General features: G+C 33.5%; 48 protein-coding genes (2 of these 48 running past the window's edge). 14 read left to right on the top strand and 34 right to left on the bottom strand.

Annotated elements, in window-relative coordinates:
* A protein-coding gene (locus tag JHL15_RS20940; RefSeq protein ID WP_200249054.1) for a hypothetical protein crosses the window boundary here: on the bottom strand, nt 1-740 show its 5' portion. 82 nt of this gene lie to the left of the window's left edge; only the first 740 of its 822 coding nucleotides appear in the window; it begins with the start codon at nt 738-740; its stop codon lies off the left edge, out of view.
* Between the two features lie 292 nt (nt 741-1,032).
* Nucleotides 1,033-2,103, bottom strand: a complete 1,071-nt coding sequence (locus JHL15_RS20935) for a DUF4407 domain-containing protein (protein WP_200249051.1) — start codon at nt 2,101-2,103, stop codon at nt 1,033-1,035.
* A gap of 227 nt (nt 2,104-2,330) precedes the next feature.
* Between JHL15_RS20935 and JHL15_RS20930 the strand changes: the two genes are divergently transcribed.
* Both JHL15_RS20930 and JHL15_RS20925 read left to right on the top strand, forming a co-directional pair.
* Nucleotides 2,331-4,244, top strand: a complete 1,914-nt coding sequence (locus JHL15_RS20930) for a zinc-dependent metalloprotease (protein WP_200249048.1) — start codon at nt 2,331-2,333, stop codon at nt 4,242-4,244.
* 56 nt (nt 4,245-4,300) lie between these two features.
* Complete coding sequence (locus JHL15_RS20925; RefSeq protein WP_200249045.1) at nt 4,301-4,747, top strand: hypothetical protein; 447 nt, start codon at nt 4,301-4,303, stop codon at nt 4,745-4,747.
* A 7-nt stretch (nt 4,748-4,754) separates the two neighbouring features.
* Here JHL15_RS20925 and ruvC read toward each other — a convergent pair whose 3' ends face one another.
* Nucleotides 4,755-5,309, bottom strand: coding sequence for a crossover junction endodeoxyribonuclease RuvC (gene ruvC / locus JHL15_RS20920; protein WP_200249043.1), 555 nt, complete (start codon nt 5,307-5,309; stop codon nt 4,755-4,757).
* A gap of 102 nt (nt 5,310-5,411) precedes the next feature.
* Here ruvC and JHL15_RS20915 point away from each other — a divergent pair, with 102 nt between their 5' ends.
* Both JHL15_RS20915 and JHL15_RS20910 read left to right on the top strand, forming a co-directional pair.
* On the top strand, nt 5,412-5,903 hold the full coding sequence (locus tag JHL15_RS20915; protein ID WP_200249040.1) for a hypothetical protein: 492 nt from the start codon (nt 5,412-5,414) through the stop codon (nt 5,901-5,903).
* Between the two features lie 2 nt (nt 5,904-5,905).
* Nucleotides 5,906-7,270, top strand: coding sequence for a M64 family metallopeptidase (locus JHL15_RS20910; protein ID WP_200249038.1), 1,365 nt, complete (start codon nt 5,906-5,908; stop codon nt 7,268-7,270).
* 44 nt (nt 7,271-7,314) lie between these two features.
* On the opposite strand, the gene JHL15_RS20905 is transcribed toward JHL15_RS20910, so the two are convergent.
* Nucleotides 7,315-7,827, bottom strand: a complete 513-nt coding sequence (locus JHL15_RS20905; protein ID WP_234047820.1) for a 2'-5' RNA ligase family protein — start codon at nt 7,825-7,827, stop codon at nt 7,315-7,317.
* Nucleotides 7,828-7,832: 5 nt separating this feature from the next.
* Complete coding sequence (locus JHL15_RS20900; RefSeq protein WP_200249034.1) at nt 7,833-8,990, bottom strand: serine hydrolase domain-containing protein; 1,158 nt, start codon at nt 8,988-8,990, stop codon at nt 7,833-7,835.
* Nucleotides 8,991-9,185: 195 nt separating this feature from the next.
* Here JHL15_RS20900 and JHL15_RS20895 point away from each other — a divergent pair, with 195 nt between their 5' ends.
* Nucleotides 9,186-10,595, top strand: a complete 1,410-nt coding sequence (locus JHL15_RS20895) for a pyridoxal phosphate-dependent decarboxylase family protein (RefSeq protein WP_200249031.1) — start codon at nt 9,186-9,188, stop codon at nt 10,593-10,595.
* 27 nt (nt 10,596-10,622) lie between these two features.
* Here JHL15_RS20895 and JHL15_RS20890 read toward each other — a convergent pair whose 3' ends face one another.
* Nucleotides 10,623-11,348, bottom strand: a complete 726-nt coding sequence (locus JHL15_RS20890; RefSeq protein ID WP_200249028.1) for a Dph6-related ATP pyrophosphatase — start codon at nt 11,346-11,348, stop codon at nt 10,623-10,625.
* A 109-nt stretch (nt 11,349-11,457) separates the two neighbouring features.
* On the opposite strand from JHL15_RS20890, the gene JHL15_RS20885 reads away from it, so the two are divergent.
* A complete protein-coding gene (locus JHL15_RS20885; protein WP_200249026.1) occupies nt 11,458-14,190 on the top strand; it encodes a M16 family metallopeptidase in 2,733 nt (910 codons plus the stop codon).
* A gap of 75 nt (nt 14,191-14,265) precedes the next feature.
* Here JHL15_RS20885 and JHL15_RS20880 read toward each other — a convergent pair whose 3' ends face one another.
* Nucleotides 14,266-17,613 (bottom strand): methylmalonyl-CoA mutase family protein, encoded by a 3,348-nt coding sequence (locus JHL15_RS20880; protein WP_200249025.1) that lies wholly within the window; start codon nt 17,611-17,613, stop codon nt 14,266-14,268.
* Nucleotides 17,614-17,795: 182 nt separating this feature from the next.
* Here JHL15_RS20880 and JHL15_RS20875 point away from each other — a divergent pair, with 182 nt between their 5' ends.
* Nucleotides 17,796-18,128 carry a hypothetical protein gene (locus JHL15_RS20875; RefSeq protein ID WP_200249024.1) on the top strand — a complete coding sequence of 111 codons (333 nt, stop codon included), beginning with the start codon at nt 17,796-17,798 and terminating at the stop codon, nt 18,126-18,128.
* Here the strand turns inward: JHL15_RS20875 and JHL15_RS20870 are convergent.
* Nucleotides 18,125-19,216, bottom strand: coding sequence for a DUF3667 domain-containing protein (locus JHL15_RS20870; protein ID WP_200249023.1), 1,092 nt, complete (start codon nt 19,214-19,216; stop codon nt 18,125-18,127). The two genes, JHL15_RS20875 and JHL15_RS20870, sit on opposite strands and share 4 nt — an antisense overlap.
* Before the next feature lie 389 nt (nt 19,217-19,605).
* On the opposite strand from JHL15_RS20870, the gene rplM reads away from it, so the two are divergent.
* The 3 genes from rplM to rpsB all read left to right on the top strand — a co-directional run bounded on the left by rplM (nt 19,606) and on the right by rpsB (nt 21,422).
* Nucleotides 19,606-20,061: a 50S ribosomal protein L13 gene (gene rplM, locus JHL15_RS20865; protein ID WP_089027987.1), complete on the top strand. Its 456-nt coding sequence runs from the start codon at nt 19,606-19,608 to the stop codon at nt 20,059-20,061.
* 5 nt (nt 20,062-20,066) lie between these two features.
* On the top strand, nt 20,067-20,453 hold the full coding sequence (rpsI, locus tag JHL15_RS20860) for a 30S ribosomal protein S9 (RefSeq protein ID WP_172280899.1): 387 nt from the start codon (nt 20,067-20,069) through the stop codon (nt 20,451-20,453).
* 207 nt (nt 20,454-20,660) lie between these two features.
* Nucleotides 20,661-21,422: a 30S ribosomal protein S2 gene (rpsB, locus tag JHL15_RS20855; RefSeq protein ID WP_089027985.1), complete on the top strand. Its 762-nt coding sequence runs from the start codon at nt 20,661-20,663 to the stop codon at nt 21,420-21,422.
* A 70-nt stretch (nt 21,423-21,492) separates the two neighbouring features.
* Here rpsB and JHL15_RS20850 read toward each other — a convergent pair whose 3' ends face one another.
* The 10 genes from JHL15_RS20850 to tsf form a co-directional block, all read right to left on the bottom strand.
* Complete coding sequence (locus tag JHL15_RS20850) at nt 21,493-21,933, bottom strand: DUF6759 domain-containing protein (RefSeq protein WP_200249022.1); 441 nt, start codon at nt 21,931-21,933, stop codon at nt 21,493-21,495.
* Between the two features lie 62 nt (nt 21,934-21,995).
* Entirely contained in the window at nt 21,996-22,592 is a 597-nt protein-coding gene (locus JHL15_RS20845; protein WP_200249021.1) for a DUF6759 domain-containing protein, read from the bottom strand.
* A 16-nt stretch (nt 22,593-22,608) separates the two neighbouring features.
* Nucleotides 22,609-23,286 (bottom strand): tRNA (guanosine(46)-N7)-methyltransferase TrmB, encoded by a 678-nt coding sequence (trmB, locus tag JHL15_RS20840; RefSeq protein ID WP_200249018.1) that lies wholly within the window; start codon nt 23,284-23,286, stop codon nt 22,609-22,611.
* A 94-nt stretch (nt 23,287-23,380) separates the two neighbouring features.
* A complete protein-coding gene (locus JHL15_RS20835; protein ID WP_200249015.1) occupies nt 23,381-24,157 on the bottom strand; it encodes a DUF6759 domain-containing protein in 777 nt (258 codons plus the stop codon).
* Nucleotides 24,158-24,334: 177 nt separating this feature from the next.
* Nucleotides 24,335-25,123 carry a hypothetical protein gene (locus JHL15_RS20830; protein WP_200249013.1) on the bottom strand — a complete coding sequence of 263 codons (789 nt, stop codon included), beginning with the start codon at nt 25,121-25,123 and terminating at the stop codon, nt 24,335-24,337.
* Nucleotides 25,124-25,275: 152 nt separating this feature from the next.
* Nucleotides 25,276-28,680 carry a T9SS type B sorting domain-containing protein gene (locus JHL15_RS20825; RefSeq protein ID WP_200249010.1) on the bottom strand — a complete coding sequence of 1,135 codons (3,405 nt, stop codon included), beginning with the start codon at nt 28,678-28,680 and terminating at the stop codon, nt 25,276-25,278.
* A gap of 112 nt (nt 28,681-28,792) precedes the next feature.
* A complete protein-coding gene (locus tag JHL15_RS20820) occupies nt 28,793-31,618 on the bottom strand; it encodes a T9SS type B sorting domain-containing protein (protein WP_200249006.1) in 2,826 nt (941 codons plus the stop codon).
* Between the two features lie 134 nt (nt 31,619-31,752).
* Nucleotides 31,753-34,557 carry a T9SS type B sorting domain-containing protein gene (locus JHL15_RS20815; protein WP_200249003.1) on the bottom strand — a complete coding sequence of 935 codons (2,805 nt, stop codon included), beginning with the start codon at nt 34,555-34,557 and terminating at the stop codon, nt 31,753-31,755.
* Nucleotides 34,558-34,683: 126 nt separating this feature from the next.
* Nucleotides 34,684-37,500 carry a T9SS type B sorting domain-containing protein gene (locus JHL15_RS20810; RefSeq protein WP_200249001.1) on the bottom strand — a complete coding sequence of 939 codons (2,817 nt, stop codon included), beginning with the start codon at nt 37,498-37,500 and terminating at the stop codon, nt 34,684-34,686.
* Between the two features lie 265 nt (nt 37,501-37,765).
* Nucleotides 37,766-38,593, bottom strand: coding sequence for a translation elongation factor Ts (gene tsf / locus JHL15_RS20805; RefSeq protein ID WP_200248999.1), 828 nt, complete (start codon nt 38,591-38,593; stop codon nt 37,766-37,768).
* Between the two features lie 144 nt (nt 38,594-38,737).
* On the opposite strand from tsf, the gene JHL15_RS20800 reads away from it, so the two are divergent.
* On the top strand, nt 38,738-39,448 hold the full coding sequence (locus JHL15_RS20800; RefSeq protein WP_200248998.1) for a DUF6759 domain-containing protein: 711 nt from the start codon (nt 38,738-38,740) through the stop codon (nt 39,446-39,448).
* Nucleotides 39,449-39,508: 60 nt separating this feature from the next.
* Here the strand turns inward: JHL15_RS20800 and JHL15_RS20795 are convergent, their stop codons facing one another.
* From JHL15_RS20795 to JHL15_RS20785, 3 genes are all read right to left on the bottom strand, one after another.
* Complete coding sequence (locus JHL15_RS20795) at nt 39,509-40,465, bottom strand: acetyl-CoA carboxylase carboxyltransferase subunit alpha (RefSeq protein WP_200248997.1); 957 nt, start codon at nt 40,463-40,465, stop codon at nt 39,509-39,511.
* A 47-nt stretch (nt 40,466-40,512) separates the two neighbouring features.
* On the bottom strand, nt 40,513-42,024 hold the full coding sequence (gene gltX, locus JHL15_RS20790) for a glutamate--tRNA ligase (RefSeq protein ID WP_200248996.1): 1,512 nt from the start codon (nt 42,022-42,024) through the stop codon (nt 40,513-40,515).
* A 139-nt stretch (nt 42,025-42,163) separates the two neighbouring features.
* Nucleotides 42,164-43,054: a hypothetical protein gene (locus JHL15_RS20785; protein WP_200248995.1), complete on the bottom strand. Its 891-nt coding sequence runs from the start codon at nt 43,052-43,054 to the stop codon at nt 42,164-42,166.
* 394 nt (nt 43,055-43,448) lie between these two features.
* On the opposite strand from JHL15_RS20785, the gene JHL15_RS20780 reads away from it, so the two are divergent.
* Genes JHL15_RS20780 through JHL15_RS20770 form a run of 3 tightly spaced genes read left to right on the top strand, consistent with a single transcriptional unit; the run spans nt 43,449 to nt 46,137 of the window.
* Nucleotides 43,449-44,246, top strand: coding sequence for a glycosyltransferase (locus JHL15_RS20780; RefSeq protein WP_200248994.1), 798 nt, complete (start codon nt 43,449-43,451; stop codon nt 44,244-44,246).
* A 4-nt stretch (nt 44,247-44,250) separates the two neighbouring features.
* Entirely contained in the window at nt 44,251-44,907 is a 657-nt protein-coding gene (locus tag JHL15_RS20775; RefSeq protein WP_200248992.1) for a glycosyltransferase, read from the top strand.
* 6 nt (nt 44,908-44,913) lie between these two features.
* Complete coding sequence (locus JHL15_RS20770; protein ID WP_200248990.1) at nt 44,914-46,137, top strand: glycosyltransferase family 4 protein; 1,224 nt, start codon at nt 44,914-44,916, stop codon at nt 46,135-46,137.
* A gap of 28 nt (nt 46,138-46,165) precedes the next feature.
* Here JHL15_RS20770 and JHL15_RS20765 read toward each other — a convergent pair whose 3' ends face one another.
* The 13 genes from JHL15_RS20765 to JHL15_RS20705 all read right to left on the bottom strand — a co-directional run.
* Nucleotides 46,166-47,377, bottom strand: a complete 1,212-nt coding sequence (locus tag JHL15_RS20765) for a glycosyltransferase (protein WP_200248987.1) — start codon at nt 47,375-47,377, stop codon at nt 46,166-46,168.
* A 4-nt stretch (nt 47,378-47,381) separates the two neighbouring features.
* The gene (locus JHL15_RS20760; RefSeq protein WP_200248986.1) at nt 47,382-48,329 is read right to left on the bottom strand and encodes a hypothetical protein; all 948 of its coding nucleotides are present in this window, start codon (nt 48,327-48,329) and stop codon (nt 47,382-47,384) included.
* On the bottom strand, nt 48,326-49,315 hold the full coding sequence (locus tag JHL15_RS20755; RefSeq protein WP_200248985.1) for a hypothetical protein: 990 nt from the start codon (nt 49,313-49,315) through the stop codon (nt 48,326-48,328). The genes JHL15_RS20760 and JHL15_RS20755 overlap by 4 nt, the downstream gene beginning before the upstream one ends.
* A gap of 23 nt (nt 49,316-49,338) precedes the next feature.
* Nucleotides 49,339-50,319 carry a glycosyltransferase family protein gene (locus tag JHL15_RS20750; RefSeq protein WP_200248984.1) on the bottom strand — a complete coding sequence of 327 codons (981 nt, stop codon included), beginning with the start codon at nt 50,317-50,319 and terminating at the stop codon, nt 49,339-49,341.
* Between the two features lie 4 nt (nt 50,320-50,323).
* Complete coding sequence (locus JHL15_RS20745; protein ID WP_234047819.1) at nt 50,324-51,073, bottom strand: glycosyltransferase family 2 protein; 750 nt, start codon at nt 51,071-51,073, stop codon at nt 50,324-50,326.
* 39 nt (nt 51,074-51,112) lie between these two features.
* On the bottom strand, nt 51,113-51,874 hold the full coding sequence (locus JHL15_RS20740; protein WP_200248982.1) for a polysaccharide deacetylase family protein: 762 nt from the start codon (nt 51,872-51,874) through the stop codon (nt 51,113-51,115).
* Entirely contained in the window at nt 51,871-52,662 is a 792-nt protein-coding gene (locus JHL15_RS20735) for a glycosyltransferase family 2 protein (protein WP_200248981.1), read from the bottom strand. Before JHL15_RS20735 ends, JHL15_RS20740 begins: the two co-directional genes overlap by 4 nt.
* Nucleotides 52,662-53,909: an ornithine--oxo-acid transaminase gene (rocD, locus tag JHL15_RS20730; RefSeq protein WP_200248980.1), complete on the bottom strand. Its 1,248-nt coding sequence runs from the start codon at nt 53,907-53,909 to the stop codon at nt 52,662-52,664. The genes JHL15_RS20735 and rocD overlap by 1 nt, the downstream gene beginning before the upstream one ends.
* Before the next feature lie 182 nt (nt 53,910-54,091).
* Nucleotides 54,092-55,114, bottom strand: coding sequence for an MAC/perforin domain-containing protein (locus JHL15_RS20725; protein ID WP_200248978.1), 1,023 nt, complete (start codon nt 55,112-55,114; stop codon nt 54,092-54,094).
* Between the two features lie 162 nt (nt 55,115-55,276).
* On the bottom strand, nt 55,277-56,632 hold the full coding sequence (gene accC / locus JHL15_RS20720) for an acetyl-CoA carboxylase biotin carboxylase subunit (protein ID WP_200248976.1): 1,356 nt from the start codon (nt 56,630-56,632) through the stop codon (nt 55,277-55,279).
* Nucleotides 56,633-56,726: 94 nt separating this feature from the next.
* Nucleotides 56,727-57,209, bottom strand: coding sequence for an acetyl-CoA carboxylase biotin carboxyl carrier protein (gene accB / locus JHL15_RS20715; protein ID WP_200248975.1), 483 nt, complete (start codon nt 57,207-57,209; stop codon nt 56,727-56,729).
* 124 nt (nt 57,210-57,333) lie between these two features.
* Complete coding sequence (gene rpmF / locus JHL15_RS20710; RefSeq protein WP_034681046.1) at nt 57,334-57,537, bottom strand: 50S ribosomal protein L32; 204 nt, start codon at nt 57,535-57,537, stop codon at nt 57,334-57,336.
* Nucleotides 57,538-57,606: 69 nt separating this feature from the next.
* A protein-coding gene (locus JHL15_RS20705) for a YceD family protein (RefSeq protein ID WP_200248974.1) crosses the window boundary here: on the bottom strand, nt 57,607-57,671 show its end. It continues 457 nt past the right edge of the window; 65 of the gene's 522 nt are visible here — the last part of the coding sequence; its start codon lies beyond the right edge, outside the window; its stop codon occupies nt 57,607-57,609.

Genomic DNA, 57,671 nt, shown 5'->3' with positions numbered 1-57,671 from the left:
TTTGTCCCTCCTATAATGGCTCCTGTCCCTGCGCCTTTTGCTGCCCCTATAGTTCCTGCAGATATTACAGATATTATAGTTAGTGTTGAGTTAGCCCACTTTGGTAAATTATTATTTAATGATGCTTGTAAAATTGCTTTATAAGCATTATTCCAATAATTAGTGCTGTTTCTCGCAACAGATATGATTGATAAAAGTACAGTTTTATCAATTTCATTTAAATTTAATTCTAAGTAGTTTTTTTCCAAGTTCTCAATTTTTTGAAGAAGAATGTCTAAATCTTTAGTCTCAGTAGCTTGCTTAAATACATTTCCAAGAATTAATAATTTATTATAAACTACATTAGATATTTTTCCATCTTGTGCAAGTTGATTGATCACATTATCAAATGGTTGGTCAATATTAGTGTTTAAGAGTCCTGCAATTTCTTGAGTAGTAATGTAGTCATGGGCATTGAAATTGTTTTGAAGGGAGAATTCAACAGACAGATTAATAACTTCACTCAATCCTATCCCTGGAAGTTCTGGATGAAGACTTAAATGTTGATCAAGAAATTCATTATGACTAGCCCCTACGTAGTCAAAGGGATTTCCTGAAATGTAAGGATCTCCATTCTTGGAGATAAGTAATGATGACTTTTGTGTAAATGAATTTTCTCCAATAAAATTATCCTCTTGATTACAAGAAAATGTGATTAATAATGATGTTCCTATTATGAACATCTTAGATTTGTTTTTCATAGCTTAATGATTTTAGTTTTTTATAAATAAAAAAAGAGTAAGTATCTTACCAATGAATGGTTATTTTATTTGAAAGTGTTCATGGCTATCATTATAATAAATAAGACGAGTAAAACTTAGGTGTTAATAATTAATCAAACAGAAATATTTTTTCATGGTTTTAAACTTTTATAACCATAAAATTATATATTGCTTTGTTATGGAACATAGTATAAATGCGACATCTTGTAATTTGTAAAAAACAAATACCTTTCACTACAGTGAAAGGTATTTGTTTTTATTTATTTGAATTCTATTTATTTAGATTATCCTTAAAATCATCAATCCTATAATCCGTAAGTGCATTCCCTTTTTCAATCTTTTCCTTTGAATAGAGTCGGAAATCATTTTCTGTTTTTTCTAAGAGGTGATCATAGGGGCCTACATGAGAAATTAACTTAACCAATACTGGGGATATCTCCAGACAAATAAAAAGTCCCATAATGAAGGCTGCTGCCAAGCCAATAATTGCTGAGTTTTTCCCTAACTCGTCTAGTGCTTGTAATCTAGCGGCAAAGCCATTAAATTTATCTTCAAATGTATCAGTTGATTTTCTTTCGGTTTCAAGATTGGTATATACTTTTGAAATTTCTTTATCCAAATATTCAAGTCTTGGAGCTGTTTGTTTTTGATAATTTTCTAAGTCTTGTCTTCTTTGCTCCTTAAGCTCTTGTTTTCTTTTGGCATTTGATCCGAAACCTACTTTTCCACTTGTTAAACCGGATTGTTTTCCTAAGATCTCTTTTTCTAATTCTACAGAAGCAGAATCATATGATTTTTGATATTGAGCAGTCTTCTCTGAAATTTGTTTTTTCTCAGTTTCAAATGGTCCGCTTTGCTGAAGGATCCTTCCTGTCATTTCACCTTGAAGCTGCTTTTTATTTCGCTGAATAATGGTGTTCAATTGTTTGTTAACCTCCTTTTCAAAAATCTTAAGCTCTAAAGGTTTTGAGATAATGATTCCTAAAAAAGTAGCGAGAACAAGACGTGGAATGGCCATTAAAATCTGATTCCACCATATTCCTGTTTTTTTTATAGAAGAAACGATATAACGATCCAGATTAAAAATCATTAATCCCCATAAAACTCCAAAACCTACGGATATCCATATATTATCAAATACGGTATACATGGCATAACCAGCTGAGAGTGTAGCAAAAACAGCAGTGAATAAAACAATACCGCCAATACCTGAAAACTTGTTCCATTCACTTGGTGTCTTTCTTAGAATATGAATGTTTCCTCCGGAGCATACCATGAGAAACTTCTGGAACCAATTTATTTTATGATTCGTCTGATTTATAGTTTGTTGTTGATTTTTCATTATTGAAAATTTATACAAAAGTAATACTAAAAATCATACCAATGCTAAAGATAGTATTATGTTTTACCAAGTATAATTGATGTTTTTGATTATATCATTGTATATCAGTGGTTTATTGATTTTTAAGATTAACATAATAAATTTCTTAAAGAATATTGAATTTTATTTATTGAATTTTTAAAATAAGTGATAGTTTTGCATCGAATAAATTAAAAAAATAGTGTAATATGAAGAGAATTGTTCTATGTTTTGCATTGATGCTTGGCGTTAATGTATTTTCTCAGAATGTGCAAAATATTTGTGGTTTTGACCAAATCATGTCACAAATGGATGCAAAAAACCCTCAATTGAAAAAAAATAGGGAAGAAATGGAAGCTAAATTAGCGACTATGAATAAGCAATCTTTCCTTAATAAGTCGGGTGCAACGACTGCTTGGAATGGCCTTTATACGGGTCAGGTTTACGAAATTCCTGTTGTAGTACACGTTATTGAATCCCAGGCTACTGCTAATGCTAACCTGCATCTTACTGACCAGGAGATTATTAACTGGCTTGACAGAGCTAATAAAATGTATGCAACAACCTACGGAAATGGTTTCTATGCAGAAGGTACAGGACCAGATGGCGGAAATGTAATGCCTTTTAAACTTGTACTGGCAAAAAGATCACCGACCTGCGAACCAACGACTGGTATTATAAGATATAATGGAAGTACTCTTCCTTCTTATGACACAAGAGGTGTAAAAATGCAGAGCAATAACGGAGTAGCTGATTACCAAATTAAAAATGAATTGGCACATCACTGGCCGGAAAACTCATACTTTAATATTTATGTTGTTATTGGTTTCGATGGTCAACAACAATTGTCTTATGGATTGATGGGGTATGCAAAGTTCCCGAATTCTTATGACTATGACTATGAAAGTTTCATGAAGGTAGCAACTGTGAAAAATCAGAATGACACTACGTTGACTCATGAGCTAGGACATGCTTTTGGATTGTATCATACTTTTGGAAACGCTGATTATACAATTCATAGTGGTGATCCAGGATATTGTCCTGCATCATCAGGTGATTGTACAATAGATGATGACAGAATTTGTGATACAGAAAAATCTGGTGCTGCTTATTATCAGTTCCCAGCTCCTTCGAATTCTGAGATCAACCCTTGTACTAATCAAAATTACCAGGGAGTGCAGTATAACATTATGAATTATACAAATACTAATCGCAAGTTTACTGCTGGGCAAAGAGACCGTGCTGTTTTATTGATGATGGAATATAGAAAGAATTTACTTAATTCGAATGCAGGTAAAGATCCATCAGTTGTTATTCCTTCACCTGTAACAGTAGTTGCAGCACAATGTAATCCAGCGGGTACAGCACATCCTACAAATAATAATTTTGCAATTGGACCTTACAAAGTTAGCTTTGCAGATATAAATAGTATGAGTAATGGTTATGATTCTGATGAAGCAAATCCTATATATTATGCTGATTATTCTACAGCTACATGTATAAGACCAGCTTACTACACGGACCTTTCTTCTACGACAAGTACTCCATTGAAAGTAACTTATTTAAATGGATTTGGTCAGGCTGAAAAATTCAAGACAAAAGTTTGGATAGATTATAATAACAATGGTTCTTTTGAAGATTCTGAACTAGTGGTTAATAATACATCTGCTAATCCTTTACAATCAGGGGCTTCAATAACAGTTACCAATAATATTACTGTACCAGCTAATGCGGTAAAGAATGTTTATCTGAGAATGAGAGTTGGGGTAGATGCTGCAACTTATTCTTCTACAAACCTTCCTGATTTTACAGCTTGTTCTCAAGTACAGTATGGGCAAATGGAAGATTATGCAGTAAGAATCGTAAGTGCATTGGGGACATCTGAAGTAAAAGAAAGCTCTGATACTAAAATCGTTTATACAAAAGCAGATAATAAACTTCAGTTAATCGGAGGAAAAAATGCTGTATTTGGAGATTACCAGATTTTTGACATGAGTGGTAAAGTATTGCAAAAAGGGACTTCTAAAACTAATGAAGTTCAAATCAACCAAACATTACCAAAAGGAGTATATATTATCAATTACTCTGATAAAAAAGAATCGAAGAAATTCGTAAATAACTAATAGTATTGAAAGCCCTTTTTTAAAGGGCTTTTTTATTTAACAAAGATATTGGAATAATGAAGAGATTAATTTTTATACTATGTTGTAGCTCTGTTTTAAACTGTCAGTCACAATCTCAAGCAGTGAAAATTCAGGATTCACAAAATGAGAAAGATTATTTTGTGGGAACATGGAGGTTCGTCCGGGAAACATATAAAGATGGGGAAGTAGATAAAGAATATCCACTTAAAAAATGTACAAAACAATACATTTTGTTATTTGAGAAAGAAAAAGAAAATATGTTTTTCACTAAAAACTTTGTAAGCGGTGAAAACTGTGAAATAAAAAGCTCATCAAGGCGAAATCTGGTTACTATAAAAGGAAGCTCTATTCAATATATGGATGGAGACCTGAAGGAAAGTAAAGAATTTAAAATTATTTCAAAGACCAGGTTTTCCATTATTTATAGTGATATCATGTATGGGAAAGTTACTGATATAGAAGATACTTATGAAAGGCAATAATTTTTGATCATTTTAGGCGATCAGGATTTTGCTTTAAAAAACTGTCCCAACCGGAATATGATTTAGTATCTGTAATTGTTCCGGAGTTAAAATGATGACAAACAGCTACAGCAAGACCATCAGATGCATCAAGGTACTTTGTGGGAAACTCTCTTAGCTTTAAAAGATTTTGAAGCATTCCTGCAACCTGTTCTTTACTGGCGTTTCCATTTCCGGTAATCGCCATTTTTATTTTTTTTGGGGAATATTCTGTAATGGGAATATTTCTGTGTAAACTTGCTGCCATCGCCACTCCCTGTGCGCGGCCAAGCTTTAGCATACTTTGAACGTTCTTTCCATAGAACGGAGCTTCAAGCGCTACTTCGTCTGGATGGTACTCATCGATTAAAGCCAGAGTTTTATCAAAGATATATTTAAGTTTGGTTTCGTGGTTCGGATACTTTTTGAGAATAAGCTCATGGATGGAAATCATTTCCATCTTACCTTTTTTAACGGAAATAATTCCAAAACCCATTATGGCAGTTCCCGGGTCAATACCTAAAATTATCTTTTCTGCAATCATTTCGTCAAAGATAGGACTTTCTGAATTTTTTATGGATTAAAAAAAATATTAAAATTAAATCTTATTTTGGTGAAATCTTCTTAACTTCATCAAAAATTGATTATGAAAAATTTATTAAACCTTTTTATTCTTCCGGTTTTCGTTTTTTGTAGTTTTCTGCAATTGAATGATTTAAGCCTTGGAAGAGCTTCTAAAAATGAAAATCCCGTAAAAGAAAAAAATCAGATTGGCTATCTGTTTTTTAAGGTTGAAAAATCCAAATCCGGGGTCGAAAAAATTACGTTGGAATCTCAGAAAATCACAGATGGAAAATTAAAAATGAATCCTGTGTTTGACAGAAATTCTGCGGAGATTGGTGATTTTGTTATTTCCCTGACTGATGGTAACGGAAAAGAATTCGCTAAGCAACTTGTTGAAGATCCATTAAACCAAAACATGGAAAGTTTTGACAAAGAAGGAATCAGCAGACATAAGGTTTCTACAGAGACAGCTGAATTTAGTGTACGGTATTCTCATTCTGCCGAAATTCAGGTGGTGAAAGTAGAGAAAATCACTAATGCAGGAAACCAATTATTATTTAACCAAAAACTATAGCCATGAAAAAAAATTTATTATTCCTATTATTGAGTACATTCTGCTTTTCACAGACTTTCCCGACTGTATCACTGCTCAATAGCGGACCGAATAGCAACCGTGTGAATATTGCTGTTTTAGGTGACGGATTTACCTCAGCGCAACAGAATAATTTTGTGAGTTCAGCACAATCTACGATCAATTATCTTTTTACAAAGAGTCCTTATACAGAATATAAAAATTACTTTAATGCTTACGCTATAAAAGTCGTTTCAACAGAAACAGGAGTAAAGCATCCAGGAACAGCAACGGACGTTACAGAACCTGTAATTCCTGTCTCCAATCCGAACAATTATTTAGGGTCTTCATTTGATTTTGGGGTCCACAGATGTATTTATAGTAACAGCACGAATAAGGTAGCACAAGTTCTGGCAGCCAACGTTCCTGATTATGATATTACCTATGTTCTTGGAAATTCTACAGAGTATGGTGGCTGTGGAGGAACTTATGCATTTGCTTCATTAAATGGATCATCTAACGAGATTGTAGTTCATGAGCTGGGGCATTCTTTTGGGAAATTAGCCGATGAATATTGGTTTGCCGGAACAGGAGAATCTCCTAATAAAACTCAAACTTCTAATACAGCTACTATCAAATGGAAAAACTGGTTAGGATTAAATAGTGTAGGTGTATATCCATATACTGAAAGTCCTTCTTGGTATCGTCCACACCAAAACTGTGAGATGAGATATCTTGACAGACAATTCTGTTCCGTATGTAAGGAAGCAATTATTGAAAGAATACATTCATTGGTTTCTCCAATTGATTCTTATACTCCGGCGAATAGCAGTAATTTAAATGGAAATGCTGCAGTTACATTTACTGTAAATGAGGTGTTGCCAATCCCTAATACCTTAGTGAATTCATGGAAACTTAATGGAACTACTCTTTCTTCAACGAGTAATACATTGACTGTTTCTCCATCCCAATTAACTACAGGGCTTAATACTCTGATTTTTTCGGTAACTGATAATAGTCCTTTAATAAAAGTCAACAGTCATAGTACAGTTCATTTTGCCACGGTAACTTGGAAATTAAATAAAACTTCAACATTGAAAATTTCCAATATTAGTGCAGCAGAAAGAAGGTTTGGAATATATCCAAATCCGGCTGAGAATGAATTCTATATTAAAGGGAAACAAGATTTTTCAAAAAATGTGAAAGTAGTATTATATGATGGAGCAGGTAGATTAATTCCAGTAAAATATGAGATGGAAAATGTATCAACAATTCGTGTTAACATCACAACTATTCCGACAGGAACTTATACTTTAAGTGTAACGGACGATGAAGGCATTGTTATTTCACAGAAAGTAATAAAAGAATAATATAAATAAATACTTAAAAAAAATCGGCTGCAAAGCCGATTTTTTTATGCAAGCTTTTTTTCTGCAATAGGAACCCATTTTCCATCATGGCGGAGAACTAAAATCTTATCAACTATAAATTTAGTTTTGTAAGATTTGTTTTTATATACTTCCCATACCTTTAGATAATTTTCATAACTCAAATCTCTGTAACCAATCGTCATATGTGGAGTAAAAGAATAGGTGCTGAAATTAAATTGTCGTTTGACTCTGTGATAAAGATCTACCAATTGAGCATTCTCTTCAGGCTGAACAAAAAGCACTGGGTTTTTAGGGTTGGGAAAACTGGCAAAGCCATTGAGCTCAATTTCAAAAGGGGCTATATTCGTGTCAATTCTTTCAAATGCATCAATAATATCACTTTCCAATTCAACTTCTCTTGAAAAAGGTGGAAATAGAGTAATGTGAGCATCATTTTTTATTGCCTTCGAGTTATTATAATTTGCAGCTAAATCCTCTTTGAAAACTCTTACCTCATCAATGATCTGCTGAGGTGGATAAATGGCTATGAAATACATTTTTTTCACGAAAGCTCAATTTTTTTATTAGGATCAGGTTTGATCATTTGTTTTCTCATGTCAATAACTGTATTTTCAATAGCATCAGTAATTTTCTTTACTTCGATATGAGGTCTAAAGATATAACCTTTACCTTTAGCTTCATCAGCGATATTGGATAATATAATCACTGAGGTTTTAGTTTCCGGGTAATAGATGTTAAGAGAGGGAGAGCCTTTGACATATCCGCTATGAAAGTATGCTATAGGTTTTCCAATATTCAGCATAATTCCATATCCATATCCCATCTTTCCTAAAATAGCATGGTGTCTTTCCGCACTTTTAGAAATAAATTTCTGAAAGGTTTCCGGTTTTAAAACCTTACCGTTGTAAAGGCTATTATTCCAAAGATGAAGATCATCAATTGTCGATAGTATACCTCCGGCAGGGATTCCAATTTCTTTTCCGCCTAACCTTTGAGGCATATTGGGTACTTTTTCTGCATTCTTTAGATTTCCTAGATAAGCGCTCGCAAAGTTTTTCCCTTTGAATGTGTTTCCGGTTGAAGAATTTTTCATTCCTATTTTTGAAAATAAACCCAGAACATTTTCATCGTACGATTTTCCAGAGACTTGCTCAACGATTTTGCCTAGTGCATTAAAACCATCATTGGAATAGAAAAAATCGGATCCGCTTTCAAAAAGTAATTTTCCGCCTAATAGATTGAGACCAGAAGTGTGATTTAAAAGTTGATGAATGGTGATGTTTTCATATTCTTTGTTCTGAGCTTCTTTTAGATATTTTGAAACTTTATCTTCTACATTCAGTTTACCCTGTTCCATTTGAAGCAGAACAAGAGCTGCAGTAAATTGTTTGCTTACTGAACCAATGGCAAAAATAGTACTGTCATTGATTTTTGTTTTATTTTGGAAATTAGAGAAACCATTTTCTTTTTGATATAACTGAAGGGTATCCTTGAAAACTGCAATACTTCCATTAAAATTAAATTTAGAGAATACAGAGTCAATCTGTTTTGCCAGCAATTTTCTCTCGAATGCCGTAATAGTAGAATCTACGATAGCATTTCTATCAACAATTTTAGTTGGTTCAGGTGTGTTTTTACAGGCTGTTAATGATAATGTGACAGCAAATAGAGAGATCAGTAAATGGGAGATTTTCAGCATTTGTTTGTTATTTTATGCTACACCATCAAAAAGGATGCAAATTGCTTATTTTAAAAGAAAAATAATAAGTTTAAAATTCTAAATTTATCATTGAGGTTACTGGGCATCTATTTGTAAAATGACAGAAAATCTGTAAATTATATAAGTTGAATTAAGATGGAAAGTAATAATTTTGATTAGATTATTAATTCAACAATGAAAACATACCTGGAAAATGATTGGTCAGAAATTGACAATCTATTAGATATCATAAAAAATCAAGGATTATCTTATCTAAGTACATTATCAGACAGGCCAACCTCGATTGATCAAAAAGAAGCTTCCCGAGAAGAAGGAATGCCGGAGTCTGGCTACGGAACGAAAAAAGTATTAGAAATCTTTAATGAAAGATTTGAACCTGTTATTGTTGGATCATCAGGTCCCAGATATTGGGGGTTCGTAACTGGAGGTGCTACGCCAGCTTCTATTGCCGGGGATTGGTTAACCTCAATCTATGATCAAAATACCCAATCTACAAGTGGGCAAGGAGATGTTTCTGCGGTCGTGGAATTGGAAACGATAAAACTTATGCTTGATCTTTTGGGACTTCCACAAAGCTTTTTGGGAGGTTTTGTAACAGGAGCAACAATGTCTAATTTTACCTGTCTGGCAGTAGCAAGACAATGGATCGGGAAAGAAAAAGGAAAAGATATTGCGAAAGACGGTATTTCAGTACCTTTTAAAATACTCACAGCAACGCCTCATTCTTCAAGTTTGAAATCATTATCTCTCTTGGGAATTGGAAGTGGTAATATTGTTAAGGTTAAAACAATGGAAGGCAATCGTGAGGCAATGTGTATGGAAGACCTGGAAAATCAGATCTTGGAATTACACGGAGAGCCTTTTATTTTGATTTCAAGTGGGGGAACAGTAAATACGGTAGATTTTGATGATTTTAAAGCTATAGCAGAACTAAAAAAGAAATATAATTTCTGGTGGCATATTGATGCTGCATTCGGAGGTTTTGCAGCTTGTGCAGATAATACCAAGCATTTAGTAGAAGGATGGGAATTTGCAGATAGTATTACTATAGACTGCCACAAGTGGTTGAATGTTCCTTACGAAAGCGCGCTCTTTTTTATAAAAGAACAATATAAAATATTACAAGTGGAAACTTTCCAGAATTCCAATGCTCCTTACTTGGGAGATCCTCTGGAAAATTTTAGCTATTTGAATTTTCTTCCGGAGAACTCAAGAAGATTGAAAGCTTTGCCGGCCTGGTTTTCGTTGATGGCTTATGGTAAAAATGGATACAAGGAAATTGTTGAAAGTAATATCTTATTATCCCAAAAATTTGGGAAATATATTGAAGACAGCAATGATTTTAAATTATTAGCACCAGTCAGATTAAATACAGTTTGCTTTACTTTAAAAGACAATGCTTATCAGGATAAGGTTAATGAATTTCTGGAAAAGCTTAATAATACAGGGAAGGTGTTTATGACCCCAACATTCTACAATCAGCATAAAGGGATCAGAGCTGCATTTGTAAATTGGAGAACTAGTGAGAAAGATATAGAATTGGTATTTAATATAATGACTGAAATAATTTCAACATTAAAATAATATACTACATAACCCTGCTATATTTTTTTATGGCAGGGTTTCTTTTGAAATTAAGTCACAAAACCAGAAGACATAGTCTTCATCATTTTTGTGATCATCAGCTTTGGGTTTTGGATAAGTTTTCTTCACGATTTCACCTATCTCAAATAAGATGGGATTTTTAAAAAGGGGACCATCAAAAGTAAATGTGTGAAATTCCCCATTTTCTCCACAAGGGTCAACATTATCTGGTAGATCTGCTATGAATTTTTCATCGATAATTCTTCCTGCAAAACTTTTGTCTAGATAAGTTTCGTTTACGCAGGTAATAATCGTTTTAAAACCTAAATCCAGAAATTCATGAATAAGGTTACTAGTATCTTTTTTCCAAAGAGGGAAAACAGCTTCCATTCCAATAGCTCTCAATTGATCTTCTCTATATTTTCTTAAATCTTCCAGAAAAATATCGCCAAAGATAGAATGGGATATACCTTGTGATTGCAATCCTGCCATAGTTTTTTCCATGATGTCACTATATTGCTCCATAGAGGGCTCTTTAGGTATTTCCATTTTAATTAAGGGAAGTCCGATGCTTGATGCTTGTTGCTCTAACAGAGAAACTTGAACACCATGCATAGAGATTCGCTGAAATTCTTCATTGATGCTTGTTAATAAACAGGTTATATCAAACTTATTTTCATTTATTGTCTTGTATAATGCAAGGGCAGAATCTTTCCCGCTGCTCCAGTTGAATAGGGCTTTTGGTCTTTTCATTAAATAGTGATATTTTTAATGTTTTCATGTAACATTTAGCAATATATAATTGTCTTATATATTGGTGACTGAAATTTTTTTAAAATTAATTCAAATTAAATAAAACTAGATGAGAAATTTGTTATTAGGGACTGCTGTCCTGTTTTTTGTAGGAGCTACCAACCCTGTTTTTGCACAAAATACAGAAGCTCCAAAATTTGTAGGCAATACAGAAGGTATCAAAGAGTACACTCTTACCAATGGGATGAAAGTACTTTTACTTCCTGATCCTTCACAGAGTAATATGGTTGTGAATATTGTATATAATGTAGGTTCAAAAGATGAAGGATACGGAGAAAAGGGAATGGCGCATTTGCTGGAACATATGTTATTCAAGAGTACCAAAAACCTTGGAGATATCAAAAAGCAACTTTCAGATAAAGGAGGTCAGGCTAACGGAACTACTTGGTATGACAGAACCAATTATTATGAAATCTTTCCATCCAATGAAGAGAACCTGAAATGGTCCCTACAAATGGAGGCAGATAGAATGATCAATGCTACTATTTTACAAACTGATTTAGATAAAGAATTTTCTGTAGTACGAAATGAGTTTGAAATCGGGGAAAATAATCCTACCAGAGTAATGATGCAAAACGTATTTTCTAATGGATATGTATGGCATAATTACGGAAATAGCACAATTGGCAGCAAGGAAGATATCGAGCGTGTAAAAGCTCCTACCTTAAGAAAATTCTATGAGAAATATTACCAACCGGATAATGCAACTCTGATTGTTGCTGGAAAATTCGATGAGAAAAATGCATTGAAATATATTTCTGATTATTTTTCAGTAATCAAAAAACCTTCACGTGAATTAGGAGGGACTTATACCGTAGAGCCTGCGCAGAATGGAGAAAAGTATTTTGAAATCAAGAGAAATAATGACCAGCAAATTATAGCTGCAGGGTATCATACTTCTGCCTATGCAGATAAAGATTATGCCGCATTATCTGCACTTTACGAGATTCTTACTTCAGATCCATCCGGATATTTATATAAAAGCCTGGTAGAGACCCAGAAAGTTTCCGGAATCTGGACATTCAGTCCTGTTTTAAGAGATCCGGGGATGGTATACTTTAATTTTGATGTTCCAAAAGATAAGAACTTAGACGAAACCACAAAACTCGTAAGGACAGAACTGGATAAAATCTCCTCCATCCAATTTACTCAGGATGATCTTAAAAGAGCTAAAGCGAAGCTGATTAAAGATATCGAAAACCAGAAAAATAATACGATTAATTTTGCGATTAATCTTACCGAAATTATCGGGGCAGGAAACTATAAATTAAATTTCCTGTACCGTGATAATGTAGAAAACCTAAAACTGGAAGATATCAGTAAGGTTGCTCAAAAGTATTTTAAAAACAACAATCGTACGATGGGTGTTTTCCGTCCTTCTCCTAATGAGGAAAGAGTATTCCCTACTGAATTTAGAGATAATCAGATTGCAGATCTGGTAAAAGATTACAAAGGGAAAGCATTGGAAAAAGAACCAGCTCCTTTCGAGGCCTCCATAGCGAATGTTAAGAAAAACCTTACTGAAGGAAAACTTTCTAATGGAATGAAATACGGACTTATCAATAAAGAATTAAAAGGAGACAAAATTCAAGGGAATTTCCGTTTCAGAATCGGAAATGAAAAAGACCTTCAGGGCAAAGAAGCTATTGGAAATATTACTGCTTCTTTATTGAGTTCCGGAACCAAAACCAGAACAAAAGAGCAAATAAAAGATGAGCTAGATCAAATGAAATCTTCTGTGTACGCTTATGTGTATGAGCAGAATTTAATCATTGGAGTCAATACTTACAAACAATATTATCCAAAGGTAATGGCAATCGTACAGGATATGTTGACGAATGCTACTTTCCCGGAAAATGAGCTGGCAAAAACAATCACTGAAGTAAATACACAGTTGGAAGGACAGCTGAAGGATCCACAGGCTATCGCAGGTAATGAATTGCAAAGATTAGCATCCTCATATCCTAAAACAAGTATCTTCTATGTGTCTTCCCTGCAGGAACAAATTGATGAAAATAAAAAAGTAACCAGAGCCCAGGTTGTTGATTTCTATCAGAATATTATAGGAGCATCCAATGGAGTAGGAACTTTAATAGGAAATATTGATCCAAAACTGGCTTCTTCGGAATTAGAAAAAACATTTGGAAAATTTACTGCTAAGTCAAAATTTGTTGAAGTAAAACCAACATTCTTTGAAACTAAAAAACAAGATAAAAATATCATCACTCCTGATAAAGAAAATGCAGTTGCCCTTGGAACTTCAAGTTTCAAAATGTCACAAGACCACCCTGATTACCCGGCATTGGTAATGGCTAATGAAATTTTAGGAAGTGGAGGATTCCTTTCTGCAAGATTACCGATGAGGTTGCGTGAAAAAGAAGGGATCTCCTATGGAGTTGGTTCGTATCTGGATGTTCCTGTTTCGAATGATGTTGCTTCATGGAATTATTATGCCTTTTTAAATCCTACCAAAAGAAATGCTGTAGAAGCTGCCATCAAGGAAGAAGTTAACAAAGCACTGGCTTCAGGATTTACACAGGAAGAACTTGATTCCAACAAAAAAAGTTATGCTAATGAAAGGAAAACCAGCCTAGGTTCTGATGGAACACTTGTTAACCTGGTAAATACTCAGCTTCTTTTTGGAGTTTCATTGGATAAATTTGATGAACAGAATACAAAAATTCAGAATCTGAAATTATCTGAAGTGAATGCTGCTTTGAAAAAATATCTTTCTGAAAATAATATTATTTCTGTTTTTGCAGGAGATTTTAATAAAAAATAAGATTTGTATTTAAATATAAGCCAATAAAAAAACCGCAGAATTTCTGCGGTTTTTTTATTTTTATTCGTAACCCTGTTACATATTTCTTCTGTACTTGCCACCTACTTCAAATAAAGCATTGGTGATTTGTCCAAGAGAACAGTATTTCACTGCATCCATCATTACTCCAAATAGGTTCTGTTGATTAATGGCTGCATATTGTAATTGTTTTAAAGCTGCTTCGGATTTATCCTGGTTAGCTTGTTGGAAGTTGTGAAGCGTTTCTATCTGAACCTGCTTTTCTTCCTCTGTAGAACGAATAACTTCTCCCGGACGAACAGTTGGTGAACCATCCTTTCCTAAGAAGGTATTTACCCCAATGATCGGATATTCTCCGGTATGCTTCAGCCATTCATAATGCATAGACTCTTCCTGGATTTTTGAACGCTGGTACATGGTTTCCATAGCACCAAGAACACCTCCTCTTTCTGTAATTCTGTCGAATTCTGCATATACAGCTTCTTCAACAAGATCTGTAAGTTCTTCAATAATAAATGAACCTTGAAGAGGATTTTCATTTTTCGCTAAACCAAGCTCTTTATTAATGATTAACTGAATCGCCATAGCTCTTCTTACGGATTGCTCTGTAGGAGTAGTAATGGCTTCATCATAAGCATTTGTATGAAGAGAATTACAGTTATCATAGATGGCATATAACGCCTGAAGCGTCGTTCTGATATCATTGAAATCAATTTCTTGAGCGTGAAGAGAACGTCCCGAAGTCTGAATGTGATATTTCAACATCTGGCTTCTTTCATCTGCTCCATATTTTAGTTTCATTGCCTTTGCCCAGATTCTTCTTGCTACACGTCCGATTACAGAATATTCCGGGTCGATACCATTGGAAAAGAAGAATGACAGGTTAGGGGCGAAATCATTGATATCCATTCCACGGCTTAAGTAATATTCCACATAAGTGAAACCATTGGCCAATGTGAATGCTAATTGCGATACCGGATTAGCTCCAGCTTCTGCAATATGATATCCTGAAATAGAAACAGAATAGAAGTTTCTTACTTTTTCTTTAATAAAATACTCCTGAACGTCACCCATTAGTCTCAAAGCAAATTCGGTAGAGAAAATACAAGTATTTTGTGCCTGATCTTCTTTTAAGATATCTGCCTGTACAGTACCGCGTACCGTAGCAATCGTATGAGCTTTAATTTTTTCGTATTCTTCTTTTGGAATAATCTCATCTCCGGTGATTCCCAATAGTTGTAGTCCTAATCCATTATTGGATGGTGGAAGCTCACCATTATATTGAGGTCTTTGAAGTCCTTTATCGTCGAATTTAGCTTTTAATACTGCTTCGACTTTAGCCTCTAATTGATGCTCAGCAATATACTTTTCAACATTCTGATCAATAGCTGCATTCATGAAGAAAGCTAAAAGCATAGGAGCCGGGCCATTAATCGTCATTGAAACTGACGTTAATGCATTGATAAGATCAAAGCCGGAATATAATTTTTTCGCATCATCCAGGGTTGCAATAGAAACTCCGGCATTTCCAATTTTACCATAAATATCTGGTGGAAGAGCAGGATCCTGTCCATATAATGTTACAGAGTCGAATGCTGTCGATAAACGCTTTGCGGGCATTTCAGCCGAAACATAGTGGAATCTTCTGTTCGTTCTTTCAGGACCTCCTTCTCCGGCAAACATTCTTGTTGGATCTTCACCAGTTCTTTTGAACGGATAAATTCCTGCAGTGAATGGAAAACTTCCCGGAAGATTTTCCTGACCTTTCCATGAAATAAGATCACCCCAGTCATTATATTTAGGTAAAGCAATCTTTGGAATTTTTAAATGGGATAAAGATTCTGTTGAGGTTTCAACCTTGATTTCTTTTCCACGAACGAAATAGGAATAAAATTCCTGGTGGAATGCTTTTTTAGTGTCATCCCAGTTTTTAAGGAAATCAATATTTTCCTGTTGAAGGTCTTTTTCTGCTTTCTGATATTCAGCATCTAAAGCTTCATTAGAAATGATATTTTTTACTCCGTCAATATGATACATCTTTCTGGCTAATTCAGCCTGTTTCTCAATATTAACATCGTATTGTTTATTGTTTTCAACAATTTCAGAAAGATAACGAACCCTTTTAGGAGGGATAATTGTTACTTCATCTGTAATTTCCTGCTCTACGAAAGTATTCAAATTTAAATCTGAAAATTTATCGTTAACCTTAGAAATTAATCTGTTGTATAATTCTGTTGTTCCGTGATCATTGAACTGAGATGCTTTTGTTGCATATACCGGCATATCATCCAATGGGCTTTCCCATAGTAAATGATTTCTCTGAAATTGCTTTCTTACTGCTTGTAATGCATCTAAAGCACCACGTTTGTCTGATTTATTTAAAGCAACTAAATCTGCATAATCTAACATGTCGATCTTTTCCAATTGAGTCGAAGCTCCATATTCAGGAGTCATCACATACATGGAAACATCTGCGAAGTCTGAAACCTCAGAGCCTGATTGTCCAATACCTGATGTTTCAAGAATAATAACATCCGGATGTGCCAGTTTTAAAACATTCAATGCAGAATGGATAAATGGAGAAACGGATACATTGTTTTCTCTTGTAGCCATTGATCGCATATAAACCCTTGAATCATTGATCGCATTCATACGGATTCTATCTCCAAGTAATGCTCCTCCTGTTTTCTTTTTTGAAGGGTCAATCGAAATAATAGCAATTTTTTTATCTGTATTGGAACGAAGAAAACGTCTTACTAACTCATCCGTTAATGAAGATTTTCCTGCACCTCCGGTACCTGTGATACCAATAATAGGAATGTTTAGATCTTTTGCTTTTTCGTCAATCGCTTTTACTAACTCTGGCTTTTCATCAGAAAAGTTTTCAACAGCAGAGATAATGGAAGCAATACTGGTTGAATTTTCAAAACTAATTGCATCCAGATCGTTTGCTGTCACATCTTTTCCTGTCGCAAAATCCGATCGGTTAACCAAATCATCAATCATTCCTTGAAGGCCTAGCTCACGGCCATCGTCCGGAGAATAGATTCTATCGATTCCGTAGTCCATCAGGTCTTTAATTTCTTCAGGCAGAATTACACCGCCGCCGCCGCCGAAGATCTTGATCTGCGGAGAATTTTTTTCCCTCAGAAGGTCATAGATATATTTGAAATATTCATTATGACCTCCCTGATAAGAGGTTAATGCTATTGCATTGGCATCTTCCTGGATAGCTGTATTTACAACTTCCTCAGCTGATTTATCGTGACCAAGGTGGATGACTTCGCAGCCAGTTCCCTGAATGACACGACGCATAATATTAATTGCAGCATCATGTCCGTCAAATAATGACGCTGCTGTTACAATTCTAACTTTGTTTTTAGGGGTATATTTTTGGGTTTCCATAAAAAATCTAGAAAATTTCTGAATTTCCAAATATAATAATAATACGGAACATAAGATTTAACTTTATACTTCTTTAACTCAGTTGATTAAGTGTTTTCGTGGATTTTGAGATTCGCCATTTACTCAATAGGATACATAGAAATAATAAGTAATTTATTTACTTTTGCAGAATATACTATTATATGCAGAAAGCGTTGATTTATTTTACAATTGGGACTGTGGTGAGTTTTCTTATCAATTATTTCTTTTTAAGCAGCCTGAATACCGGTCTTGATTTATACTATGCTATTGCTTTTGGTTTTGCCTGGGGCCTGGCTTATTATTTAGATACTCCCAATTTTACACTGCCACAAAAACTCGGATTGTCTTTTGCGGCAATGGGTGTCTTGGTATTGATTGGAGCTCTTATTTTTGATTTGAAGCTTGCAATTCCATCTATACTTAAGTTTTCAACTGTGTTTGTTGCCTATTACTTAATAGCCAGTTTTAGAGGAAGCAAGTCTTTACGCAACTAGTGCATCATGATAAAGCTAATATATGATAATATCATAAGCATAAAAAGTAGTCCGATACAGTTGATTATAAACAAAATAGAACCTTTTAAAATACTTTTTCTTTTACTGCTTTCATATACTCTGTGATGAGCAATAAAGAAATAAGCAGAGGTATAAAAGAACAATACAACATAAAATAACCTGAAAATTGTTTGGAAGATTTTATAATCCGGTATCATTTTTACTAAATGGCCGAAAAGAATGAAAATGAGTGAGCTTAAGAGAATGAAGGAGAAATAATGTAAGGTAAATATGCCATGATCAAAATACCACCATTTTTTCTTACTGTGAAAAAGCCATAGGAAAAATGCAAATATAGGTAAATAGACGAATAAGGCTTTTGGAAATGTATGTATAAATGTGTCTACAAAACGGCCAACTATTTCCTTTCTTTTTAACCCTCTGTCTTGTAAGTGAAATATTTTTTTAGCAAATGGTCTCAAAGTATTGTAATTTTTACCTCCTTTTACACTCATTGAATCATACTGCTTCATATTAGTTGCGCCTAATATTGCAAATTGATCCCGGTCAGTATCTATAATTTCCTTTTTTGAAAGTACCTCTTCAATTTTATCAAGTTTTGATATACTTTTCACTATGGTACTATCCGCACCACTTTCTCTGATGATTTGGTTTTTTATACTGTCGGATATCTGGGCTGCTTGAATTTTTTTATTTTCTTTCTCTTTTTGTACAGAATGTTTTTCTGCGTTTTCCTCATCTGGATTTTCAGATTGTGGAAAAAGAGTAGGAATAAAGAAGGTTAAAAAACTGATAAATATATATAACTTAACAGGAGCTACGTATAGTTGTCTCTTTCCTGAAAGATATTCTTTTGTTAATTTTCCCGGATAGAAAAGTAAATACTTTATGGTTTTCCAGAATTGACCATCATAATGGGTGAAATCCTCAATAAAATGAGTGAAAAGAAAATAAAATGGTTGGCGTGGTTCAGTATTTTCCTGTCCACAATGAGGACAGAACCTTTCTTCTACTGTGTGTCCGCAGTTAAGACAATTTTTTTCTTCTCTTGTTTTTCCGTGGCTCATGATTATTATGGCTTTGCGGCAAATATAATTATTTCGGAAAAGAAAAATAATTTTTTACATGAATTTTATGTAAAATCTAATTTTAAGAATGTTTAATTGGTAAGCGTATTGATGAATTTTTGTGGAAAAGTTAATAAAGTAAGAGTTTAGTAGCTAAACTCTTTACTTTATCACCTGTGTTTTTAGAATCTTCTAAAACTTTTTTTTCATCGAATATGAATTTGCAATATCTGTGCCAAGAATATTTTTCATAGATAAAATCTGTCGAATCGTTTAAGCAAAACATGTAACCTGCATATTAAATGAAATATGTTTTTCCATTACAAATTTAATTTGTATCTTTGCACACCCTTAGAGGGAAAATTATGTTTAATCTTTAACTAAAACGTGTGAATACATTAAGTTACAAAACTGTTTCAGCGAACAAAGCTACTGCTAATAAAGAATGGGTTGTGGTAGACGCTGAAGGACAACCGTTGGGAAGACTAGCTTCTCAGGTTGCAAAGATTTTGAGAGGTAAGCACAAAACAAACTTTACACCTCACGTAGATTGTGGTGATAACGTTATTGTTTTGAATGCTGGGAAAATTACGCTTTCCGGAAACAAGTGGGAAGATAAGACTTATATCTGGCATACAGGATATCCAGGAGGTCAAAAATCTATGACTGCGGCTGAACTTCAAAAGAAAGATTCTTTGAAAGTATTAGAAAAGTCTGTAAAAGGTATGTTACCTAAAAACAGATTAGGTTCTGCTTTATTCAAAAACCTTTATTTATATGAAGGAACTGAGCACAAGCATGAAGCTCAACAGCCTAAAACAATTAATATTAACGAATTTAAATAATTAATATGTCTACAGTTCATAAAATTGGTAGAAGAAAAACTTCTGTAGCAAGAGTTTACGTAAAACCAGGTACTGGTAATATTACAGTAAACGGTAAAGATGCTAAAGATTATTTCTCTACAGACGTAATGGTTTACAAATTAAATCAACCATTTATCCTTTCTGAAACTGTTGGTCAGTATGACGTTACCGTAAACGTATTCGGTGGTGGAAATACAGGACAAGCAGAAGCTATCAGATTAGGTATTTCAAGAGCTTTATGCGAAATCAACGCTGAGTTCAGATTAGCATTAAAGCCAGCTGGTTTACTTACAAGAGACGCAAGAATGGTGGAAAGAAAGAAGCCAGGTCAGAAAAAAGCAAGAAAGAGATTCCAATTCTCAAAACGTTAAGATTTCCTGTTGGCAAATGGCTTATAGCTATTGGCTACAGAAATGTATTAAATTTTATTTAAACTTAATCTCGGCGAAAAGCCAATTGCGATAAGCAAAAAGCCAACCGCCAATTGCCCGTTACGTTTAGCATCCAAACGCTTCTCCCATCTAAAGAAGTTGTTGATTGTTTAAAAGACGGAAAGTAAACTAACAAAAACAGAAAACATGGCAAAAGCAAATGTAAAAGACCTTTTAGAGGCTGGTGTACACTTCGGTCACATGACTAGAAAGTGGAATCCAAATATGGCTCCATACATTTTTATGGAGAAAAATGGTATTCACATTGTAGACTTACATAAAACAGCAGTAAAATTAGATGAAGCATGTAACGCTTTAGAAAAACTTACTTCTGCAGGTAAAAAAGTTCTTTTTGTAGCTACTAAAAAGCAAGCAAAAGAAGTTGTTGCTAAGCACGCTTCAGAACTTAATATGCCTTATATTACAGAAAGATGGCCAGGAGGTATGTTAACAAACTTTGTTACTATCAGAAAGGCTGTTAAGAAAATGAACTCTATTGATAAGATGAAGAAAGATGGAACATTCGAAACTTTATCTAAAAAAGAGAGACTTCAGGTAGACAGACAGAGAGCTAACCTTGAAAAGAACTTAGGTTCTATTTCTGACATGGTTCGTCTTCCTTCTGCAATATTTGTAGTTGATATCTTAAGAGAGCACATCGCAGTAACTGAAGCTAAGAAATTAGGTATTCCAGTTTTCGGTATCGTTGATACGAACTCTGATCCTAGAAAAGTAGATTTCGTTATTCCTGGAAATGATGATGCTTCTAAGTCTATCGATATGATCCTGAATGTTGTTTCAGATTCTATCAGAGATGGTCAATCTCAGAGAAAAGCTGACAAAGAAAAATCTAAAGAAGAAGGAGAAAAAGTATCTGCTGATACAGATGCTGATTTCGATGCAGAATAATTAAGGATTTTCTTTAATATAAAAAAAGCCACTAATTTTAATTAGTGGCTTTTTTATTGTATTTCTTTTTTTAATTAGATAAAGTTATTGAATAAGAACTTGAAATGAATTTAGTAGACTGGTACACTGAATTACATACCATTCCCGATACCTTATAACTTTGGTTCTTTGGAAGCATTACATATCCTATTTTGTTTGCACCAATAGGTATTTTTCTATAATAATTATTCCCAGTGATGGTAAGAACCATATTACAAGGAGATTTATTTTCTACAGAAAAAGATGTTTGCGTGCTGCCGGAAGAATCGTTTAAGAGATCATTTAATACTTGAGTCGTTTCAGGTTTGTAGGTTTTTAATAACTCATTATATTCTCTCTCTGTACTAGCAGCTGAATTTGCATTGGTACTAGTAGGATAGGTTTTTCTTACAGGGTAATTGTTGTAATTAACACTACAGTTAACTAATGCCAACGATGCAATAATGCCAGAAAAGGTTAGTATCTTTTTCATATAAATTTTTGAACAGTAAATGTAAGATTTTACTTTTTATTTATGAAATTATCATTCCCTACCTAATCACTATTGTTTATAGTTAGAATTATATTTCTTTTAATTTCCTTCTTAGTATGGTATTTTAAATCACATACATTGCTTTCAAGAGTGTAGTTTCCTTTCTTTATAACAATAAAATTTTCATCATTAGCGGGAATTGCCAAATTGTAGAAATGATCACCTTTAATCTTTAATACAAGATTGCAATCGGAATTATTTCTAAACAGTAGAATGCATTCTTTTCGTGTAATATCCTCGTTGAACATGGTATTAAGAAGTTTAACTGTCTTGTCTTTGTGCTTGTCAGAACTTTTAGTAATTAATCTTTTAAATTCTTCAGCATCATCTGAATTTTTATGTGGCATTTCAGAAATAATAGGTCTGGAAGCCATTGGTTTAGCATCCTTTTTACCTAATGTCCATTGCTGGTTTTTTAAGGCAATAAGCCGGGGTTTTAAAATGCTTCTTTTTGGATCCTCTGGATGGGCGTGTTTGAGATATTCTTCAATTTCCTTAATGTTTGTGCTTTTTAAGATGTTTTTTTTGCTCTTTTGAGCAGTAATGAATGTGGGAGTTAAGAAAGAGAAGAATAAGATTGCTAAAATTTTTTTTTTCATCAAATGTATTTAGGGGTTAACTTATTCGGAATTTTATATAAGTAATAGTTTTTCCTTTTGCGGAAAAGAGTTCTTCATAATATGTTTTTATATCTCTTAAGTGTTTTGTATCCGGATCATATTCAGGTGCTCCGTAAATGTCATGATGAGCTGAGATGATTTCATAACCGGCTCCTTGTAAAAAACCTAGAGTATATCCATGTAAGAATTCAGAATCAGTTTTTAAGTGAATGACTCCACCAGGTTTTAGGAATTTTTTATAACGCTCCAGAAAATCAGGATGAGTTAATCTGTGTTTAGTACGTCTGTATTTGATCTGTGGATCAGGAAAGGTGATCCATATCTCATCTACTTCGTTTTCTGCGAAAAAATTATCGACTAATTCTATCTGGGATCTTAAAAAAGCAACATTAGACATATTATTTTCTACAGCTTCTTTCGCGCCGAACCAAAATCTTGCCCCTTTAATGTCTATTCCTATGAAGTTTTTTTCAGGAAATGTTTTGGCAAGACCTACTGAATATTCACCTTTTCCACATCCTAGTTCAAGAACAATAGGATTGTCGTTCTTGAAGAAATTTGTTCTCCACTTTCCCTTAAGTTCGAAGCCATTTAAAGCTTCTTCTCTTGTAGGTTGAATAACGTTAGGTAATATTTTATTTTCTTCGAATCTTGCTATTTTATTTTTGCCCATGAGTATAAATGAAAATCTGGCAAAAATAACGAATTATATGTATAATACGTTTCTTTTTTACCTGTAAAAGACGTTTTGTTTTTTTGTTTTTGATCTATTTGGAATCCGAAGAACCCAGAGCAACCATTAGTGGTTTTTGAATTGTTTTTTGAGAAGCGTACTGAGCCCCGCAAACAAGACTGGTAAAGAGGTAATCTCCTTTTGGTATAACAACAGAGCTTTCATTGTGAGCAGGAACTGCTAGTCTGTATTTAGTAGTACCGATTCCTTCCATTCTTACAATAATGTTACAGTCGGATTTATTCTCTATGAGAACGATACATTCTTTAGTCATAGGATCATTATCAAAAAGGGAGTTCAGTATTTGTACAGTTTTGTTTTTGTGTTCTGTAGGAGAAACGGACATCAACATATTAAACTCTTCAGCTTCAGCATCCGGAATAGCTACAGTAGTGGATGATGTATTGACAACGATGGCATTCTTTGCGTTACTTGGAGTATAAACCACAGTAGATTGTTTAGCGGCTAATTCTGCTTTGTATTTGGCGATTTGCTTTTGCTTAATGATAGCATTCATTTCATCAAAAGTAATCTTAGTGGAAGGTCGCCTTTTAAGTAATGCAAGCATTTCCTGCATTTCCTTTACCTTTTGATCTTCGGGATGTGCATTTTTTATATAATCCTTCATCATCTCCATCACCCGAGGCTTTAAAACTGATCTACGCGGATCATCGGGATGGGCATCTCTCAAAAAGGCATTGATCTCGTAAATGTTCTTACTTTTCACAATGTTGGTGTAGTCCTTTCCTTTTTTTTGAGCAGAAAGACCTATAAATAGGGTAGTAAAAAAGAATAAAAGTAACTTTTTCATCTGACAAATATTAAGTTAAAAATTTGGTGTTTCTCCTTAATTTGCATTCAGGTCAGTTAGTCTCTTATGTAATAACGAAATAGTGTTGTTTTTATTTAACACTCATTCGTGAGATAAAATTAAGAATATATTATTTATTAACAAATATTTCTTAAAAATATCCCTATTTATTGAGAATTATTTTATAACATCCTGAAGATGAGAGTTCTTTAATCTTCTTTGGTAGATTGGTAAATATTTTTCTATTGGGATTTTTACTGCTTCGAAATTACCTGCCTGGATATATGGCTGTATATTTTCCGAAGAATAGACGAATTGTAAGAAGTTATCAATTAGATTTTCAGGAATTTTAAACTTCACAAAATAATCTTTACCTAAATAATTCTTTATCTGGGTAACAGAATTGTTCATGTTTTCATAGGCAACATAACGTTGCTTCTTCTTTCTTTCTCCGGATAATATATCATAAATACTTTCAAGACTGAAAGTTAATCCACCATCTCGAAGACCAGCTACAGGGAGCTGAGGAGGATTACCATCTCCCTTAGGTTCTGGAAGACCAATTACCTTTTTCAATTCAAGTGCTTTGTCCTTCTTTGCAAGTGCATTCACATCGTATCTTAGGTTTCCTGTAGGTTTGAATCTGCTTATTACAACTTCCTGTATATCATGATAAGCTATTTTCAATTCGATTAAACTTTTAGCGCCAAACATTTGTGGGGTAAGCTGAATGTCTTTTCGCTCTGTTACAATGGATGTAAAACGGATAATATCTCCAGGATTAGCCTGAATATTAAAGTCACCATTATAATCTGTAAGAACAGTTCTTTGGGTATTGAGATTGGTTACATAAACCTGATTAAGATATAATATTGAATTATCTCTGAGGAATACTTCCCCTGAATATATTTGGGCATTGATCTTAGCTATAAAAACCAATAGCAATAAAGTAATAAGTTTCTTCATACAATGGGCAAAATTACACAGAATTACCTCAATTTATACCTATATAGATAGTGAAAACAGGTTAAAGTTATATTAAACTTTGGTTCATAATTGTTAATGAATGTTATAACCTTTATTTTAAAACCGGTTTAGATAAAAACTACAGTGATTAACTACCTGTTTTTCACAAGCAACCAGCTTGAATATTTTACTAATGTAGTGGTTATGGTTCCGGACTCAGTCCAGCTTAAAGTGTACCAATAAGTTGCCGTATTTACAGGTCTTCCGCCTAATCTTCCATCCCATGTAAAACGATTGGAGGAGGTTCCTCTGAAGATTTCTGCACCATATCTGTCATAGATTCTAAATTCAAGATTGTCTTTTGTCATTAATGCAGAATAGTCAATATTATCATTATGGGCATCGTCATTTGGAGTGATCGTATTGATAAGATTAATAATAGTAAAAGGTTTTTGAACGTCATTACATCTTTTTGAATCCCTTACATAGACAATGTAACTTCCCCGAGGTAAATTTTGGAAGACATTTGAGGTCTGCCAGCTAACACCATCCAGCGAATATTGATATGGGGGAGTTCCTCCGCTTACTCCAATTGTCACAGTGGTTCCATTAATATTTATCGAGACAATAGTTGGAGACTCCGCTTCAATGACATTTACATGTTGTTTGTAAATGCAGCCATTATATTGCAGGTCTACCCAGTAACTTCCTACGGGTACGTTAGAAATAGATGGGGTAGTAGCACCAGTACTCCAAAGATAACTTTCAAAACCAGAGCCGGCGTCCAGTGTTGTTTTTGTGTTAGGACAGATAATTACATCATTAAGTATATCTGATCGCTTAGGAGTTTTTATAGTCATTATAATCTTTCCTATTTGCGAGCATACACCAGGCTTTTCAAACCTTACATAAATAGTCTGGGTACCTGTTATCGTTACCGGATTACTAAGCGGGTTGATGTTATTTTGGGCATCACTTAAGCTTCCATGAAAACTAAAAGTTACGAGAGGATCTGTAGTAAATTGTGTAATATATGCACCTAGATCAACCTGTTTGATACCATCTAAATCATCATCACAAAAGCTTTCTGTAACTGTGTCTTTAATTAAAGGTATCCTGGCTCCGATTGTAAAAGTTAATGGTTGAACAACTTTTGCACATCCATCCGGTGAGTCTACTCTTATATAAATAATGGTGGAGGCACTGAAGCTCCATGTGTTAGGTAAATTATTTGTACCTCCCGCGTTTGCATCGACCAAACTAGCATAATATCTTACATTTGTAAAGTAAGTGCTGTTGGTGAGTACCAAAGGAGTGATATTAGATAAAATAACTGTAACGATACCATCAAAATTATCATCACAGAAGATTCCATTATAGTTTTGCAAAACAATAGCTACAGGATAAAGATTGAGGGTGATTTTAGCAATACTTTTACAGCCGGAAGGATTTTTTACCACTGCGAAAACAACAGTTCCATTTGTTGCTGTGTAGGAGTTTGTATTGGTAATTAATGCTGCTGCATTTTCTGTTTGTGCATCCAGAAGTGTAGGATAGTAAGTAATCGTTACAGGACTGTTGTTGGTCACGTTTGCCAAAGTAAGATTAAAGGTTCCCTGTCCATTTATATCACAGGCAGAAAGAGAGGTGTCAGTCACGGTTAAAACCTGAATATTTATTGTTACGGTCACAGTCTCGCAATCCGGAAAATCCGGATCATTACCGCAAAAAGTATAGGTGAATGTATCGGTTCCTGCTGTACCTGGATTAGTAACATTATAAGTAATCACACCTGTTGTAGGGTTTATCGTTGTTGTTCCTAATGTAGGAGGGGTTGTTACAGCTATGGTTGCAACCACAGGAGTTTGTTGAGAACTGCTAAAAGCTGGCGTTATTGTATGACTTGTACATACATTGTAAGAAGCAGTGCTCAGTTTAGTACAGTTTAATACTTTATAAGGTTCTGTAATAAGAGGGGCACAACTACCCATTGTGACAGCACAGGTATAATTTCCTGATTGTGTCGGAGTATAAGAGACATTAGTTGCACCAGGGATTAGAATTCCGTTTCTATACCATTGATAAGCATTATAAATAGTAGGATCCACTGTAAGAACAATCCCCGGAACACAATCTCCACCAGACTTCAAGATAACTGGTTGAGTTGGAAATCCTGCAAAGAAACCTCCATATCCTACCGCGTCACTACCCGCATTAATTCCCGCAGTAATAGCTTTGTCTGAAACTACAGTAATTGTTCCTGTAACATTGGGTATTCCATACGTTACCCAATTGTTGGTACCTGTCATATTAAAAGGACCTGTTGTAGGAGGAGGGGTGATCCCGTTTACGGTAACATTGGCGCCTTTTTCTGTAATAAGGTTAAGTTTTGTTGGGATGTTTAGAATCCCATTTGGATTATTATTAGAATGAACGAAGTTTTCATCTATGAAACCCAGTTCATTTATCTGTTTAGGAAGATAACAATTTAATGCAGGAATAAAATTAAAACCACCCGTGGCCACCTCGTCCACTGAAGCAGAGGTTCCTGCCAGCATTTGATAGATGTATGCATTTTTTGAGGTTTTAATATATAAATTATAGTGATTATTTCCTTGTAATTGATATTTGCTGTCTGGTATAACAAAATATTGACCTGTGTTTATTGTAGCAATAGGCACTAATTCATTATTAACACGGATTTGGGTATTATCTTCAGTGGCGATCACAAGCGCCATCTCCATATTTGCGCCAATGCTTCCATTTCCCTTTACAAGGGCAAACTCATTTCCAAGTCTGTCAACAGGAACCGCCTGATCCATTAAGATATCTGAGCTTGTAGGATAATTTCCGGCATATTGACCATTAAAGTTACCATTCGTAATATTGACCGGCTTGTTTGCAACTATTTTTGCACCGATAAAACCATCGAAATTTCCTGCTATATCTCCTATTCCATCAATTATGTATGACTTTCCTTTATTGAGTGTAAAAGTCATCGTTGGATTAGTAGCGCCGGTTGTCCCATTTGAAAATTGTACGGTAGGTTTGTATCCGGATATAGTAACTGTGGTATTGTCCTCAGTGGCCAGAATACTGGTCATGAAATTTAAAATGATATTGTTGATACTAAGTGGAGCGTTGGCCGCATAAAAAGTCTTTCCTGTTGATGGAATACCTTTAGAGGTAATAATTTCAGCATGGTTGAAAACTGAGAATCTTAAATTAGCATAAAAAGGAAATTCTGCTTTTAAATAAAGTCCTTTTGATGTAGGTGTGAAGAGATCGGTTTGCTGAGTTGTAATAATATAATCTCGAAGGACATCAAATTTCTGAGGATTATTCTTACTGATATTTACAGTGCCAATAAGAATGTTATTATTATAAATACTTACCGGGAATGAGGTTGTTCGGTTAGTAGACAAGTATAATTTTTGATAAGGATTTGGGTTTCCTGTTCTATCTACCATTGGGGCAAACCAATGCTCCCTGTCTAATTGAGCAAATACAGACGTGAAAATAAAAAATATAAATAAAAAAGATAGAGTTTTCTTCATTTAGTACCAGCTTTTAAGACAAATTTAATAATAAAAAGTAGTAATATGTTGAAAAAATAATAAAAAAACCACGATTTCAAATCGTGGTTTTCATATAGATATTTTTAAAAGGTTATTCTCTGTTTTTTACTAAGATCCAACCAGAATATTTTATTGGAGTTTGTCTTTTATTAGGCTCATTCCAGCTAATGTCAAACCAATAGTTTCCAGTAGATAGTCTTTTGCTTCCGTTGGTTGTTCCATTCCATTTATATCCGTTGGTTTTATCCCCCTGATAAATTTTAGCCCCATATCGATCATATATATTAAAGGTCAAATTAGTTTTATGGGAAAGAGATGAATAATCAATAACATCATTTATTCCATCATCATTTGGAGTAATTACATTGACAAGATTTGGAATTGTAACAGATACATTAATTGGATCACAATCATATGCGTCTTTAACGTACACTATTACATCACCTCTGGCAATATTATTAAACACATTAGAATCCTGCCAGTTGATATTGTCTATCGAATATTTATATGGCGGAGTTCCGCCTATAGCGGAAACAGTTATAGAGTTACTTGTTACATCAACATTAGAAATAACAGGCTGTTCAGCAGCATATACATTCACAGTTTGTGATGTAGTACACTCTCCTGTTTTTAGTTTTACTGAATAGGTACCAACACCTACATTGGTTATGGTTTGGGTCGTAGCACCAGTACTCCATAAGTAAGATGCGAATCCAGGGCCTGCATCAAGGGTCGTTTTATCCTCCATACAGATGATCTTGTCAACTAATACTGTAGATTTTACCGGAGCAAGTACAGTAAGAGATACTTCAGCTACTCTGTAGCATCCATTTGCATTAATCACTTTGATATATACAACTCCTGTTGGGGCAACATAAGCAGTTGGGTTTGTAATTTCATTAGTTCCATTAATAGCATCAGTTGGCGAAGGATAATATTTCTTTGTCACACCCGTTTGCGTTGTTACAGAAGCTGTTGTCAGGTTGAAAAGACCTGTTGCGATATTTTGCTCAAGGAAACAAGTTCTTAATGCTGCATTATTTACAACTGGTGTTGATGAGACTGTTAAGGTTAATGTTACCTGCTCACAGTCGATAAACTCAGGAGCATTTCCACAGAACTTATAAACGATCGTATCTGTACCAAAATATCCAAAATTAGGAACATAGGTGATCACTCCTGTTACAGGATCAATGGAAGCTGTTCCATTAGCTGGTGGAGTTACAATGGTTACAGTTCCTGGAACATAAGTTTGAGTTGAATTTGTGAATTCAGGAACAATAGCTTGAAAGCCTTCACACATAGTCAATGACTTTGTGGATTGCTGAAGACATGAAAATACTTTATAAGGAGGGGTTGTTTCAGGAGGGCAGCTTCCCACAGTAATTCTTACAGTGTAATTTCCTGCCTGAGTCGGAGTGTAAGAATTAGTAGTTGCACCTGGTATTGGATTTCCATTTAATGACCATTGATAAGTTTCAAAACTGTCATCTACTTCCAATACTATTCCCGGAATACAATCTCCCGTTTGTTTTGCGATTACCGGTATGGAAGAGAATCCAGCAAAATATCCACCATAACCGGCGGTGCTATATCCACCATTAATTCCAGCAGTTACGGCTTTGGTAGATGTAATAGTCACGTTTCCTGTAATTCCTTGTATGGCATAAGTTACCCATTGTGTATTTCCTGTAAGTGGATATGGTCCTTGTGCTGCAGTAGGTGTTGTACCATTTACGGTTACAGCTGCACCTGCTTCAGTCAGAATGTTAAGTTTTAAAGTGACGGGGTAGGTAGTGTTAGTAGGCATTTCCTGAACTTTACCAATCTCATCAATTTTTCTTGGTAAAAAACAGTTTAATGGGGGGATATAGTTATAACCTCCTGTATTGTTGGCTTGAGTAGCACCTATTAATTGGTATAAATATACATTTTTAGTGGTACGTATATAAATATTAGAATGTCCCCCGGCTTGAGTGGCATATGCATTTGCCAAGATTCTATAGTAGTCTCCTTCATTAATCGTTGCTACAGGTGTTGTTCCTGCATTAAGGTAGATCTCAGTGTTATTTTCTGTTGCAACGATAATCCCACCTTCCATATTATCCTGGCTGGTAGAAATACTTTTTACCATGGCAAATTCATTTCCAAGACGATCAGTAGGTACAGATTGATCCATAATTAAATCAGAACCATCAGGAAAACCTCCTCCAATAGTAGCATAAAAGCCATTAGAATTACCATTAGTAACAGAAATTGGTTTATCAGAAACTATTTTTGAACCTATAAATCCTGTTTGGTTGGCAACTGTATTTCCGACACCAGCCAGGATATAAGACTGGCCTTTATTTAAAGTTGTAGTTAATGATAGGGGAGGAGTTGTGTTGTTAATGAATTGTATGTTAGGATCATATCCTGAAATAGTAACGGTTGTATTATCTTCCGTTGCCATTATCCCTGTGGTAAAGTTATTCGTTGTTGAGGAAACTGTCAAAGGAGCGGCGGCAGCATAGAATTTATTTCCAATGCCCGCTTTTCCTTTTGAGGTAATGATTTCTCCGTGAGAGCTATTGAATATTCTTAAAGATGTAAAATAAGGTTTATCTCCTTTAGTATACACACCTAAATTTGTTGGAACTAGAGCGCTTGAAGAGCTTGTTGTTTTAATAAATGAAGCATTTAATGTAAATGATTGAGGATTATTTTTACTAATAGTAACTGTTCCAATAACGGTATTATTGCTGTAAATTTTTACATCAAAGGGGGTAACCGAATCTGTTGAAAAATATAAAGCATGTTTATAGTCAGTTGATGAGCTGTCAAAATAGGGGGCAAACCAATGGTCTGTATCACGTTGTGCAAAAACCGTATTTGTTGTAATTAAAATTAAAAATAGACTAAGTAGAAATTTTTTCATTGATTAGGGAATTAGGATTGTTGCAAAAATAATAGATTATTTGATATATAATAATATATTTTTAAAAAAATGCATAATCCAATAAAATAAACCATGATTATTAGATCATGGTTTGTAAATAATGTAATTAGTGTTTAGTTTCTATTTTTCACTAAAATCCATCCTGTGAAAGTAATTTGAGTTTTTTCTTTGTTGGGTTCGTTCCAGTTAAGATGATACCAATAAGTTCCAGTGCCTATTTTCTTGCCAAGATGTTTACCATCCCATTTGTAATTGTTGAATTTTTCACCAGTGAAGATTTTGTTACCATACCTATCATAGATTACGAAAATAAGATTTTCTTTATAGGCCAATGCGCTATAGTCTATATAATCATTATGCCCGTCATCATTTGGAGTAATGGCATTAATCAGATTAGGAACTGTAACTTCGACTGAAACAGGGGTACAATTGTTAATATCTTTTACATAGAATGTATGCTGTCCCCTTGAAAGGTTCGTGAATACATTGGAGTCTTGCCAATTAGATGTTCCATCTACTGTGTATTTATATGGAGAAGTTCCTCCGTTCACAATAACAGTTGCTGTGCTGTTTGAAATTTCCACCTTAGTAATAACAGGATCTGGAGTTTTAAATACCCTTACAGTTTGTGTTACAAAGCATCCATCTTTTCCAAGAATAACATGGTATTCACCAACAGAAACTCCCTCAATAGCTTGTGTTGTTGCTCCGGTACTCCATTGATATGACTGGTAGCCAGGACCTGCATCCAAATTTGTTCTTGAATCTATACAAATATATTTATCAACTAAGGTTGGAGATTTTTTTATTGGTTTTGCAATTAATGTAATTTTTGCAATTCCTGTACATCCTTCATTGCTTGTTATTTTAACATATACAACCCCTCCTGTAGAAGCATAATTTGTAGGTGTTGTAATTTCATTGGTATTTGCATTTAAGTCCGCGAGAGTTGGATAAAATCTTTTAGTGACAGGTGTGAGGTCAATGACATTAGCTGTTGTTAAATCAAAATAAGCTTTATCCTCATATTGACATGCTTCTAATGTTGCATCTTTTACAATGAAAGGAACTACTGTCAGATTTACAGTTACTGTTTCGCAATCTATAAATTCCGGTGCATTTCCACAGAAAGTATATACAATCATATCAGAGCCTAAAAAGCCAGATGTAGGTGTATAAGTAATTATTCCGGTTGAAGGATTTAAGACTGCTGTTCCATGAGTAGGGGCTGTTAAGATTGAAACTGTACTTGGAACAGGTGTTTGCGTTGAGCTTGAAAAAGTTGGAGTAATTATTTTGGTAGCACAAGCATTAATATTAGTTGTTGTATTCTTAATACAGTTGAAAACTTTATATATAGGAGTCGTCACGGGTATGCACGTTCCCATTCCCACTTTCACAGTGTAGTTTCCCGATTGTGTAGGGGTATATGTGCTATTCGTTGCGCCTGGAATAGCTATATTGTTTAAATACCATTGATAAGTTTCATAGCCATCATCAACTTCAAGTATAATTCCAGGTACGCATTCACCAGCTTTTTTTGTGATTACAGGGACTGATGAGAAACCGGCAAAGTATCCTCCATATCCTGCTGTACTATATCCACCATTAATTCCTGCGGTTACTGCTTTAGTAGAAGTAATTGAAACATTTCCTGAAATTCCTTCGATAGCATAGGTTTGCCATTGGGTATTTCCTGTTAGTGGGTAAGGCCCTTGGGCTGCTGTAGGAGCTATCCCATTTACTAAAACGGTTGCCCCAGTCTCTGTTAAAATATTTAATTTAAGTGTAATAGAGTTTGTAATGCCTGGCATTTGGTTAATATTTCCAATTTCATCAATTTTTCTGGGTAAAAAGCAATTCAAAGGAGGGATATAGTTGAACCCTCCCGTGGCAGTAGTAGGCCCAACCGCTACAAGCTGGTAGAGGTAAACATTTTTTGAGGTTGAAATAAACATATTTGAATGTACTCCTCCTCCATTTTGCATAATATAATTTGTTTCATTAACTCTATACCATTGTCCTGCATTTATAGTAGCAGATGCTGTTGTAGAGCCGTTTATAAATATTTCAGTATTGTTCTCAGTTGCTATAATAATTCCACCTTCCATATTTTCGATAGGGGCAGTAGACCGGGTTTTAACCATGGCAAATGCATTACCAAGCCTTTCTATAGGAACGGATTGATCGAGGATAGGGTCAGAACCTACTATATTTTGAGCTCCAAAATTTCCATTACAACTTCCATTAGTGAGAGAAATAGGTTTATTTGCAATCACTCTGGCTCCAATAAATCCTGTAAGGTTTGGATGGCTGCTTCCAGAGCCAGCAAATAAAAAGGACTGGCCTTTATTTAAAATAAAAGTGTGAGAATTTCCTGTAGGAGCTCCTCCAATAAATGTTAGGCCAATAGTATTCCATGATACGGTTACAGTGGTATTGTCTTCTGTCGCTAGAATTCCTGCGGTAAAGTTATAAAGAGAGCTTGTTGACGTGTTTGGACTTGATGCTACGAAAAACTCTTTACCAATACCTGCTTTTCCTTTACTTGTGATGATTTCTCCATGAGCACTCTGTGCCATTCTTAGGCTGCAATAATAAGGTTTATCGCCTTTAAGATACAATCCTTTATTTATGATTTTGAAAGCACTTGATGGAGAATTTGCCGATATATGGGTGTTGTTAAGGGTGTAGATTTGAGGATTCCCTTTACTGATTGTGATAGTAGCTATTAAGGTGTTATTATTATAGATTTTTACGTCAAATGGAGTAATAGAATCTGTAGAGAGATATAAGGCATTTGTGTATCCACCAATGGAGTCATAGTATGGAGCTATCCAATGCTCCGTATCTCGCTGTGCAAGTAATGTATTAATTATAAAAAAAACCAGTATGAAACTAAAAAGATTTTTTTTCATGGTATTGGGAATTATAATTTATACAAAAATAGTAGATTATTCAATATGTTTTAAAAATAATATATTATAATAGCAAAAAACCACGATTGGAGAATCGTGGCTTAATTATTTAATAATTATTTAATGTTAATTTCTATTTTTTACTAAAATCCATCCCGTGTATTTTATGGGAGTTTTTTCTTTGTTTGGTTCGTTCCAGTTAATATGATACCAATAAGTTCCGGTTACGATTTTTTTATCAAAATGCCTACCATCCCATCTGTAGTTATTGAATTTATCACCAGTAAATACTTTGTTCCCATATCTGTCATAGATAACAAATGTTAAATTCTCTTTGTATCCCAGTTCGCTATAATCAATGTAATCGTTGATGTTATCACCATTTGGAGTAATGGCGTTAATGAGATTAGGTACAGTAATTTCAACTGAAATTGGAGTACAATTGTTGGCATCTTTTACATAGAATGTATGTTGTCCCCTTGAAAGGTTCGTGAATACATTGGAGTCTTGCCAATTAGCTGTTCCATCTACTGCGTATTTATATGGAGGAGTTCCTCCGTTCACAATAACAGTTGCTGTAGTATTTGAAATTTCGATTTGAGTAATAACAGGATCCTGAGTTTTAAATACTCTTACGGTTTGCGTTACAAAACATCCATCCTTTCCAAGAATAACATGGTATTCACCAACAGAGACTCCCTCGATAGCCTGTGTTGTTGCTCCGGTACTCCATTGGTAAGACTGGTAGCCTGGACCAGCATCCAAATTTGTTCTTGAATCTATACAGATATATTTATCAACTAAGGTTGGTGATTTCTTAATTGGTTTTGCAATTAATGTGATTTTTGCAATTCCTACACAACCTTCATTGCTTGTTATTTTAACATATACCACGCCTCCTGCTGAACCATAATTTGTAGGTGTTGTAATTTCATTGGTGTTTGCATTGAGATCCGCTAAAGTAGGATAGAATTTTTTAATTACGAGGTTAAAATCAATAACATTTGCTGTTGTTAAATCAAAATAAGCTTTATCCTCATATTGACATGCTTCTAATGTTGCATCTTTTACTATAAAAGGAACTACTGTCAGATTTACAGTTACTGTTTCGCAATCTATAAATTCTGGTGCATTTCCACAGAAAGTATAAACAATCATATCAGAGCCTAAAAATCCGGATGTAGGTGTATAAGTAATTATTCCGGTTGAAGGATTTAAGACTGCTGTTCCATGAGTAGGGGCTGTTAAGATTGAAACTGTACTTGGAACAGGAGTTTGCGTTGAGCTTGAAAAAGTTGGAGTAATTATTTTGGTAGCACAAGCATTAATATTAGTTGTTGTGTTCTTAATACAATTGAAAACTTTATATATAGGAGTAGTCACAGGAGTACATGTTCCCATTCCAACTGTCACAGTGTAATTTCCTGCTTGTAAAGGTGTGTAAGTATTCGTGGTGGCGCCAGGAATAGCTACACCGTTTAGATACCATTGATAAGTTTCATAGCCATCATCAACTTCCAGTATAATACCTGGAATACATTCCCCTATTTTTTTAGAAATTACAGGAATAGATGAGAAACCAGCAAAGTATCCACCATATCCTGCTGTACTATAACCACCATTAATTCCGGCGGTTACTGCTTTAGTAGAAGTAATTGACACATTTCCTGAAATTCCTTCGATAGCATAGGTTTGCCATTGGGTATTTCCTGTTAGAGGGTAAGGCCCTTGGGCTGCTGTTGGAGGGGTGTTATTTACTAAAACTGTGGCTCCGGTTTCAGTTAAAATATTTAATTTAAGACTAATACTACCTGTTGAGATGGTAGGCATCTCGTTAATTTTTCCAATTTCATCAATTTTTCTGGGTAAGAAACAGTTGAGAGGAGGTATGTAATTAAATCCACAGGTTGCATTACTGCCTCCTACGGCAACAAATTGATAGAGGTACACCTTTTTAGATGTGGAAATAAACATGTTGGAATGTGTTCCTGCTCCAGTTTGTGTAGCATAGGCTGTTTCGTTAATTCTATACCATTGTCCTGCGTTTATTGATGCTGCCGCTGTGGTCGAGCCATTTAAAAATATGTCAGTATTATCTTCAACTGCAATGATGATCCCACCTTCCATGTTTTCACTTGGAGCAGTTGATTTGGTTTTAACCATGGCAAATGTACTACCAAGTCTTTCTACTGGTACAGATTGATCCATAACGGCATCTGAACCTCCTGAGAACCCCAACCCAAAGTTACCATTACAGCTTCCGTTGGTGAGAGTAATAGGTTTGTCTGCTACCACTTTAGCTCCAATAAATCCGGTTAAATTTGCACTTTGACCTCCGTCGCCTGCAAATATAAAAGATTGTCCCTTATTTAATGTGAAAGTATGAGAGTTTCCTCCAGCTACTCCTCCAAAAAATGTTACACCCGTTCCGCTCCACGATACAGTGACAGTTGTATTATCCTCTGTAGCAAGAACTCCTGCAGTAAAGTTATAAAGAGTGTTGGTTGAAGTATTGGGACTGGTTGCTACAAAAAATTCTTTACCAATACCTGCTTTTCCTTTGCTCGTAATAATTTCTCCGTGAGCACTCTGTGCCATTCTTAAACTACAATAAAAGGGTTTATCAGCCTTAAGATAGAATCCTTTATTAATGACTTTGAAGCCGTCAACAGGATCGCTCGCAGAGATTAGGCTATTATCAGTTATAGTATAAACTTTTGGATCACCTTTGCTAATTGTGATGGTTGTAAGTAAAGTATTGTTATTATAAATTTTTACATCAAAGGGGGTGAGTGAATCTGTAGAAAGATACAAAGCGTTGTTGTATGTGCCAACATTGGAATTAGCATAAAAAGGGGCTATCCAATGTTCTGTATCTCGTTGTGCAAAAAGGGTATTAATTGTAAAAAAAACCAATACTAGACTGAGTAGAAATTTTTTCATAAACTTGGGAGTTAGGATTTCTACAAATTTAAAATAATATTTGATATATTATTAATAAATCACAAGTAAAATCAAAAAAATATTCTTTATTCTTTACTAAATACGGTTAAAATGTAAAGCTTATGATTTTGATTTGAATTTTATGTAATTGATTTTTCAAGCTTACTATATTATTTTATCCATAGGTTTTTTGAAAGAAGTCATTTATAAATAAAAATCCCGATGAAATTTTCATCGGGATCTATGTTATTTTCGAAATATAATATTAACCTAAGCTTACTCTTACAAATCCTGTAACTTTTAAATCTCCATTTACAGATTTCACATAGTCAGCAACAGATTGGCTATTATCTTTGATAAAAGCTTGGTGTACCAATGTGTTCTCCTTATAGAATTTCTGCATTTTTCCTTTAAGAATGTTATCGATAATATTTTCAGGCTTCCCTTCTTTTGTAAGAAGTTCTCTTTCGATTTCTAATTCTTTATCGATAGTTTCTTGAGAAACCATAGTTTCATCAAGAGCAATAGGATTCATAGCAGCAACTTGCATAGAAACAGCTTTTGCAACTTCGCTAGCTCCATCTGCTTTAGCAGAAAGAGAAGTAATTGCAGCAATTTTGTTTCCAGCGTGGATATAAGCTCCTAAGAAAGGTCCTTGAATTCTTTCAAAAGAACCAATTTCAATTTTTTCACCGATAACTCCTGTTTGCTCGATAAGTTTTTCAGCAACAGTGATTCCGTGGAAATCAGTAGCTAAAAGCTCCTCTTTAGTCGCTGCAAAAATAGCCATTTCAGCTAATTCATAAGCAAGCTCAATGAAAGCTTCGTTTTTAGCAACGAAATCAGTTTCACAATTTAAAGAGATAACAACACCTAGAGTGTTATCTTCATTTACTCTAGCGATAACAGCTCCTTCAGTAGATTCTCTGTCAGCTCTGTTAGCAGCAACTTTTTGTCCTTTTTTTCTAAGGATATCTACTGCTTTTTCGAAGTCTCCTTCAGCTTCAACTAAAGCTTTTTTGCAGTCCATCATACCTGCACCTGTTTGGTTTCTCAATTTTGCTACGTCTGCAGCAGCTGGTGTATAAGACATAATATCTATTATTTTTTTTATTAAGAATTAGTTTTGATTTTTTAGTTTATTTTTGAGCACTGCAAAGATAATGATTTTAATGACAAACTAAAAAATGACTTTTCACGTTATTTTCTTAGTTAATAATTTTTAAACATTTAGTTAATGAAAAAAATATTTCTCCTTATATTTTTATGCATTTTTACCCTTGGCTTTTCTCAAAAAAAGAAAAAGGCCAAATCTAAAGCTGTGGTAGAAAAAGAAACGCTTATCATCTATACTGAACAAGATGCTGAAAGCACAAAGGAGGCACGGGTTATTGCTGGCTTTTTAAAACAAAATCCTAACCATGCAAAAACAGATTATTTTAAAAGAAAGCTGATTGAAATTATCATGGCAGATAATTCTCCGGAAGCAAAACCTACTATTAAACCTATTAGTAAAGAGAAGATTGAAAAGATTGTTAAAAACAATGAATTAAATAGTGCTAAAACAATAGCTGTAAATTCCACACCTGCCACTATTGAGAAAAAGGTGAATTATGCAAGTGTAAGTAATACTAATAATACGAGTAGCAAAAAATCTGAGCCAAGTGAAGAAAGTAAAAGAACAGCTGCAATGTTGACTCATATTTTTAGTAATGACGATAATCTAAAAGAGGCATACATTAATATTAAAAACAGATCCAGCTGTAATCTGATTGTAAAAATTAGTGGAAAGAAATACTATAATCTTAGCGTTCCTGCAAAAGGACAAAATTTTATTCTCATTGATAAAGGGGAATATGTTTTGACAACAATGGTTTGTGATGCAAAATACTCATCATTAAAAAGGATAAACAAGGATATTGAATTAGAATTGAACGTATCTGAGTAGCGTTTGGATTTATAGATTAAAATTAAAAAAGGTTAAGAGTACACTCTTAACCTTTTTCTTTTATCCTTTAAATTGTCCCATTGCGATGAATTTTTCTTGTCGCTGGGTTTCTAATTCTTGTCCGGTAAATTTAGAAAATGCTTTAATGTTTTGTAAAATAGAGCTTTTCAAATTTAAGTATGCTGTTTCAGGATCATAGTGTGCTCCTCCAAGAGGCTCTTCAATAATTCCATCAATGAATTTTTCTCTCAAAGCATCTTGTGGAGTCAGGTTTAATGCATTAGCTGCATCTTCTTTGTGATCCCAGTTTCTCCATAATATTGATGAACAGCTTTCTGGTGCGATTACTGTATACCATGTGTTTTCCAGCATATATACCTTGTTTCCTACACCAATTCCTAATGCTCCCCCACTTGCTCCTTCACCAATAATATAAGTGAAAATAGGAGTTTTAAGTTGAACCATTTCAAAAATATTTCTGGCAATAGCTTCACCTTGTCCTCGTTCTTCAGCTTCTAAGCCCGGATATGCTCCTGGTGTGTCAACTAAAGTAACAACAGGGATATGAAATTTTTCAGCTAACTTCATTAGTCTCAAGGCTTTTCTATATCCTTCAGGATTTGGCATTCCAAATCTTCTGTACTGTCTTTCCTTTGTTGTTCTCCCTTTTTGGGTTCCTATGATCATTACTTTATGACCATCCAACGTAGCTAGTCCTCCAATCAGTGCAGGATCATCAGCAAAGTTTCTGTCTCCATGAAGTTCTAGGAAACTACCTTTATCTGCGATACCATTAATATGATCTAAGGCATAGGGACGATCAGGATGACGAGATAGTTGTACTCTTTGCCAAGGGGTAAGATTTCCATAGATTTCTTTTTTCTTTTCTATGATCTTGTCCTCAATCTGGCTACATGCTAATTTTACATCAACACCACTTTCTTCACCTACTAAAGAACATGTTTGGTATTGGTCCATTAATTCTTTTATAGGAAGTTCGAAACTTAAATATTCCATTCTTGAAGTAAATTATATCGTTCAAATTTATGAAAAATTATGAAACTCTATTTAAAATTATTAATAGCATTGTTTATTCTTGCTATACTTTCTTCTTTTCCAAGGAGTTCCAAAATATCCGGAACGTCTGGTCCTTTCAATTCTCCTACTAAAGCCAGACGAAGTGGCATCATCACTTTACCCATTCCAAGACCTTTATTTTCAGCAAAATCATGAACAGTCTGCTTCAATACTTCAGCATTAAATGATTCATTTTTTTCTAAAGTAATAGCCAATTCATTAAGAATGGTTGATGTTTCTTCATTCCATGCTTTTTTAGCTGCTTTTTCATCATATGAAATTGGAGCTTCAAAGAAAAACTTCCCATTTTCATAGATATCTTTTGGGAAAGTTGCTCTTTCCTTCATAAGATGTATTATTCTGATTAATTTTTCGTCAGAAATATGAGATAGTTCCAGATTGCTATTTCTTAGGATTATTAGAAGTTCCTGATCAGATTTTAATTGGATATATTGATGGTTAAACCATTCTGCTTTTTCTTTACTAAACCTAGCTCCTGCTTTGTGAACTTTATGAAGGTCAAATTCTTTAATCATTTCCTCTACAGGAAGAATTTCCTTATCATTGGCAGGGGACCAACCTAGCAAAGCTACCATGTTAATAAATGCATCAGGAAGATATCCATTTTCTCTGTATCCTTTAGAAATATTCCCTGTTTCAGGATCTTTGAAATCCAATGGAAATACAGGAAATCCAAATTTGTCTCCATCTCTTTTGCTAAGTTTTCCTTTTCCTTCAGGCTTTAAAATAAGTGAAAGATGTGCAAACTGTGGAGCTTCCCATTGCATTGCTTCATATAATAAAGTATGTAAACCTAAAGATGGTAACCATTCTTCTCCACGGATGACATGTGTTATTTTCATCTCATGGTCGTCAATGACATTGGCAAAATGATAAGTTGGCATTCCATCATTTTTAACCAAAACTTTATCATCCAAGGTGTTCGTGTTTACAGAAGATTTACCTCGAATAATATCTTCAAGGTTTAATGTTCTGTCAACCGGCATTTTGAATCTTACTACATAAGGTGTTTTGTTAAGTAGTAGAGTTTCGACATCAGCCTCAGAAAGAGAAAGACTATTTTTTAAACGATTTCTTGTTTTGTTATCATAAGAAAAAACATCTCCTTTCACTTCATATTCTGCTCTCACAGCATCCAATTCTTCAGGAGTATCAAAAGCCAAATAAGCATAATCCGTTTTTAGAATTTGTTCTGTATATCTATCATAAATGTCTCTTCTTTCAGATTGTCTGTAAGGAGCATATTTTCCTCCTTTTTTAGGACTTTCATCAGGAATGATCCCGCACCATTCTAAAGCTTCTTCAATATATTCTTCAGCTCCTTCTACATATCTGGCAGTATCTGTATCTTCAATTCTCAATACAAATTCTCCACCCCGGTTTTTAGCGAATAGATAATCATATAATGCGGTTCTTACACCTCCTAAATGCAAAGGTCCTGTGGGACTTGGAGCAAAACGTACTCTTACTTTCTCCATTATCAATTTTAATTTTATGCAAATTTACTTAAAATTATATTTTTTAGAAGCTAACAATGCTGGTTTATTTATAATAACTATACTTTATCTTGTTTTATAATTAAAAAGAGCAAATCAAAAATGATTTGCTCTTTTTAATTTACCAGGTAAAATTACTTGCTCCTTCGAGACTATATTCAGCACCATTTACTGTGGTTGTAAATGTACCTCCTATTCGTGCACTTTTTGGAGCCCATCCATAATCAGTTTTTTGACCTGTATTTCGTATTACGCTTCCATAATCGGATAAGAACCCTAATGTTTCATGATGATAAATTGATGCTCCAAAGAAATCAGCCCTTGAATCTAAGCTTGGTCTCATAGAACTTGGGTATGTTGTCCATTGTCCATTGATTTGTACATTAGATCCAAGCTGTGTGAAATTACGATAAAAAGTAGTTCCTAAATCATCTTTATGTTTTTCAAGTCCAACGTGCCATGTAATAGAATATGTTCCATTAGTAAGAAGTATGCCTTCTTTTACAGACACAACTCCAATGTATTTTCCTGTAGGATCATCGGTTTTTGTGAGTTTACTTATATCTAAGGTAATAGCATCTTCATAATTAACAGTTGGCTCAACTGTATATATTGATTTTCTTAGAAATTTTGAATATGTTGTAAATAATTTTTCAGATTTTTCTTTGTCAATCAATACTAATGAGTTAATCTCATCAGCAAGGTTTTGTATACTCGTAAAATGAAATTCTTGTCTTTCTTTATAAATAGACTTTAATTTTTGTTGATGAAAAAAAATTGCATTTTTCTCAATATTTTGAGATGCTTGGCTATTGGTGAAGTTTTTAAATTCTACTAATACCTTTTTCTCTTCGACATTTCTGAATGATTGAATTTTGTTTGTTAAATTTCCATTTACCTCCGATGTTGTTACCGAATCCATATTTTCCGAAGCATCTCTACATGAGGAGACACTTAAAAATAAAGAAAATGTAAAAGCAAGAGTGCTCAGTTTCAGTAATTTCTTTTTCATATACTTAATTTAATTTTAAAGGCACAAAGATAATAGAATAATTTACATATCACCAGTTTGTGATAAAAGTAATGGATGGTCTTTTTTTTATTTAAATAATTATCTAAATGAAATAAATTGTAAGTTATATTTAATGGGGACGATTGTTGGTTTAATATTTTACAATAATTTATGGTTTTGTAAATAATAAGAAGTAGAATAGTGGCTTTAAAAAGAAAGAAAATATAGGGTGTGTTATAAAAATATGTATGGTGGCAACATTTGATAATGTGAAATGAAGATACTTAAATCTGTGTCCATACTTAAAAGCTTTTTCTATGTAAAATGTACAGTAGCCATGTAGCTTATATTTTTTAAATGTATTTTTGTAATCCAAAAACATTGAAAGTTATAAATGAAAAAAGCAATTTGCCTTTTTATAGTTGGAGATAAATATCAAAAAATATATCAAAAACTAAAACATCAATTTGAAACGTATTCGAAAAAATGTGATGCTGATATAGTTATTTTGGATAAACCTCTGGACAAAACTTTTTATCGCCCATTGCTATCCCAAAAGTTACTCATTCCTGCAGAAACAATGCAATATGATGTTGTTTTATTTCTTGACCTAGATATTATAATTTCAGAAAAAGCACCATCAATATTTGAATACCTTCCAGAAGATAAATATTTCGGAGCAATACTGGATCCAAGAGGTACAGAAGAATTCAATAAAACGTGGGGCCATATTCCACGAATTTTGGAAGAAACCAGTGAAATGTATTTTAAGGACCGTCATTTTGAAGCTAATCCTCTATTAAAAGGAAGTATAAATGGGGGAGTATTTATTTTTCGACCAAAAAAGGTCGCAAATGTTTTCAAAGAATATTATTTTTCTGATCATAATCAAGGATCATTAAATAGTTTTGAAGAAACACCTTTTGCCTATTTTTCTCAAATTAGCGGATGGTTTGAAGCATTACCACTTGAGTTCAATACACAGATTCTTTATCATTTAAAAGGAACTTCTGAAGGAAATGAAATTGAAGAGGACGAAAAAAGAATTCCAAAGTTCATCAGGAAATATTATTACAAGAAGAAGGGAACTCATTTTTTTCCCACTAAAAAATATAAGATCTTTGCCCGCAAATTAATAACTGAGAACTATTTTGTTCATTTTTCTGGTAACTACCCCATAATCAATAATTAACTATATGAAGGCTATTAAAAAATTTCTAAATTATTTTCTCGGAATTTCCTACGGAATAACAGTGAATAATGAAGTTGCAGAAATTGCTCGACTTTTAAATGTTTTACTTCCTATTGTAAATAAAAATGATGAAATAATTGTATTACAGGATATAACACAAAAAAATCAGGAGGTTACTGATATTCTGGATGCATATGGAGATAAAATCATTAGAATTGAAGCTCGTCTCGATGGGGATTTTGCAACATTCAAAAATAATTTAATCAGAGTGGCGACAAAGGATTATTTATTTCAAATTGATGCGGATGAGGTTCCGGAACTATCTCTTATAGAAAATCTAAAATCTTATTTATTTAAGAAAAGGAAAAAAGATGTTTTTATGGTTCCGAGAATAAACATTGTAAATGGAATTACAGACGAACATATTGAGCGTTGGAACTGGCAAGTAAATGACAAGGGATATATCAATTTTCCAGACTATCAACATCGAATCTTTAAACTCAATCAAGGGATTAAGTGGGAAAATAAAGTACACGAAAAACTTTGCAATTATAAAAAGATCGCTGGGTTACCTGCTTCTGATTACTCGATGTGCCTGCTTCATATTAAAGAAATAAGACGTCAAGAACAACAAAATTCTTTTTACGATACTTTAGTATAATGTTTTATGAGTATAAAAGTAATTTTAGATGCCGATGTTATTGCGGACTTTTACAAGGATAACCGGACCGGGATATTTCGCGTCACCTTGGAGCTTTTCCGAGTATTGAGTCGTAATAATGCTATAGAAACGTTTTATGCCCACTTAAGCTGGCTTCATACTGAGACTTCAACCAAAGAAGTAGATCATTTTTTTTCTGAAAATTCTGTAAGGATTGATAAAGCAAATGAAAGAAGTCGAAGATCGTTTTTGCCATTAAGAAAAGAAAAGTTGTTTCGGTATTTTTATAATAGAATAGGAGTTTATAATTACAAGAATACTCATTTTGATAAAGTTTTTAAAGAGGCTGGAATTTTCCACTCCTTTTATTATCCTATCAATGCTGAAATTAAGAAATATACAAATTTAAAGAAGGTTGTTACTATCCATGATCTAATACCTATTTTATTCCCAGATCTTCACTTCACTTCAACATTGATAGAACGTATTATAGCAAGTATTGGAGAAGACGGATATGCCATTTGTGTTTCAGAAAACACGAAAAAAGACTTACTTAATTATGCTCCTTATCTTAACCCGAATCGTGTTTTTGTTAATTTGTTAGCAGCTTCAGATGAACTTTTTTATGTCTGTAAAAACGAGGAGAAATTTAACTCAATTAAAAAAAAATATAATCTTCCTGAAAAGTACTTCCTAAGTGTAGGTACTTTAGAGCCCCGTAAAAATGTAGATTTTGTGATCCGAAATTTTATTAAGGTTATTAAAGAAAATGGCATCGATGACTTAGGGTTGGTTTTGGTAGGTGCGAAAGGTTGGGATTATGATAAAATTTTCGATGAATACAATAATGCAGAGGAATTAAAAGATAAGATTATAATTACTGGGAGAGTACCAGATGAAGATCTAGCCAGCTTGTATAGTAATGCACATTCCTTTTATTATATGTCCTTTTACGAAGGTTTTGGATTACCTCCATTAGAAGCTATGCAATGTGGTGTAGCCACGGTTACATCCAATACGTCATCGTTACCGGAAGTAGTTGGTGATGTCGGAATTATGCTAGATCCCAATGATGATCTATCCTTATCTCAAACAATGCTGGATTTATATCAAAATGAATCTCTTAGAAAAGCATATGCTGAAAAAGGACTTGAACGGTCGAAGCTATTTTCGTGGAAAAAGAGTGCTGATGGACTTGTTGATATTTATAAAAAAATTAGTAATTCTTAATTGATTTTAAACAATGTTTTATTATTAGTTATTGCAGCATTTTAAAGATTTCCTCTCTCTGCGCATCAATCGAAAACGGATAGATAGCTTTTTCAGAATTATTATGTAAGGTGTCCCAGGTTTGTTTATTAGTACATACCTCAATAATATTATCAGCAAATTTCTGGTAATCCTCGTTTCCTGAAATTAATGCTGTAACTCCATCCTCTAAAAACATTCCTTCTGCACCAATTTCTGTTGTTAGTACAGGTAAAGTATATTCCAGAGCTTGTCCTATTTTACCTTTTACTCCTGCTCCAAATCTTAAAGGTGATACTGACGCAAAACAATTCTCATAATATGGAATGATATTTTCGACAAAACCTGCAATTTCAAATTTTTCGGAATTCATATCCACTATAGATTGTGGAGCTTCTGAACCTATTATGGTAATTTTCAATTCAGGTAAAGTCTTCCAAACCAAAGGCATGATTTTATGATATAGGATTTCTACAGCATCCACATTAGGGTCATGTAAAAAAGTACCAATAAAGAATATGCTGTTACGCTTTTCAAAAGAAGGCATATCTTCTGGCTTGACTTTTAAGTTATGGACATTGCTTACTGTAAATAATTTTGATTTCTCTACAAAAGAGGTCATGAATTCTTTTTCTTTATCACTGATAACAGCTATTTTATCAGCTTTTTTGCAGAGTTCAGTTTCAATATGTTTATAATGAACTAATTCTTTGGCTCTATTTTTATCATATTTTATTTCAAGGCCTCTTTCCATCCTGAGATAATGAATGTCCACCATATCATAAATTATTTTTGCTTTAGGAGCTTCTTTCCTGAAAAAATCCAAATAATATTCAAAAAGTTCAGGTCTATGGCACCATACAAAATCGAGCTTAGGAAGTAATGTATTAATAAAATATTTTTTACCCTTCATGATCCCATATTTACCAATAAATGGAGTGTAAACGATTACATTGTGATCATTCAGGTTTTTAATATATTTTTTTGATTCAACTTTTGGGATTGCTTTTCTCCAATCCATAAGATAAACATTATAATGCTTGGCTAAAAACTTAGCAATCTCTGTAATTCTATTAGAAGCAGAATCTTTATCAAAGGTTGGAATCTGACTATCAACGATCAGTATGTTTTTCTTATTTTCATCAGGCGTAATTACCTTTTCTGATAAGGGATAATGATTCTTTAAATATATATAGTTTTTTATTTTTCTTTTAATACCCATTGTGTTATAATTTGAATATTTTTTGAGTAAAGCTTTTGACCGTGTATTTCTCGATAATATCCGGATCAATTTCTACATAATTAAGATTAAGAAAATTTCTAATTTCATCTGGATCTAAATTATTACTGTCAATTACTAACATATTATTAGGATGGTAAAAATCATAATTTTTGACTTCATCATTTGTAGTAATTAGTTTTTTCTTATATCCTAAACTTTCAAAAGTTCTGAATGAAAGCCCTTTTTGATCATTTCTCTGAATATCTATCATAGCTTTAGATTGAGAAATAAGTTTTTTTGTTTCGAAAAGTGAAAGATATTCTGTAACGGAATTTAAATGTGGATAAACTAATTTTTCATACCAAAATAATACAAAATAAATGGAAAATCCTGCATCAAATAATATTTTTGAAACTTTGTCAATTTCATCAATTCTTGAATCATACGATGAAACATTGAAAATATCATATTGTATTGGTTGGGGCTCAATTATTTCGTCATATATGAAATTAGAGGTTTCGATAAAATTGTATTTTTTTATGTCTTCCTTTTCATAAGAATAGACTTCATTGAAAAAATGGATTATTTCAAGTTGTCTGGGATATTTTTTACAGCTATCATAATAATATGCTATAAAATTATTTGTTTTTTTCTTTAATTCTTTTAATAAAGAGTCTTCTAATAAGTCTGGACGAATAACAAAAATGATATCTTGATCTTCCTTAATCTGTGATAAAATCTGTTTATTGAAATATTTTTTTTTGATATTACTGCCAAAAAGCTTTGTGATGCCGTTCCAGATTTTTACTAAAATATTTGGATAGACATATTTAATGGTATCAGTTTTAATATCTGTAACAATAACAGAGGTTTGTGATTGAAGATGCTCCACAACAAAATCAATATAACCATAAGCAAAAGGATAAATTAAAGTGATTTTCTTTATGCTCATTTTTTGAATATTTCTTTCAATTTTTCTTCAAATGCAACTTCTTCATTTAAAACCATATTTTTATAAGGAATAAACTCAGAAATGTGATCAGAATAATTCTCCAAAACCCGCTTTATTTTTAAAATAATGTCAGGAATTTTATCTTCACTGAAGTTGAATTTATATTCTTCAGGAATCATAAGGTCTTCATAGTAGGCAGAAGATCCGTTTTTTCCAGAAATGATGCAGCAATCTTGTGATACAGATTCTCGTAACATCTTATCACGGCCTGGATTTTCTCCAAAATCAACATACAGAAGAGATTTTGCCATTAAATCTTTTATCTGGCCCGCATTCATGTTTTGAACAGGAATCCAATTTAACTCTGGTGAGCTTTTAATTAATTGAGAAATTTCTTTTTTGCCTTTTCTAGGATTGTAAAGAATATTTTTATTCGTAAAGTCCTTGGCTATTGTTCCTTTATTTTCTAAAAAACTTGGGTTAATATAATCGCAGACATAATCTATCTGGTTCTCAGGAATACCATGATCTTTTATGTAAATTGAAGATCTGTATGATTGGGCCCATTGAAAAACATTAGATAATGGTTCAAAATGATATTCTTTGTCTTTCTGTTTATAGAAGAGTTTGGTAAAAATATTTTGTTTTCTTATCCTATAATCCATTAAAATCTTATAAAAATCTACACTTAGCCACCAAATTACTTTTTGGCTTTGGGGGTATTCTTTTATTAAAAAAGTCATAGACTCTGGAATAATTAAAATATTTTCCGGATGATCTTCAAAGGAATTTATTTCAGTCGTGTTATAAATAGAATAATTAACTGGTTTTGCATTTTTTCTTTTAGGGATGTAATGCATGAAAACATTTTTAACTTTCAGGCGATCCAATTTATCAGCTAGTTGATGCAAAGCTTCAGGGCCTCCGGTTACACTATTAGGAGGACAGAATATGATGATTTTAGACTGATCAGTACGTGTAATCATTTGTATATAGTTGAAATAAATTTTTAAGCTAATTTAAATACGCGATCAACCCAATTGTCAAGAGTATAGTAGTAGTAAATTTCATCAGGAATATTTTCATAGGGCTGATTAAAGAAGGCTTCAGTAAGATTACTGCATGTTTCATCCAGAACAAGAATGTTATTGGGATTATAGAAATCATAATCTTGTATAGCCTTATTGTCTGTAATAATTTTTTTCTCCAAAGCCATTGCCTCGAAAACCCTGAAACTTAAGCCATGTTGATTCTCACGTGTTAGATCGAGTAGGGCTTTTGAGTTTTTATAATAGTTGGGAAGATCTTTATGACTTACTTTCTTGATGCCAAATATGATCGAAAGATTTTCAGGAACGGTAATAAATAAATTTTTTAACTGATTTTTCCAACTCTTCTTTCCGATAATCATTATCTGGAACTTTAAGTTCAGTGAAATTAATTTTTTAGCCAGTAATTTAATATATGAAACTCTTTTATTATCGTACGAGGTGATATAAAATAAATCCATCTCGGGATCTTGTTTTTCACAAGAAAGATGGTCCAGGTAAATATAATTGGTAAGTTTCTCAAAACCATGTTTTTTGATATCAATAATATCAAATGAGAAAACCTTATCAAAAAGAGCCAGCTTTTCATTTTCTACTGGAAGTCTTTCCAAACTATCATAGAGATAGGTGATCAGTCTTTCACTGTGAGTTTTAATTTCTTCTAATGTTGAAATGTCGAATGTGTCGGGATTCAAAACCAATATCTGATCCTGGTGACCTAATTCTACTAAAGAATCTATGACAAACTGTTGTCTTTTTTCAGTTTTTAAATTTTTATTTAAAAAAACTTTACTGATTGCATTCGTTGCCCTTTCCTTAAAATTTGAATGTGTAACGTTCCCAATTTTGATATGGTGGGCATCAATGCCTTTTTTACATAATGTATCTACAATATGTTTGTCGTAGCCCCAAAAATCGTAACTAATTACACAAATCTTCATTCAACTAATTTTGTTCCTTTTTTAATGATTCATAAGTTTCATATGTACTTAAAGCCTGTAAATATGAAAGCTGATATCCTTCCTTTCCATCTAATATTCCTAACCGCAAAATGTATGCCTTGAAGAATTTAAAAGCTGTTTTAGAATATTGTGTTATTATACTAAATCTTTTTCCTTTATTTAATAGCTCCTTTCCCTTTAAAATTCCGTAATGAATCATTTTATGTCTGTAAGACTCATAATCAGAAACGGAAAAGTGGAGTAATTTATTTTTTAGTTCTCCTATTGTTCCTGAAACTTCTAATGTTTCGTGTACCTTTTTTTCCAGAATATATCTTGCTTTTGACTTCCTAAATAACCTGAAGTTCTTATCGGTTTGAGTTCCCGAGTAATGAATAGGTTTTCCTGCAAAAAAGAATTTTCTGTAAAAATAATAAGCATCCTTTTTATCAGGCTTATGAAGCTCATTAATGATTTCAGTTCTAAGCGCTGGCGTAATTCTTTCATCACCATCCAGAAAGAGTACCCAGTCATTTTTAGCTTGATCCAGAGCCAGGTTTCGTTGTTTAGTAAAATCTTCAAATTTATTCTGGATGATTTTTACATTAGGATTAGCTTTAGCAATTTCTAAGGTTTTGTCGTTGCTATAAGAATCAATAATAATAATTTCATCACAAAAATCAAAACACTCAAGGACTTCCTTTATATTCTTCTCCTCGTTATATGTTATGATTAAGCCGCTTATATTTATCATAACCATTTAGATGTTTAAAACCTATGAAAGTTAGGTCTTCTAAAACAGTTTTAATTTCCCAAAGATAAGTTTTAATTTGAACTTTTCTATGGAATCATCACCTTTTATATCTATTCTACATAACTCATATTTTTTGGAAGGATAGTAATTTACTCTGTTTCCAATTCTTACGGCAAAATCAATTCCCAGTTTTTCAAGAACCATAAAAAATATTTTCCTGTCTTTTTTTCTTTTAGGATACTTCCCATAGGGATAGGCAAGAACTTTTTTATAGTTGATATGATGATGATTGAGAATTTGCATATTGGCTTCGAGATCTTTTTCAATTGCTTCAGGAGATAATGTTCTCAGATTTTCATGGATGTGAGTATGAAGTGCAATTTCAAAGTAATTCGGGTCAAGCTTTCTGATGTCATCAAAAGTCATCATTGGATGGTTGTTATATCCCTCCTGAATAAATTTTGTAGGGATAAATATAACAGCTTTTAAATTATACTTTTCGAGCAAAAGAGGAAGATGATCGAAATTGTTTTTATAGCCGTCATCAAAGGTTATTATAATGCTCTTTTTTGTGGGAATATTAATATCTGAAAAGAATTTCGAAGAATAATTTTTGTCTTTTAAGTATTTAAATTGTTTTTCAAGATTATCCAGACTTACTGTAAGACTATCCGTACTTTTCTTCTCAACCTGATGATACATTAAAATGATCAATCTGTTTTTAGGAAAAAGAAACAGATGAAGACGAAAATACAGTAATAAGAAAACAAATATTAGAAATAAAAAAAGATATAAAGTCATACGGTTTTTTGATTATATTTTTTTTCAAGTTCAGTTAATTTAATTTTTTCACGCAGCTTAATATACTTTAGAAATGTATAATAAGACATTGTTTTGGCTACATAATATCCTGCATAACCATCAAGAAAACCAAGCTTGAAAATAAAAACTTTTACAAATTCAAAAATAGGACTTACTATGACCTTAAAACGCTTAATTCTTTTTCCATTTTCAAACATCTTTTCGGCCATCATATCAGAGTACTTATTGATCTTTGAAACATGGCAATGTATGCTTTTATAAGTGTAATGATCGAGTCTACCTTCTAAATTTCCTGCTTTTTTATCAGTTACCAAGTACTCATGTACTTTATCATCCGAATATTTTGCTGAATCTCTCCTAAACAGTCTTTCGCGGGAAACTGTTCCCCAGCCCCCATGCTTTATTAAATGAGTCCCTAGGTGGTTATTAAATTTCGCTTTATAAACATAAAATTCCGGATTCTGTAAAGAGGTTATATGTTTAATTGATTTTTTGAGTTCTTCATTGGGCACTTCATCAGCGTCCAAAAATAAAACCCAATCATTCGAGCACAAGGTAAGGGCATAGTTTTTTTGTTCACCATACCCTTTAAATTTTTTTTCGAAGAATTTGACATTAGGATATTCCCGGAAAATGATTTCTTTTGTGCAGTCCGTAGAGTAGCTATCAACGATTACAATTTCATCAACAATATCGTTAAGAGAATCTAAAAGTCTTACAATGTTGTACTCCTCATTGTAAGTAATAACAGCTAAGGTAAGAGGCATTATTTAAACTCGAGAATCGTTTTCTTAATGATCTCTACACAATCGAGAAGTTGTTCCTCCGTAATTACCAATGGTGGTGCAAGTCTGATTATATTTCCATGAGTAGGCTTTGCCAGTAATCCATTTTCTTTCAATTTTAAACAAAGATTCCAGGCTGTGGAGCTTTCAGGAGTATCATTAATTAAAATAGCATTGAGCAATCCTTTTCCTCTTACCTTAGTAATCAGATCAGATTTTTCGATAAGCTTCTCAATCTCATTTCTGAAAAGTTGGCCTAATTGTTCAGCTCTTTCAGATAAATTTTCATCAGCTACAACATTTAAAGCGGCTACTGCAACAGCACATGCTATTGGATTCCCACCAAATGTTGAACCGTGTTGTCCTGGCTTAATGACATTCATAATCTCATCGTCTGCTAAAACAGCAGATACAGGATACATCCCACCGGAAAGAGCTTTTCCTAAAATTAAAATGTCAGGTTGTACATCTTCATGATGACATGCGATTAGTTTCCCTGTTCTTGCAATCCCTGTTTGTACTTCATCAGCTATAAAAAGAACATTGTGCTTTTTACAAAGTTCTGAAGCTTCTTTTAGAAAACCATCATTAGGAACATATACTCCAGCTTCACCTTGGATAGGCTCCACCAGGAATGCTGCAATATTTTCTGCCTCTCTACTAAGAACTTCTTCTAATGCTGCTATATCGTTATAAGGAATTTTAATAAAACCGGGTGTAAAAGGGCCGTAATTTTGATTAGCATCCGGATCATTGGAAAAGGATACGATTGTGGTTGTTCTTCCGTGGAAATTATTTTCGCAAACAATAATTTTTGCTGCATTTTCTGAAATTCCTTTCACTTCATAACTCCATTTTCTGGCCAGTTTTACTGCTGTTTCTACTGCCTCTGCACCGGAATTCATTGGTAAAACTTTATCAAAACCAAAAAGGGTTGTTATTTTCTTTTCGTATTCTCCTAAATTAGAATTGTAAAATGCTCTTGATGTCAAAGCTAATTTTTTAGCCTGATTAACTAAAGCTTCCACAATTTTAGGGTGAGAATGCCCTTGGTTTACGGCAGAATAGGCTGAAAGAAAGTCATAATACTTTTTGCCTTCTACATCCCAAACAAAAACTCCTTCCCCACGATCTAAAACGACAGGTAAGGGGTGGTAATTGTGTGCTCCATGTTTGTCTTCAAGGTCAATAAAATATTGTGAGTTTTTTTCTGTTTCTACTGTTGACATATTCTTTTGGTTTTGTACAAAGTTAATAATTATAATGTTGGATTGATTAGTGATATAATTATTTTTGATTTGAATTTCAAATAGAGTATATTTTAGAGCTTATTATCATACCCTAACAGTATTTTAATAAAAAAAATCCGCCTTATATCGGCGGATGTTATGCGAGTAAATATGCAGTTTTATTAATTTGCTAATAGTACTTGATTGGTTTTAAGGTACTGATCAACATATAATTTCATTTGAGATTTTTTTAGTGGATCTTTTATTAAATCATATATCAATACTAAGCCATTGGAACCAAAATCTACTAAAACAGAATTGTTTTTTGTAGAGGTACTTTGCCAATCTGAGATATTAATTTTTGGTATACCGTGATCAATGTTTACAATGTTGCCAAATCGTTTTGATTTGTCACCTCCTCTTGTTTTGTAATATAGCTTTTTAGAATAGTTTTTAGAAGCCTCTTGTACATCGATGTCATTAGCTATTCCGGAATTTAAGCCATTTACTGCAATTGCTATACCTGCTCTGGCTGCTCGACTACGATCCTGATTTGTTGTTTGTGCCTGGAAAAAGACATCTAATTTAGCTCCTGTATAAATGTCCACCATAACGTGCGTACCATAATTGTGTACTATTTGTTCTGGTGTTTTTGTTTGTAGATCTTTTAAAAAATCTTGAGTTACATAGTTGCTTAAAAGATCTGTTGTAGCATTGATTCGAAATCTTTTCTGCTTAATTAAAAGGTTATAGCTTCCATAGATATATTTAGATTCAAAAAATTTATAATTATCTGTGGTAGCTGATTTGAATGGATTTGATATTGTTTTCCCATAAAGCTGTAACTGATCTGTTGCACTTACTTTTTTTGAAATGACTTTTGAAAAAGCTACCGCATCTTCACCGTATTCTTCTGAATATTCTTGTGTCCAAGTATTTTCATCAACTAGCCTGGCACTTTGTTCAACTTTAAATTTATCAATATCAATTACTTTAAAACCAGTAGAGTTGGAATTTGCATATTCTCCAGTAACATTATAACCATATCCTAAAGCATTGTAAGCTCCGAATTCTTTATTATCTTCAAGAGATATAGAATTCTCGTTTACTTTTTCAGGCGTTGTTTCTGTAATTTCGTCACTAGAACATGATGACATAAATAGCATAAGTGATGTACTTATGCATAATAGAATTTGTTTTTTCATAATTTTTTTAGATCACGCCAAAAGTAGTATTAAATCAAAAAAATGGGAAATAATAGCATGTGATAAAAGTCATAAGCTAATTGGTTTATTATTTAAAATAGGCTTAAAAACAAAAAAACTGCCCCAAAATGAGGCAGTTTTTTGTTTCTATATAAAATAATCTTAATGATTATCATATTTTCTATCCATTACAAAGTCTTCCATAAACTTAGTAGTGTAGTTTCCTGCTAAATAATTTTCATCATCCATCAGTTGTCTGTGGAAAGGAATTGTTGTTTTTACACCTTCAATATAAAACTCTTCCAATGCACGTCTCATTTTTGCAATTGCTTCTTCACGCGTTTGCGCAGTGGTAATCAATTTTGCAATCATTGAATCGTAGTTCGAAGGGATTGAGTATCCTGAATAAACGTGAGTGTCAACTCTGATTCCGTGTCCACCAGGAATATTTAATCCTGTGATTTTTCCTGGAGATGGTCTGAAGTCTGCATAAGGATCTTCAGCGTTGATTCTACATTCGATAGAATGTAGTTTTGGATAGTAATTAATTCCTGAAATAGGAGTTCCTGCAGCTAATAGAATTTGTTCTCTGATCAGATCATAATCGATTACCTGTTCTGTAATAGGGTGCTCTACCTGGATTCTTGTATTCATTTCCATGAAATAGAAATTTCTATGTTTGTCTACTAAGAATTCAATGGTTCCTACACCTTCGTAGCCAATAAATTCAGCTGCTTTTACTGCTGCTTCACCCATTTTTTCACGAAGTTCATCAGTCATAAAAGGAGAAGGAGTTTCTTCAGTTAATTTCTGATTTCTTCTTTGTACAGAACAGTCTCTTTCAGAAAGGTGGCAAGCTTTACCATATTGGTCTCCTGCAACCTGAATTTCTATATGTCTAGGTTCTTCAATTAATTTTTCCATGTACATACCTCCGTTTCCGAAAGCAGCTACAGCTTCTTGAATGGCAGATTCCCAGTGGTCTTTAAGGTCTTCAGCTTTCCAAACAGCTCTCATTCCTTTTCCACCACCCCCTGCAGTTGCCTTGATCATAACAGGATATCCTGTTTCTTCAGCAACTTTTACAGCGTGTTCGTAAGATTCAATAAGACCGTCAGAGCCCGGTACACATGGTACACCTGCTGCCTTCATGGTTGCTTTAGCATTAGCTTTGTCACCCATTTTTTCAATCTGTTCAGGTGAAGCTCCAATAAACTTGATGCCATTTTTCTGACAGATTCTTGAAAAGTTAGCGTTTTCAGATAAGAATCCATAACCAGGGTGAATGGCATCTGCATTAGTGATCTCTGCTGCAGCAATAATATTTGGGATTTTCAGATATGAGTCTTTACTCATTGCAGGGCCAATACAAACTGCTTCATCAGCAAATCTTACGTGAAGACTGTCTTTGTCTGCAGTAGAGTATACTGCAACGGTTTTGATCCCCATTTCTTTACAAGTACGTAGAATACGCATTGCAATTTCGCCACGATTGGCTATTAATATTTTTTTGAACATCTCTCCGAAATTTTAAATTATAAATTTTGAATTTTAAATTATTTTAAATGAAAAGTATTTCATCTAAAATTTATAATCTTTAATCTAAAATTCCTTAAGATGGATCTACTAGGAATAATGGTTGGTCGTATTCTACAGGCGTAGCATCGTCTACTAATATCTTAACGATTTTTCCGCTGATTTCAGATTCTATCTGGTTGAATAATTTCATTGCTTCAATTACACAAACAATTTTTCCGTTAGAAACTTCATCACCTACATTTACAAAAACATCTTTATCTGGAGATGGCTTTCTGTAGAAAGTACCGATCATTGGAGATTTAATAGTCACATATTTACTGTCGTCAGAAGCTGCTTCAGTTTTTTCAGCAGGTGTAACTGCTGCTACAGCTTGTACAGGAGCTGCTACTTGTTGTGGAGCTGCAGTGTGGTAAACCGCTGGTTGTGCATAGTTCACTTCGCTTCCTGCTAATGGAGTTTTAATAGTGATTTCGAAATCTTTAGTCTTGTATTTCACCTCTGAAACTTCAGCTTTCGATACAAACTTAATAAGATTTTGTATGTCTTTAATGTCCATAAATTTGATATTTGATTTTGAGCCAAAGATACCAAAAAAACATAAAAAACAACAAAAAACCGCCTAATTTTATCAAAATTGAGCGGTTTTTGTATTAAAATGAGGTTTTTTGAAAAGTTACCTCTTAGTTTTCTTCAGTAGTTTCCACTGTTTTTTCCAATACTACTTTACCTCTGTAGTAAAGTTTTCCTTCATGCCAGTGAGCTCTGTGATAAAGGTGAAGTTCACCTGTAGTTGCATCTTTTGCTAATTGAGGAACTACAGCTTTGTAATGAGTTCTTCTCTTATCTCTTCTTGTGGACGATTGTCTTCTCTTTGGATGTGCCATTTTGTAATAACTTTTTTAATTTGATGAGCGATGAGATTTTTTTCATCATCTCATCATATTTAAATTATTTTAATTTTTATCTTTTAATTTTTTAAGCGCTTCCCATCTAGGGTCACTCTCATGTTCTTCCTCTT

Source organism: Chryseobacterium paridis, assembly GCF_016595215.1.
GTDB lineage: Bacteria > Bacteroidota > Bacteroidia > Flavobacteriales > Weeksellaceae > Chryseobacterium > Chryseobacterium paridis.
This window is presented reverse-complemented; position numbering and strand designations above follow the sequence as displayed.

Coding starts and splice junctions, on each gene's coding strand:
- JHL15_RS20935 (WP_200249051.1), bottom strand. CDS start 2,103: ATGAAAAATCAACAACAAACTATAAATCAGACGAATCATAAAATAAAT.
- JHL15_RS20930 (WP_200249048.1), top strand. CDS start 2,331: ATGAAGAGAATTGTTCTATGTTTTGCATTGATGCTTGGCGTTAATGTA.
- JHL15_RS20925 (WP_200249045.1), top strand. CDS start 4,301: ATGAAGAGATTAATTTTTATACTATGTTGTAGCTCTGTTTTAAACTGT.
- ruvC (WP_200249043.1), bottom strand. CDS start 5,309: ATGATTGCAGAAAAGATAATTTTAGGTATTGACCCGGGAACTGCCATA.
- JHL15_RS20915 (WP_200249040.1), top strand. CDS start 5,412: ATGAAAAATTTATTAAACCTTTTTATTCTTCCGGTTTTCGTTTTTTGT.
- JHL15_RS20910 (WP_200249038.1), top strand. CDS start 5,906: ATGAAAAAAAATTTATTATTCCTATTATTGAGTACATTCTGCTTTTCA.
- JHL15_RS20905 (WP_234047820.1), bottom strand. CDS start 7,827: ATGTATTTCATAGCCATTTATCCACCTCAGCAGATCATTGATGAGGTA.
- JHL15_RS20900 (WP_200249034.1), bottom strand. CDS start 8,990: ATGCTGAAAATCTCCCATTTACTGATCTCTCTATTTGCTGTCACATTA.
- JHL15_RS20895 (WP_200249031.1), top strand. CDS start 9,186: ATGAAAACATACCTGGAAAATGATTGGTCAGAAATTGACAATCTATTA.
- JHL15_RS20890 (WP_200249028.1), bottom strand. CDS start 11,348: ATGAAAAGACCAAAAGCCCTATTCAACTGGAGCAGCGGGAAAGATTCT.
- JHL15_RS20885 (WP_200249026.1), top strand. CDS start 11,458: ATGAGAAATTTGTTATTAGGGACTGCTGTCCTGTTTTTTGTAGGAGCT.
- JHL15_RS20880 (WP_200249025.1), bottom strand. CDS start 17,613: ATGGAAACCCAAAAATATACCCCTAAAAACAAAGTTAGAATTGTAACA.
- JHL15_RS20875 (WP_200249024.1), top strand. CDS start 17,796: ATGCAGAAAGCGTTGATTTATTTTACAATTGGGACTGTGGTGAGTTTT.
- JHL15_RS20870 (WP_200249023.1), bottom strand. CDS start 19,216: ATGAGCCACGGAAAAACAAGAGAAGAAAAAAATTGTCTTAACTGCGGA.
- rpsI (WP_172280899.1), top strand. CDS start 20,067: ATGTCTACAGTTCATAAAATTGGTAGAAGAAAAACTTCTGTAGCAAGA.
- rpsB (WP_089027985.1), top strand. CDS start 20,661: ATGGCAAAAGCAAATGTAAAAGACCTTTTAGAGGCTGGTGTACACTTC.
- JHL15_RS20850 (WP_200249022.1), bottom strand. CDS start 21,933: ATGAAAAAGATACTAACCTTTTCTGGCATTATTGCATCGTTGGCATTA.
- JHL15_RS20845 (WP_200249021.1), bottom strand. CDS start 22,592: ATGAAAAAAAAAATTTTAGCAATCTTATTCTTCTCTTTCTTAACTCCC.
- trmB (WP_200249018.1), bottom strand. CDS start 23,286: ATGGGCAAAAATAAAATAGCAAGATTCGAAGAAAATAAAATATTACCT.
- JHL15_RS20835 (WP_200249015.1), bottom strand. CDS start 24,157: ATGAAAAAGTTACTTTTATTCTTTTTTACTACCCTATTTATAGGTCTT.
- JHL15_RS20830 (WP_200249013.1), bottom strand. CDS start 25,123: ATGAAGAAACTTATTACTTTATTGCTATTGGTTTTTATAGCTAAGATC.
- JHL15_RS20825 (WP_200249010.1), bottom strand. CDS start 28,680: ATGAAGAAAACTCTATCTTTTTTATTTATATTTTTTATTTTCACGTCT.
- JHL15_RS20820 (WP_200249006.1), bottom strand. CDS start 31,618: ATGAAAAAATTTCTACTTAGTCTATTTTTAATTTTAATTACAACAAAT.
- JHL15_RS20815 (WP_200249003.1), bottom strand. CDS start 34,557: ATGAAAAAAAATCTTTTTAGTTTCATACTGGTTTTTTTTATAATTAAT.
- JHL15_RS20810 (WP_200249001.1), bottom strand. CDS start 37,500: ATGAAAAAATTTCTACTCAGTCTAGTATTGGTTTTTTTTACAATTAAT.
- tsf (WP_200248999.1), bottom strand. CDS start 38,593: ATGTCTTATACACCAGCTGCTGCAGACGTAGCAAAATTGAGAAACCAA.
- JHL15_RS20800 (WP_200248998.1), top strand. CDS start 38,738: ATGAAAAAAATATTTCTCCTTATATTTTTATGCATTTTTACCCTTGGC.
- JHL15_RS20795 (WP_200248997.1), bottom strand. CDS start 40,465: ATGGAATATTTAAGTTTCGAACTTCCTATAAAAGAATTAATGGACCAA.
- gltX (WP_200248996.1), bottom strand. CDS start 42,024: ATGGAGAAAGTAAGAGTACGTTTTGCTCCAAGTCCCACAGGACCTTTG.
- JHL15_RS20785 (WP_200248995.1), bottom strand. CDS start 43,054: ATGAAAAAGAAATTACTGAAACTGAGCACTCTTGCTTTTACATTTTCT.
- JHL15_RS20780 (WP_200248994.1), top strand. CDS start 43,449: ATGAAAAAAGCAATTTGCCTTTTTATAGTTGGAGATAAATATCAAAAA.
- JHL15_RS20775 (WP_200248992.1), top strand. CDS start 44,251: ATGAAGGCTATTAAAAAATTTCTAAATTATTTTCTCGGAATTTCCTAC.
- JHL15_RS20770 (WP_200248990.1), top strand. CDS start 44,914: ATGAGTATAAAAGTAATTTTAGATGCCGATGTTATTGCGGACTTTTAC.
- JHL15_RS20765 (WP_200248987.1), bottom strand. CDS start 47,377: ATGGGTATTAAAAGAAAAATAAAAAACTATATATATTTAAAGAATCAT.
- JHL15_RS20760 (WP_200248986.1), bottom strand. CDS start 48,329: ATGAGCATAAAGAAAATCACTTTAATTTATCCTTTTGCTTATGGTTAT.
- JHL15_RS20755 (WP_200248985.1), bottom strand. CDS start 49,315: ATGATTACACGTACTGATCAGTCTAAAATCATCATATTCTGTCCTCCT.
- JHL15_RS20750 (WP_200248984.1), bottom strand. CDS start 50,319: ATGAAGATTTGTGTAATTAGTTACGATTTTTGGGGCTACGACAAACAT.
- JHL15_RS20745 (WP_234047819.1), bottom strand. CDS start 51,073: ATGATAAATATAAGCGGCTTAATCATAACATATAACGAGGAGAAGAAT.
- JHL15_RS20740 (WP_200248982.1), bottom strand. CDS start 51,874: ATGACTTTATATCTTTTTTTATTTCTAATATTTGTTTTCTTATTACTG.
- JHL15_RS20735 (WP_200248981.1), bottom strand. CDS start 52,662: ATGCCTCTTACCTTAGCTGTTATTACTTACAATGAGGAGTACAACATT.
- rocD (WP_200248980.1), bottom strand. CDS start 53,909: ATGTCAACAGTAGAAACAGAAAAAAACTCACAATATTTTATTGACCTT.
- JHL15_RS20725 (WP_200248978.1), bottom strand. CDS start 55,114: ATGAAAAAACAAATTCTATTATGCATAAGTACATCACTTATGCTATTT.
- accC (WP_200248976.1), bottom strand. CDS start 56,632: ATGTTCAAAAAAATATTAATAGCCAATCGTGGCGAAATTGCAATGCGT.
- accB (WP_200248975.1), bottom strand. CDS start 57,209: ATGGACATTAAAGACATACAAAATCTTATTAAGTTTGTATCGAAAGCT.
- rpmF (WP_034681046.1), bottom strand. CDS start 57,537: ATGGCACATCCAAAGAGAAGACAATCGTCCACAAGAAGAGATAAGAGA.